This is a genomic window from Verrucomicrobiia bacterium (assembly GCA_035629175.1).
Lineage (GTDB): Bacteria > Verrucomicrobiota > Verrucomicrobiia > Limisphaerales > DASXHY01 > DASXHY01.
This window is the reverse complement of sequence record DASPIL010000007.1, coordinates 1-46,948: the sequence shown is the minus strand read 5'-3', so window position 1 is coordinate 46,948 and position 46,948 is coordinate 1. Positions and strand designations below refer to the sequence as shown.

The following is a 46,948-nucleotide window of genomic DNA, read 5'->3' as shown; positions in this document are numbered from 1 at the left end:
GCGGCACGCTGCGGGCGTACTCCAAACACAGGGTGAGCGAAAATGTTCTCAACCAGCCGGGCGAACAGGACATTACTGCCCACGTAAACTTTTCAGCGATTCAGCGCGCGGGCGAAGAGCAGGGGCTCATTACGGAGGCATTTGTATCGCAGGAACGCTTTCTTGTGGGAATTGCGGAACAAACGTGGAAGGGGCAAGGCGGCTTTGTGGAATGGGATGCGGCGCGGAAAAGGCAGTTTCAAACTCTGGTGCATCCTCAACACCTGGGTCGCGCGTTCCGGGTTTTGGTGCAACGCCGCGTCCCGTCTCAGGCGCCCGGTTCTGTCCCGGGCGCGCCCAGTTCGTAGTTCAAAATTGAAAGGCAGTAGACTGCCGCGGTTTCCACGCGGAGCACAAGCTGGCCCAGTGTAATCGGCCGCGCGCCCGCTTCCTCGATGATCCGAACTTCCTCGGGCGTGAGATCCCCTTCGGGACCAATCCAGACACACACGGATTTTGGCCTGTGGTGGTGCCGGGCCATGAAGCCGTCGAAATACTCGCGCGGATGACGGCTGCCTGGCTGGAGCGACGCGATCAGCGGCAAATCAAACTTCTCCGCGCGCCGAATGAATTCGATCGGTGTCACGGGTGGTTCAACCTTCGGCAACCAGGGCGCGCCGCACTGCTTTATGGCTTCCACCGCCACGTGCTGCCATTTGCCGGCCTTGGTTTCTGACGCATCATCGTCGAGGCGCGTCGCCACGCGTTCTGTGATCAAAGGCACGATTCGTTGGACGCCAAGTTCCGTGGCCTTTTGGATAATGCTTTCGATGATCTTGCCCTTGGGCAGCGCCTGAAGAAGGGTGATGGAAAAGGGCGGCGGATCGTTTCGAACCCGTTCGATAACCGCGACATCCACGTGTTTCTTCCGCACGGTCTCGACACGGCAGCGCAGCGCGGTTCCTGTGCCATCCAACACCGTGACGAGTTCGCCTGAGCGAACCCGCAGCACGGAGCTGGCGTGATGTGCCTCCCGCTCCGGGAGGGAAAACATCTCGCCTTGGGATTGATCGGGTGGAACGTAAAAGCGATGCATGGTTCGGCGGAAGATGCAGGCTGCTTTAGAACCGGCGGCGGCTTGCGTCCGTCCGGTTCCGCAGGTCACCCAACGTTCACTGGAAAAGGCTTTTTGCTTTTTCGAAAAAGCTCTGGCTGATCGGGCTTTCCTTCCCGTTGCACAGCTCTGCAAATTCCTGAAGTTTCGCCTTCTGTTCCGCATTCAGGTGCGTCGGAACCTCAACATTGATCCGCACGTGGAGATCGCCGTGGCCGTATCCCTGAACGTTTTTAACGCCCTTGCCTTTCAAACGGAACATCGTCCCCGGCTGCGTGCCGGCAGGAACTCGAATCTCGGTTTTGCCTGTCAGTGTCGGAACCTGAACTTCCGCGCCCAAGGCGGCCTGGACGAAGCTGACGGGCACTTCACAGAGCAGGTCGTCGCCATCGCGCTGGAACATCTCGTGCGGTTTGACGTGCAGCACCACGTAAAGGTCGCCCGAAGGCCCGCCGCGCAGGCCTCCTTCTCCGTTGCCAGCGGAACGCAAACGCGATCCGGTGTCCACGCCCGCCGGAATGCGCAGTTTGATCTTGGAAGTCGTGTCGCGGCGTCCCTTGCCATGGCAGGTCTTGCAGGGGCGTTCAATGATCCGGCCCGCGCCTTGGCAATGCGGGCAGGTTTGCGCAATGCTGAAGATGCCACGCGAACTGATTACCTGGCCGCGGCCGCCGCATGTGGCGCAGGCTTTCGTTCCCGAGCCGGCTTCGGCGCCCGAACCCTTGCACGGCTCACAGCGATCCTGTTTCGTGACCGTGATTTCCTTTTCGCAACCGTGCGCCGCTTCCTCGAACGTGATTTCCAGGTCGTATCGCAGGTCATCGCCTCGCTGCGGCTGAAACGGATCCGAACGTCCGCCTCCGAAAAATTCATCGAAGATGCTGCCGCCTCCGAACACTTCGCGGAAAATATCCGCAGGATCGTGAAAGCCACCGCCGCGGGCGAAGCCGCCGCCTGATCGACGATCAAACGCTGCATGGCCGTGTTGATCATAGACGGCGCGCTTTTGCGGATCGTTCAGCACCTCGTAAGCCTCGCCAAGTTCCTTGAACTTTTCCTCGGCCGCCTTGTCGCCAGGGTTCTTGTCTGGATGAAACTTGATTGCGAGCTTGCGGTAGGCCTTCTTGATTTCCTCCGCATCCGCGGATCGTGCAACTCCCAGGATGTCGTAATAATCGCGCTTGGCCATAGGTCAGGGAGCCGTCGGTGCCTTGGCAACGATGACGGTGGCCGGACGAATCAGGCGTTCCCGCAGCCGATAACCCGTGCGCAATTGCTGGAGCACGGTGCCCTCGGCCGCTTCGGAAGATTCCTGCTGGGAAACCGCTTCGTGAATATTGGGATCGAACGGCTGGCCCGTGGCATTGATCTCCTCGAGGCCTGTTTCCACGAGCACGTTCTTGAGCTGCTGCAGGATCATGTTCACGCCTGTCGCCATGGATTGCGATGCCTCCGTGCCGGCGGTTTGGGCGGCGGCCAGGGCGATTTCAAAGTTATCGAGCACTGGCACCAGTTTTTCCATAAGCCCTTCGTTCGCAAACCGGATGGCTTCCTGCTTTTCGCGAACGGCGCGCTTCTTGTAGTTGTCGAAGTCAGCCATGGTGCGCACGAGGCGATCCCAATGCTCCGCGGCTTTCGCGGCGTTTGCCTTCAATTCGTTCACCTGTTCGGGAGAGAGCATATCGGGTTGCTCGGAGGCAACAGTCTCAGATGGCGCGGCGGTTTCCGGCGCGACCGTGTTTTCAGATTCAGACTCGGCTTTTTTCATGAACAAACTCTTAAATCGTGAGTGCAAGAACGTCGGACATTAATCGATCCCACCGAGCCGGGCAACCTTCATGTGGGTGCAGAGAAGGCAGGAACGCCGGGGTTCACCCTATTGGGGTTTTGCGAAGCGCGGCGAATGTTAGACCAAACGGAGGACATATGGAAATACTTTGGACTATTCTAATCGGGTTCGTAGTGGGTGCGCTTGCCAAGTTCGTCATGCCAGGACGGGATCCAGGCGGGTTTATCATCACGACCTTGCTGGGAATCGCGGGAGCTTTTGTCGCGCGGTACGTTGGCTTGGGAATGGGATGGTATCGTGAAACCGACGCGGCCGGGTTCCTGGCCTCAGTAGTGGGTGCCATTATCTTGCTGGCGCTTTACAGACTCTTGTTCCGAAGAACGCATCGTCATGCATGATGCAGGCGTTTGCCCCGAATGACATGGGTTTGGCGAGGGCAGCGACATAGCGCTAAAACACACGTGGTGAGCGCATTGTGGCTCCTCTGGAAAAGCCTATATCGTTCTTCTGAACAAAAGAGCCCGCTCCTTGAAAAAGGGGCGGGCTCGTTGCTTGTAAGTGTCGGTTTAAAGGTAATTTACCCAGACCTGGCCGGCTGTAATCGACGGCCGTTCCGTTGGGACTGCGCCGCCGCCGGGCGTTTGGCCGGGACAGGTTGTTCCTGAATCAACGCCTCGCGCTGTAAAGCTGAACGTAGCTTTGAAGCGCTTGTTGACCGTGTCCCACTCCACAATGTTCATCGTTCCTGTGGACGGTGAGACGCTGTTGAACGTTTTCGTCGTGGAGCAGAACGTGGACGTGTTGATGGCGGTGTTGGCGAACCCAAAGAAGCTGCCGCCAGAATTCATCGGAACGGTTCCCGTGGTTCCCGGCGGGACCGAAAGCGTGATCGTGATGGTGCGTGTCTTCAGGCCCGTGTCGAATCCGGTGATGGTGAGGATGTTTGCCACGAGCGCGCCATGCACATGCGCGGCCGTGAAGGCGCCGCCCAGGGAGGCGTTGGCTTTCATGCCGGGGGCTGTCAGAGTTACCGCGCCGCCGCCGCCCCCACCCCCGCCGCCACCGCCTGCAGGCGCGACATTGCTGATGCTCAATGTGGCTGTGCTGGGGGTGCCAAGCGTCGCGCTTCCCGTCGGATTGCTTAAAGAGAGGTTCACGGTTTCGGTGCCTTCGGTCGTGCTGTCCGAGTTCAGGGTGATTTGAACCGTCTTGCTTGCTTCGTTGGCAGCGAAGGTCAATGTCTGGCTGGCGTTGACGTAATCGCCCGTTGCGGCCGAGCCGTTCGATGTGGTGAACTGCACCGTGACGCCGCTGCTGGTTCCACCGACACGCTGCACGATGACGTTCGCCTTCGCGCCTTCCTTGCCGGTATAGGACGAAGCGGAGAACTTGAAGGATCCCGCCGTATCGTTGTCGTTGATCGTCACCACTGTTGTGCTCGTGCTGCCGATCTGCACGCCGCCGCCGGGGGTGGACAACCGAACTTCGAAGTTTTCAGCGCCTTCAACAATGGTGTCGTTGAGGATCGGGACCGTGATCGTCCGTGTGGCTGTTTTTGCGGGGAACTGCAGCGTTCCGCTGGTCGCCGTGAAGTCCGATCCTGCCGTCGCGGTTCCGTTGAAGGTCGCATAATTGACAGAGACCGCAGAACCCAGCGCGCCGGAGCGCGTGACGGTCACAACGAGCGCGGGGCCGCCTTCCGTGACCGTGTACGTTGCGTTTCCGATGCTTACGCTGTTCTCGTCGTCGGCAATGGTGCAGGTGGTGTTCGTGATGCCACCGAGCTTGGCGCCGCCGGAAGGATTGAAGATGCGCAGGCTAAACGTCTCGTTAGCCTCGGCTTGAAAATCGCCGAGTAGGGTGACAGGAATCGTTTTCGCTGTCTCTCCCTGGTTGAACGCGAGGATTCCGCTCGTCGCCGCGTAATCGGAACCCGCAGTTGCGGTGCCGTTTGCCGTGGCGAATTGCACCGTGACGTTGGATGCCGTGCCCCCAATGCGCTTCACCGTGAAGAGGAGAAGGTTCGTGTTTTCGTTAACCGTGACAGCAGGGCCGGCAAGTTGGATTGTGCCACCGAGGTCATCGTCCTTGATGGTCACACCCGCGACCGCTGGCGTGCCCAGCGCTGCGCCCGTGGAGGGTTGATCGAGAACCACTGACAGGGTTTCGTCGGCTTCATCGATGAAGTCGTCGCGCATCGACAGCAGAATATTCTGCGCCACGACTTTGGGGCCGAAGGTGAGGGTGCCGTTGGTTGCGTTGTAATCCAGGCCGCCCGTTGCGGTTCCGTTCAACGTGTAAAAGTTGACCGTTGCGGTGCCCGTGGTGCCGCCGATGCGGCGGACGCTGACGGCGAGGGGTTTTCCTTTTTCGAGGCCCGTGAAGCTGGGGCGGCTGAACTGGAAAGTGCCGTTCGCGCGGTTTTCATTGTCGAGAATCGTCACAACGGCGTTGCTGCGATTTCCAAGTAATGCGCCACCTGAAAGGGATGAAAGCGCCACAGTAAACGTTTCACTGCCTTCGAGTAGAAAATCATCCAGCACGGGGATGAGCACGTTTGTCTGGGTGACGCCCGGCTGCAGCGTGAGCGCCACGCTTGCTGCGGTGTAGTCAGCTCCGTTCAACGCTGTTCCATTTGCCGAGGCGACGTTCAGCGAGATGGCGCCTTCTGATCCGTTGCGCGTGATCGACAATAGCGCGCTTCCGGCATTTTCGGCGACGTTCACGTTGCTTGCAGTGAATTGAACGCGTCCTGCTGCGACATTGGGCTGTGCCAGGGTTGCGAGCGGAAACACTGTTTCGCTATAGAATCCTGCGATGTTGGGCACGGCGGGATTGTTCGTGTTGGAATCGACACCGCGCACGAAGATCAAACGTCCTTCGTAGGTGTGGTTCGGCGCCAGGGACGGCACGACACACGACGCATTGGTACCTGCAAGCACTGAAGGATCGAGAACGTCGGGTGTGCTGAAGACGACATCGCCCGTGGCAGGGTCTGAGATTTCCAGCATGATCGCATCCTGCGGCGTCGCATTGGTGATGGGATCCCAGGTCACTGTGACCGGGAATCCGGGTTCGATGGACTGAAGGTCAGTCCAGTTTGGGACGCGCGGTGTGGGTGGATAGGCATCGCGGAGGAGACGGACAGCCGACGTGTTGGTGCCGCTGCTCGCGGTAACGATGGCCAGCGTATATGTCCCCGGCCGGAAGGCGGCGTCGAGTTGCTGCTTGGAGGAAAAGGATTGCTGAAGTTCGAACGAGTCGTCCGCATTCGTCAGGCTGCGCACCTGCTGGTTGGGCAGGGTGATGCGCGCCGCGGTTATAGCGCCCGTGTCGGCAGGGGAAACGGTTGCGAAGAAATGATAGGGAAGGTCCGCGGGCAGCGATGAGGGCGCGCCGGCAGATTGCTGTTTGAATTGTTGTCCTTTGACGACGAGATAACCCTCAACGTCAGCGGCGAGTGTAGTCAACGAGCCCGCAGTGAGCAGCAAGGCTGCCTGCAGGTGGTGTTTGAGCTTCATGAGTGGTGTGTAGTTCGGCTGATTCGGCGCATGGTTTAGCCGAATGAATTCGGATATCCAAGAAGGGACGCTACGGAACGCGCAGGGTGGGAAGTACGGACGGCCGTTTGGACTGCGCTGCGCCTGGTTTTCCGGGTGTGGGTGCGATTATGCAGGCGCACTTGAACCTGGCGGGGGCGCTTGTTTGCGTCTTTCGGCAAGTTCTGCGGCCATGTCCAGGGTGGCGCGCTTGTTCAGCTTGTAAGCCATCAGAAGGAAGGTGCAGATGGCGAACAAAATTCCGACAACGATCCCGCTCGTAAATCGAAAGCCGGCGATTGCATTGGGCGCCGTTGGAAGATTCGTTTCGTAATTAAACAGCCGCGCCATGATCCACAGGAACGAAGCCGATCCCAGCGCGAGCCCTGCCTTCAAGGCGAAACCAATCGTCGCAAATACGGTCCCTGTGAATCGGCGGCCCGTCTGCAACTCGGAATAGTCCGCAACGTCGGCGAAGATTGCCCAGACGAGAGGAATTGTGGGCGCGTAAAAAATCGCGATCAAAATAGTGAGCAACACCATTCCTGTGACATTTGTCGGCGACAGCAGGTAGAAGGCAAACGTCCCGAGCGATGCGAGCGCGAATCCAGCGACTGCTATCGCTTTTTTTCCGAACCTGCGGGAGAGCGGAGGCGACAGCAGGATCACGGTGATTGTCGTCGCCGTGCCGATCATGTTGACGATGCTGTTGAACACATCGGCAACATTGCTGTTGCCGAGGTTTGCGCGGTCGCCATGCACGATGTAACCCAGCCAGCCCAGGATGCCGCTGGACTTTGCACCTTCGACGAGCGCTGGTGCGGTGAGGCCAAGTTTCTCGATGAAATCAAACATCGCGGCCTTGTCCGCATAATGGTGGTAATAATTATAGAGCGCGCCGCCGCGGAACGACAGGATGGCGAAATGGAAGAGCGTCATCACAAACATGATCCGCCAGGGGACATTGCGCAGCAGGTCCGTGAAATCCTGCTTGGGTGACGCCTTGGTTTCAACGACCGGCTGCACGCGTTCGCGCGTGGTGAGAAAGGTGATCAGGAAAAGGACCAGGCACACTGCCGCCCAGATCGTCATCGTCATTCGCCACCCGTATTGGCGGTCGTGTCCAACAGCAAACTTTGCAACGAGGGGCAGGGTGAAGCCGCCTACAATGAACTGCGCGATATTGACGGAAATGAAGCGGAACGAATTGAGCCTGGTTCGCTCGTTTAGATCCGCCGTCATGACTCCGCCCAATGCCGAGTAAGGCATGTTGTTCATCGAATAGAGCGTCATCAGCAGCGTGTTTGTGATTGCCGCGTACGCAAGCATGGCAGCCATGCTCCAGCCTTTCGGCGTGGTGTATGCGAGCACCATGACGACCGCCCACGGAATCGCCGTCCAAAGCACCCAGGGTCTGAACCGGCCCCACCGCGTGCGTGTCCGATCGGCCAAAAGTCCCATGATCGGGTCAAACGCAGCGTCCCAGAGTCGCGGCCACAACAGGATGGCCGCGGCGTGGCTGGCTTTTAGACCAAAGACGTCCGTGTAGAAGTTCAGCTGGAACAGAACCATCGTCATGAAGACGAAGTTCGCCGCGGCATCTCCGCCGCTGTATCCGGCTTTCTCGAGAAACGAAAGTTTCTGGTTGGGATTATTCATGAGGGCAATCAGGGCAGGACCGTCAGGACCACCGGCTGCAGGTCGGCGTCGCGCGATGAGTTTCCGACCATGATCTCGAACTCGCCCGGTTCCACCACGTATTTCATGCCGACATTGTAAAACGCCAGCGAATCGGGCGCGATGTCGAGCGCGACCGTTTGGGTCTCCCCAGGCTGCAGCTCGACTTTCTTGAATCCTTTGAGTTCCTTGACCGGCCGTGTGACAGAACTGACGCGGTCGCGAATGTAGAGTTGCACCACTTCAGCTCCCGCTCGTTTGCCGGTGTTCGTGACCTCCGCGACGACACGTGTTGATTGGTCCGGCCGGATGCGTTTCTTTTCCAGGCGCACGTTACTGATTTCGAAACGGGTGTAACTCAATCCAAACCCGAACGGATACAATGCGGAGACGTCATCGGCAAGGTAGCCGCGGCGCGCCGAAGGTTTGTGATTATAAAAAACGGGCAGATGACCTGCAGAACGCGGAAAACTAATGGGCAATTTTCCAGCAGGGTTGGCGTCGCCGAACAACACGTCTGCGACTGCATGGCCGCATTCCTGTCCCAGGTACCAGCATTCAAACAGCGTGGGCACTTTTGCGCTGAGCTCGGCAATTGCCAGCGGACGGCCATTGAACAGCAGCGCAATCACAGGCTTTCCCGTGGCAACCAGCGCGTCCACAAGATCCATCTGGCGTCCGATTAATTCCAGGGCAGCCCGATCGCCCATGTGCTTGAGGCTCCACGCTTCGCGGGATGTCTGCTCGTTCTCGCCAATCGCGAGAACTACGACGTCGGCGCGCTTCGCGACTCGGACGGCTTCAGCGATCTGCCTGCGGTCCTCATCGGGATCACTGAACGTGACATCATCCTGCTGCCACGAACCGCCCACGGTTATTTTGCAGCCCTCGCAATACAGCACCTTCGCGCGGCTGCCGACTTTGGCAGTGATCCCATCGAGCACGGTGACATTGTGTTTAGGAACTCCGCTGTAGCCGCCGAGGAGCGAACGATTTGCGTTGGGCCCGATCACCGCGATCGTTTTGAATCGCGATGGATCCAGCGGAGCGAGATCGTTTTCGTTCTTCAACAGGGTGATCGTTTCCACCGCAGCCTGGCGGGCGAGTTTTCGATGCTCGTCGCAACCGACGACGCGATCCGCTTCATCAGGATCGACATAAGGATCATCGAACAAGCCCAGCCGGAACTTTGCTTCCAGCATGGGAGCGATCAGGTCGTCGAGTTCCTTTTCCTTCAACACGCCTTTGCGAACCAGGCCCACCAAATGCAGGTAACAGTCAGGTTCGGGGAGTTCGATGTTCACACCCGCCTTCACGGCCAGCGCGCAGGATTGTGCCTTGTCTGCAGCGACGAAGTGGCCATGCGTGTCGGGGCGGTATCCCAGTTCCCAAATCGCGTAATAATCAGAGACGACGAAGCCTTTGAATCCCCATTCCTTGCGCAAGACATCACGCAGGAGCCATTCGCTGGCGTGGGACGGAACGCCGTCGACTTCATTGTAGCTGGCCATCACGCTCATGGCGCCGGCCCGCTGGATGCATTGGCGGAACGGCTCGAGAAATGTCTCGCGCAGGACGCGGGATGAGACATTCGCCGGTGCGCAGTTCATTCCGGATTCGGGCTGGCCGTGTGCGACGAAATGTTTCAGCGTCGCGATCAATCGGCTCTTGTCCTTGAATGAGGCGTCGCCCTGAAAGCCGCGCACGGCAGCCATCCCCAGTTGGGTGACGAGATAGGGATCTTCGCCGTACGTTTCCTCGACGCGACCCCATCTGGCATCGCGCGCGACGTCCACGACGGGCGTCAAAGCCTGATGCGCGCCTCGAAGCCGGGTTTCGCGGGCGGTCATTGTGTAGAGTGCTTCAATCAGCGAAGGATTGAAGGTGGCGCCGAGCCCAATTGGCTGAGGAAAGCTCGTGCCATGCTTGGCGGCATGCCCGTGCAGGCATTCCTCATGAAAGATCACAGGGATGCCGAGGCGGCTCTGCTCGATGAAAAATTTTTGGATGGCGTTTGTCAGTTCCGCCATTCCGCGGGCAGTTTTGCCATCCGCGGGAGTGGCCGGGGCGCTGCCCGCGTCACTGGGTCTTCCAACCTGTCCAATTCCATGGCCCTTCTTAAATGAACTCTTCGCCTTCTGCGGATCGAAGTTTCCCTGCGCGTCCACCAGTTTGGCCGCCTTCTCCTGCCACACGCACATCATCTGGGCTGCTTTCTCCTCGAGCGACATCCGTGACAGAAGATCGCGAACCCGTTTGGGAGTGGGTTGATCCGAGCGCTTATACAGCGGAGCGGTATCGGGTCGGGTGCTGGATCGGGGAAGGGGACGGGCGGGGGACCGCAATTGGTTCATGCGTCGTATTCTTTCGTTGGTCGCCCGGCAAACAAGCGAAATTTCCCGGGCTGATCGCGGCGGTTTTCAACGAAACCAGCGCGGGCGGAAGTATTTCAGCGCACTTGCCAGCCCGGAATGGAAGATCGTACGAATCGCATGGACTATTCTCTAAAATTCCTTTTCCTGCTTGCAGCTGCTGCCACTCCGGCGGCAACAATCTGCGCGTCGGGTTTTTCGCTACTTTTGCAATGAAATTGGGACTTGGCCTCTATCGACACATGCTGACCCGCGAAAATTTCCAATTTGCGCGGCAGGCGGGAGCGACTCATATCGTCGCGCACCTCGTGGATTACTTCAAAGGCGGCGTGCAGAATCCCTGCGACAACCAGCCGACGGGCGGCGAACTTGGATGGGGCCTTGCCGGAGATCCGGCCACAATTTGGTCGGCGGCCGAACTAAAGGAGTTGCGGCAGTCGATTGAGGCCGAAGGGTTGAAGCTGGAAGCCATCGAGAACTTCGACCCGGCACACTGGCATGATGTTTTGCTGGACGGCCCGGCCAGGGAGCATCAATTGGAAAACGTCAAGGCGACCCTCCGAAACCTGGGCGAGGCGGGGATTCCCATCATGGGCTATAATTTCAGCATCGCAGGCGTTTGCGGCCGCACACACAGGCCTTATGCCCGCGGCGGCGCAATGTCGGTGGGGATGGAAGGCCCGGTCGATGTGCCCATGCCACAGGGAATGGTGTGGAACATGGTTTATGACTGCAATGCGCCCAAGGGCGAGGTTCCGGTGGCGTCGCACGATGAATTGTGGCGGCGGCTGAATGTGTTCCTGGAAGCGGCGTTACCTGTGGCCGAATCGGCGGGGGTGAAGCTGGCGCTGCATCCCGATGATCCTCCGATGCCGACAATGCGCGGCCAGCCGCGGCTGGTTTATCAACCTTCGATGTATCAGCGCGTGATTGACCTGCGGCCAAGCCCTGCGAATGCGCTGGAGTTTTGCCTCGGCTCACTTGCCGAAATGACTGAGGGCGACGTTTACAGTGCCGTGGATGATTACAGCCGGCAGGGAAAACTCGCGTACGTGCATTTTCGAAACGTCACTGGGAAGGTGCCGTACTATCGCGAAACCTTTATCGACGACGGGGACATCGATATGATCCGCGTCTTGCGCATACTGAAGAAGAACAACTATGAGGGAGTGTTGATCCCGGATCATACGCCGCAGATGACATGCGCCGCGCCATGGCATGCCGGGATGGCTTATGCGCTCGGGTATATGCGGGCCGCGTTGCAGGTTTTGGAGAAGGAATAGTTGAGGGACATGAACGATCCGTTTGCATTGAAGGGTGAAATCGCGCTGGTCACGGGAGGAGGCACGGGGCTTGGTTTGGGTATTTCATCGTGCATGGCAAAAGCGGGAGCGAAGGTCGTGCTGGTGGGGCGGCGCAAAGAGGTGCTTGAGGAGGCAGCGAAGCAGATCGGTGAGCAGGCGTTCTTTGAGGCGCACGACCTCACGAAAGCCGATGAAGCCATTGCGCTGGTGGATCGCGTTGCCAACAGGGTGGGGCAGGTGTCGATCCTTGTGAACAATGCTGGAGTTCATCTGAAGAAGAATGCCGTGGACACGTCACCCGCGGAGTTCAGCACCATTCTGCAGACGCACCTTGTAGCTGCGTTTGCTCTCACCCGCGCAGTGTTGCCTGGGATGATCGCCCGAAAACACGGGAACGTTCTGTTCACGGCATCGATGGCTTCGTTGTTTGGGATTCCAATGGTGTCCGCATATGCAGCAGCAAAGTCTGGCTACCTGGGATTGGTGCGAACGCTCGCAACAGAAGTCTCGCCGCACCGCGTGAGGGTGAACGCGATTGCCCCGGGATGGATCGAGTCCGACATGATGCGCAGTGCGCTGAACGGGGATCCGGAACGTTCTCGCAAAATCCTAGGCCGCACTCCGATGAACTGTTTTGGCACCCCTGAAGATATTGGATGGGCCGCCACCTACCTCTGTTCCCCAGCCGCTCGTTTTGTGACAGGCGTGATCCTTCCCGTGGACGGTGGCGCGAGCATCGGTTTCTAGTCAGCTCACTACTTTCAAGCATAAATTTCGTTGACAGTGATATTGCGTTTGCCATATTGTTCGCACGCCAAACAAAATCACCTCGAATCCTCCGCCCGGTGCGTAAAATCGACCTCGAGAACTTTCAGGTGGCCACCAGCGAAACCGCTCGTGACATTAACCGGCGGATTGTTCTCAACCTCATTCGCAAGCATCAGCCTGTTTCCCGCGCGGATCTCTCGCGTCATTCCGGCCTGCAGCGCAGCACAGTCTCTGCGATCACTGAGGAACTGATTGCGCAACGGTGGGTGACGGAAGGTGCGGTGGGTCATTTGCCGCGCGGACGCCGCCCCACGTTCCTGCATCTCAATTGCGACCGCGCCGGCATCATCGGCATCAATGTCCGTCCATCGCGAACCACGATTGCCATTGCAGGCCTTGACACGCGGTTCATCGCGCAGGAAGTCCTGATCACTGACAAGAACCAGGATCGCTTTCTGGCGGACTTGATTCAACGTATCCGGAACATGATGGCATCGCATCCCGAGATTTCGTACGAGGGCATTGGCGTTGCCTTGCCGGGCCGCGTGGATGTTGCAACGAGCAAGCTCGTGTTCGCGCCGAACCTTGGGTGGGAGGATCTCGATTTGAAGACTCCGCTGGAGAACGCCACGCGGTTGTCGGTGGAAGTGGAAAACGCCGCAAATGCCTGTGCTCTCGCTGAATTGTGGAGCGGCCGGCATGGCGAAAGCGTGCGCAATCTGGTCACCGTCACGATCTCGGAAGGCATTGGCGTTGGGATGATTTTAAGCGGACAACTCGTCCGCGGCGCCACTGGGATGGCGGGTGAATTCGGGCATGTCACCGTTCAGGAAGACGGACCCGAATGCAAATGCGGCAACCGCGGGTGCTGGGAAGCCTGCGCCTCCAATACCGCCGCGGTTCGTTATTACACGGAAAGCACCACGAACAGCCGCAACGGCCGCAACGGGAATTCGCCACTCACCTTCGAGGATATCCTGCGCCTTGCTGAACAGGGCGACGTGAAGGCAATAGAAGCCATGGAACGCATGGCGCATTTTCTAGGCGCTGGCATTGCGATGCTGATCACTGGCCTGGCTCCCGAGGTCATTGTCCTTGTTGGCGAAGTCACTCGCGCATGGTCGCGAGTGGGTCCTATTGTTGAAGGAGAGCTGAAGCGCCGTTCCCCTGCGCTTGCAGGGACGCGTATTGTTTCCACCGATCCTGACACCGAACCGCGTTTGCGAGGCACGATCACCCTCGTCCTCCAGAAGCATTTCGGCGCCCCGTTGGTAGCCTGATTCGTTCCCCGTTGTGTTGGCAGTTGGTGAGTTTGTTTTTGTCGAAAACAAAAGAAACGCGCATGAAGAATGTGTCTCAGACAATTGCGGGCCGATGTGAGCATGACGTTCCAGCTCCTGCTGTCATGTCCGGCCGGTTCTCGGATCACGAACGCAAGATCGAGCAGAGTCTTGATTACATGCTTCGGCATCTCGACCAGCCGCTTCAGGCTGCGACACTGGCGTCGATGGCCAGCCTTTCGTTGTCGCATTACTTCGCGCTGTTCAAGCGGATGATGGGTTGCGCGCCGATTGATTACTTCATTCGCCTGCGGATGCGCCACGCCTGTCACCTGCTGACAAGCACATCGTTGAACATCAAGGAAGTGGCCGCTGCGCTGGGCTACGACGATCCGTTTTATTTTTCGCGCGTGTTCAAGTCGATCAATGGAGTTCCGCCGAGTGATTACCGCGCCGGTCAATTTCAGAATGGGAGCCGCAACGCGGACGGGTCCTTGAGCGGCGCGTCCAATCAACCAGAAGGTCCTGGCGCGGAAACCTGGAAAGCTGCAGGGAACGACACGGAAACCTGGATCGCCGACACCGACCCCAAAACGCAGAACAATAGAATTCTCCATGGAAAACAGAATATCGTCCATTCCGCCGTGAGAGATTTCTGTCATGCTGCTGCCTAAGCCCAAGCCTATGAAGCCAGCCTCCCTTAAGCCTGTACGCACTGCTTTCACCCTGATCGAGCTGCTGGTGGTGATTGCTATTATTGCCATCCTTGCCGCCATGCTCCTGCCGGCGCTCTCGCGCGCAAAGTTCAAGGCCAAGGTGGTGAACTGCACTTCCAATTTCAAGCAATGGACCCTCGTTGCAAACATGTACGCTGGTGACAACACGAAAGGAAAATTGCCCAGCTTCGATCCAGCCGGGGGCGGGCGCTATGCCTGGGATGTCGGCATTGAGATGTGCGAAGCATTGATCCCCTACGGCTTGACTGTTCCCATGTGGTTCGATCCGGTCCGACCGACAGAGTTCGATGGTGCCAATAACTGGGCTGTGGCGAATCGCGGCGGACCGATGAACAAGATTGAAGACTTGCGGGATTATTTCCGACGGAGTTTTCCGAACGAGTTGATCCTCAACTACAACTACTGGGTGCCGCGGCGGCAGGACAACGACTTCCCGACTGACTTTTCGGCCCTGCCGCCTGCCGTGGTTCCTCCCTGGGCGAAAGGTTCCAACCCAGCAATCTATGGCTGGCCGAAAACCGTCAGTGACAAGTCGGCGTCACTGGTTCCATTCGTGAGTGACAAGGCGGGATCGGGAACGGGAAATGGCCTCAACTCTCCCAACGGGGCAACTTTCGAGATCTCCAGCATCAGTCCCAACACCGCTCACTTTTTCGGGGGCAAACTGAGCGGCGTCAACGCGGCATTTGCCGATGGGCACGTCGAGAGCCGGAATGCCACGCAGGTGCGCGCGGTATACACCACGGGCGGTACGACTTACTGGTTTTATTAAGTCTTCAGTTAAGCGGCCTTTGCTGAGGTCGGTGCGAGGGTGGATAAGGCCATGCGGTTTGAGCAATTCTGTCTGAAATCAAAAGGTCAACAGCTGCAACAAGATCCAACCATGAAAACAACAAACCCCCGTCGCATGCTGGCTGCCGCCCTGGCAGCATCATGCGCGCTCGTCGCATCGAGCCACGGCCAGGTCACCTTCCAACAGGCGACCAACGGTCTCGTGGCATTTTATCCGCTGGATTTCCTGAATCCAGATGGCGCCTCCACTCCCGACCTGCTCGGCCGCCGGGATTTGCTCCTGAGCCCCGCCACCTCCGCCGCGAACATCATCGCATCCACCCGCCCCGGCAACGCCGTGAGCAACTGTTTTAACCTGACCCAATCTCCTGGCGCGACCGTCCTTTATTACCCGTCCACCGGAATGGACGCGCTGACGGGCGAAGGCGATTTCCTCCCGCTTGCCAATCAGCGGACCTACACGATGAACATGTGGATCAAGCTGGATGGCGCAGCGTCGCCTGTCGACCGACGTTTCTTCGGTGAAGCCGACAACACGGGCGCGCAAAACGGTCCGCTGTGGCTGATCGGCGTGCGGAATGCCGATGGCGTTCCTGCAAGCCGTGCCTACTTCCTCCTTCGCGACAATACGGCGGGAGCGACGCAGGTCACCCTGGAAGACGGCACCTTTCAAACACCCACAATTGGCCAGCGGGTGCAGGGCAGCCATAACACGTCATTGCCGGTTTTGGATGGATCGTGGCGCATGTTGACGCTTACGCGCGACACCAATGGCAGTTACAACGTTTATGTGGACGGCGTGCTGGATACGGGTCCTGCCCAGGATGGGACCCAGCAAGTCGACTTCTACGGAAATCCCGCCGTGCTGCCTTACGTCTATACGACGAACGCTTACTACACGACCAACGTTTATCCTTCTGCAGGGGTGTCGAACCCTCCGCCGCGGGGTTATGTGAGCTGGGTGTTCCCTGGCATGTATAAGACTGGATCCACCGCCTTTGGCGGCTTCAAGCGCGGGGGAATTACGGCGGGAGCGCCCTGCCAGATCGATGACGTGGCCATGTGGAACAGGGCGTTGTCGCCGGAAGAGATTCAGTTTGTCATGACGAATGGCCTTCCCGGTTTGCCGTTCAACACCAACGTTATCAACATTGTTTCCTTCACAGCCAGCTTCGCCGAAGTTGCTTCCGGAGATCAGGTGACGCTGAGCTGGAATCTGCAGGGAGTCAGCACGGCGCCTGGAAGTATTGTCATCACTGGTGTGGGCGACGTCTCGGCGTTGGGATTGATCGGCTCCACGAACATTGTCCTGACCGGGAACCAGACTTACAACTTCACGCTGACGGCGCATAACGGATTTGTGACAGACAAATCCGCAAGCGTCAGCGTCCGCTCATTCCCCGGTGTCAAGGCGGATTGGCACCTTGTGCAGCGTTTCGATGGATTGTTTAGCGACACAGTCAACGGCATCAGCGGAAACGGCTGGGTTTCCGCACAATCGGACTTCGCTGGAAACAAGGACCGTTGGAACGTCGTGACTTTGAATACCGGCGGCGGAACGAATAAGGTCCTGACACCCCGCAGCGGCTACGACCTGAACGCCGCCGGGACGCTGGGCTTCAATACGCGAGGCGCGCTGTCCTATGCACGGCTCAATACACTCACAATGGAGCCAGGCGACAGCAGCACGCTCTTCTTCCGCTTCTCGTTGCGCGAACCGGGCCCGGTTCAGGGGTTGACGAGCGACCTCGATGCTGCGATCGGGTTGACTGACGCAAACCTGATTGGACCTCTCGTTGGAACGGGCGGCATTGCGGGGGCAGGAAACGTGGGTCCGTTCATCTCGATCGTCCGGGACGGCGGCCAGCAGTTCGCCGGTGGGCCCTTTGATCTGCGGGCGCAGGATTACGGCGGCGCGGGAGTGACCAACAATTACTCGTACATCGCGTCGGTAAACCCGAACGGCTTGGAGACGAACGTCAACTACTATGTCTGGATGGATATTCAGAATCGTAACACGCGCGCGTTCACAAACCAGGACACCACCACGATGACGATCGATGAACCGCTGTTCTCCGTCTGGTTGCAGAAGCAGGGCGAAACGACGCGCACGCTCCTGTTCACGAACTTCCAGGGAAATCGCGATTACATCGGATTCAATCAGGTCACTGACAATCCCACGCCATTCCTGGACAAGATGTTCGTGAGCATTGCTGACGAAGACTTCAACACGGGTGTCGCTGGGGCGTACTTCGCCACCAACATGATTGCCGTGGATGATTTCTACCTGAGCCGCAATGGTTTCAGCGGCTCGATCCCGAAGCTGTTTGATCTCACATCGATCGTGCGGAATCCCAGTGGCGTTACGATCCGCTGGAACTCGCTCGGATCCATGTTCGGACTGAACACGTACAGCGTTCAACGCAAGCTCTCCTTGACTGAGCCAGCCTGGACGACCGTGGCTACAGGAGTTGCGTCCGGCGGAGACGTGACGACCTACAACGATGGAACCATCGGCGCCAGCGACACGGGATATTACCGGCTCGTCTGGCCTTGATGTCACAGCCGCTGAGAAGTTCAGCGGCACTTAGTAAATCGCAAGACCTCCGCCGGCAGTCCGGCGGAGGTCTTTTGCTTGACGGAAGAGCGTTTGCCCGAGGCGCGGCAAAATTGACCGAAGACCTAGCCTGTGCGCGTCCAGGTGACCTGTTCTCCCATGCTGGTGATTCCCACAATCTGCTGCGGATTGCAAAATGTGACCTGCACCAAAACAGCGTACGGAATGGTTTGATAACCGTCTGTTTGGATGCCTTGAAGGCCGATCTGGTTCAGCAGCGGGTTGGTCTGCCAGTGCCCCTCCACTTGCGTCACGCCCATTGGAGACATCAATGTTCCGCGAAACACATTGTTCGGAAAGATCTGGAGTGACAATTGCCCCATCACCCCTGGAGCGTACGGAACTTGAATCTGCACCTGCCAATTGCCGGCGAGAAGCTGGTTCAAAGTCGCGGGCGCAGGCTGCGGTCCTGGAGCAGGCGCGGGCAGGGGTCCGGGAGGGTAAGGCTCTGGACTCGGGGACGGAACGGGAATCGGCGGTGGCTCAGGTTTGCGCCGGCCGGGTTTCTTTCCCGTGATGCCCCACATCAAGCGGGCCAGGCCGTCCTCCGTCACGCCGTTGCGCAGGTCCACCCAAGTACGATTGCCCAGGAACAGCGGAAGCTTCGGCGCATCGGGACATCCTGGAAGCAACACGGGAATTACGGGCCGCTTGTCGCGGACGGCGAGGATCAGCGCTCCCTGCATTTCCTCATCTTCCCACGGACCCAGACCGTCGGCGCCAACGATGACCACAACGCTGTGAGAAGCGCGAATTCCGGCCTCGAGAAGTTCCTGCCACGGAACGCCAGGACGCAACTCGTCCTCATCGAGCCAGACGTTCAATTGCGCCTGGCAAAGGCCATTCTTCAGGTCGCGAACGGCCGGTTTGTTCCGGCTGTTGTGACTCAGGAAAGCATGGAACTGCTCAGCAGGATCGGAGGTCATGATGTTCAATGCCGTGAGCCATGGGATGTCAACGGTCGTCGAGCTGCGTCAGGTGTTGCCGCGATGTTAGAGGAACAAGTGGCTGCGGCAAGCGGGAAGGGCGTCTCGGATTGTGGGGCAACACCCCAGTGGAGGCGCACAGCAGTGCGGAGTTAGTGTCCTCAACCGGACGCTCTCGCGAAAGCCGGCAAGGTCAAGCACCCGGTAAGATCAACCATCAACAACATTTAAGGTCATCACAATGAAACCAAGACATCAGGAAACCCAGGGCACAAATGGAACACGCGGTCGAATGGACCAAAACGAAGTGCAGGACGAAATCGTGGATTGGCTTAGGGATGCATATGCCATGGAACGCGGGCTCGAAGGCGCGTTGAAGAAGCAATCCGAAAACAATGACGCAAGCCCAACTGTGCGCGAGCGGGCGCGGATGCACCTGGAGGAAACGCGCCAACACGCGGAAGCGGTGCGAGCGGCGCTCCAGTCGCTCGGCACTGACACTTCCACGCTGAAGACTGGGATGGGAATGATGGCGCAAACGGCGAAGGGAGCGGCGACCATGTTTGCGCGGGATGAGGAGATCAAGGACCTTCTGGATTCCTATTCAATGGAACATTTCGAAATCGCCTGTTACACGGCATTGGCTGCCGCGGCGGAGCGTGCTGGATTGAATCAGATCGCCGAAACCTGCCGCACAATCATTCGTGACGAGGAGCGGATGGCACAAACAATCCTGAAAGCGCTCCCTCAAGAAATCGGCATGTATCTATCCGAACACGCCAAGGCATGAAATGAGGCGCGCCGTCCGTGAGGCTGCTTCAGACCGTCCGAACTGACGCGTCGCTTTGTCCACGCATTGACCTGGCATTAATGCCGCGCAAAAAAAAGGCGAACGGTTTCCCGTTCGCCTTTATTGTAAATCCGTCGTTCAGTAGCGGTAGTGCTCTGGCTTGTAGGGTCCTTCGGGCGGAACACCCAAATACTCAGCCTGCTTCTTCGACAGCTTGGTGAGCTTGACGCCGATGCGTTCAAGATGCAGACGCGCCACTTCCTCGTCCAAATGCTTGGGAAGCCGGTAGACGCCGACCTTGTTCGTGTTGCGATTCTTCCACAGATCCAATTGCGCGAGACATTGGTTCGTGAAGCTGTTCGACATGACGAAGCTTGGGTGCCCCGTGGCGCATCCCAGGTTCACCAGGCGGCCTTCCGCGAGGAGATAAATCGAGCGGCCGTTCGGCAGCACGTATTTGTCATACTGCGGCTTCACGTTGATCTTCTTCACGCCTTTGAGGTTGTTCAAACGATCCACCTGAATCTCATTGTCGAAGTGCCCGATATTACAAACGATCGCCTGGTCCTTCATCTTCTGGATGTGCTCCAGCGTGATCACGTCGCAGTTTCCAGTTGTGGTGACATAGATGTCACCTGTGCCCAGCGTATCTTCCAGAGTCGTGACTTCGAAGCCTTCCATTGCGGCCTGAAGGGCATTGATCGGATCAATCTCAGTCACGATCACGCGCGCGCCGAATCCGCGAAGCGAATGGGCGCTGCCTTTGCCGACGTCGCCGTAACCGCAAACGACCGCCACCTTGCCTGCGATCATGACGTCGGTTGCCCGCTTGATGCCATCAGCCAGGGATTCACGGCAGCCGTAGAGATTGTCGAACTTGGACTTCGTGACCGAGTCATTGACGTTGATGGCCGGCACGAGGAGTTTTCCCTGTTCGAGCATCTGGTAAAGGCGATGAACGCCCGTAGTGGTTTCTTCTGAAACTCCCTTCCAGTCTTTGACAACTTCATGCCAGAAACCGGGCCGTTCCTTGGCCACGCGCTTGAGCAGCGCCTTGATCACGGCAACTTCATGGTTGTCGCTCGGCGAGTTGACCCAGTCGCTGCCATTCTCGAGTTCGTAGCCCTTGTGAATGAGCAGGGTGGCGTCGCCGCCGTCGTCCACGATCAGCTGCGGTCCCTTGTTCCCGGGATGGGTGAGTGCCGCAAGGGTGAAGTCCCAATATTCCTCGAGCGTTTCGCCCTTGTGGGCGAAGACGGGAATGCCGACGGCAGCAACCGCAGCCGCAGCGTGATCCTGTGTGCTGAAAATGTTGCAGCTGGCCCAGCGCACCGACGCGCCGAGATCGACGAGAGTCTCAATGAGAATCGCAGTCTCGATCGTCATGTGCAGGGAACCCGTGACGCGCACGCCTTTGAGCGGCTTTTGCGGGCCGTACTTTTTGCGAATTGCCATGAGGCCCGGCATTTCGTGTTCGGAAACCTCGATGGTCTTGCGGCCCCATTCCGCGAGCGAGAGGTCGCGCACGGCAAAGTCCTGCCTGGACCCGTTGCCGTTCTTCGGCGCTGCAACCGAGGCCTTTGACGGCTTCGCGCGGCGGGATTCGGATAATTTGATTTTCGCCATAGAATAAATGTGTTGGGTTCTTAAAGCTCGTTATCGATTAAGCGCTCAGCTGGGCTCGGGAAGAACGGCCGTTGACGAGCGCGGACTTCTTGAGCGAAGTCGTGACGCCCACGGATTTTCCGCGGCCGATCGCCTTCAGCAGGGCGTCCACCTTGTCGGTTTTCTCCCACGTGATCGCGGCGTCGTTCTTGCCAAAGTGGCCGTAGTTGGTGGTCTTGGAATAAATCGGCCGGCGCAGGTCGAGCTGTTCGATGATGTCGGCCGGCTGGAAGCTGAACACGCGGTTGACAGCGCGAACGATTTGCTCCCGGTCAACAGTGTTGGTTCCAAATGTTTCCACGTGCACGCTGACGGGGTCAGGATGCCCAATCGCGTACGCGAACTGCAGTTCGCATCGGCTTGCCAATTCGGCCGCCACAATATTCTTGGCCACCCATCGTCCCATGTAAGCCGCACTGCGATCGACCTTTGTCGGATCCTTCCCGCTGAATGCGCCGCCCCCGTGACGGCCCATGCCGCCGTAGGTGTCCACAATGATCTTGCGCCCGGTCAAACCCGTGTCGCCCTGAGGTCCGCCCACAACAAAACGGCCCGTGGGGTTGATGAGAAACTCGGTTTTCTCGGTGAGCAGCTTCGCGGGCAGGACTTTCCTGATGACCTTCTCAATGCAGTATTTCTCAATCTCGGCATGGTCAACGTCCGCTGCATGCTGTGTTGAAATGACGACATTGGAGATCGCGACCGGCTTGTCGTTTTCATAAACGACGGACACCTGCGATTTCGCGTCGGGACGCAACCAGGCGACGTCGCCGCGCTTCCGCAGGTTGGTCAATTCGCGGCCGAGGCGATGTGCGAACATGATCGGCGCGGGCATCAACTCAGGTGTTTCATTGCACGCGTAACCGAACATGAGCCCCTGGTCGCCGGCGCCCTGCTTGCTGGTCTTCTTTCCCTTGGCTTTTCGGGCATCCACTCCCTGCGCAATGTCAGGCGACTGCTGAGTGATGATCACATTGACGAACACCTTGTCAGCGTGGAAAACGTCGTCGTCGTTGACGTAACCGATCTCGCGGATGGCATCGCGCGCGATCTTCACGAAGTCGAGCCGCGCCTTCGTGGTGATTTCGCCTCCAACGATGGCGATGTTCGACTTCACGTAGGTTTCGCAGGCGACGCGGCTGAACTTGTCCTGCGCGAGGCACGCGTCAAGAACCGCATCGGAAATGGTATCGGCGACCTTGTCGGGATGGCCTTCGCCGACGGATTCTGAAGAGAAGATGTAATTGTTACTCATGAGGAAGCGTTGCTTTTCAAACTGTCATATTGACGTATCAGGATTGGATGATATATCCGGAGCGAACATCGTCAAACGGTATTTTGGAAAAAGTTTGCCAACCTGATTTACAGAACTCATCGCCACGTATGTCCTCCACTCTAAAATCCCTGCGAGCCCTGTCGGACCCGACGCGGCTGCGCATCATGGCGTTGCTCGAGAAAGACGAGTTGTCGGTGAACGAATTGCAGGAGATCACGCGCATGGGACAGTCGCGGATTTCCACGCACCTCGGCCTGCTTCAGGACTCTGAGCTGGTCGAGTCGCGGCGCGACGGCAAGCGGACTTTCTACAAACTCAATGAGGATGCGGACGCCGGCGCGAAGGAATTCATCCAGCTGGCAATCCGGGGCGCGAAGGAATTGGGTGACTACGATGGCGATCAGATCAACCTGAAGCGGGTGACGCAGCGCCGCCGCGAGCAGGCGCAAATTTATTTCAATCAGATCGCGGGCCGCTTTGATCGTGTCTATGGCCCGGGCCGTTCCTGGCAGGCGTTCGGCCATTTGTTGCTGCGCATCCTGCCCCCCTTGACCGTGGCCGACCTGGGGGCCGGGGAGGGGCTGCTCAGCGAATTGCTGGCCCGCCGCTGCCGAAAAGTCATTGCTGTCGATAACTCCGAAAAGATCGTGGAGTTTGGCGCCGCCAAGGCAAAGAAGAACGGTTTGAAGAACCTCGACTTTCGCCTCGGCGACCTGCAGAACCCCCCCATCGAGAGGGGCAGCGTCGACCTGGTGGTCCTGAGCCAGGCACTGCATCATGCGGAAGATCCGGGTGAGGCATTGAAAGCTGCCCAGGCGCTGCTGAAGCCCCGCGGGCAAATCCTGATCCTGGACCTTCTGAAGCATAACTTTGAGAAGGCTCGTGAATTGTACGGTGATCGCTGGCTGGGATTTCCTGAAAGCGATTTGCATCAATGGCTGGAGCAAGCAGGCTTTCGAAAGATTGAGATCAGCATCGTTGCACGCGAGGAACAATCCCCCCATTTCGAAACCATTCTTGCCAGTGCGGAACGCTGAGGCTGAAGGGCGGGCGCATCTCAACACTGTTCTCAATTTTGTCTGTCAGCCCGTGGGGAGCAGATGACACGAGAAAAGTTGGTGCTGCTTTTTATTCCATGGAGGGGCAGCCGATGATTTGGCTGTTTGAAGCGTTGCGATTGACAGAAACGATCAAATCACCTGGTATTTGCAGCGTGCACAAGGATCCTGCGAGTTTGCGCTTTTTCAAACATGCAACTGCGCCAGGTGTTTTTGCAGGCCTACCGCTAGCCGCATTCATTGCCTTCCAGGCTGCCGCCCAGAATGTGGTCATCAATGAAATCATGTATCATCCCGGCGCGGCAAATCCGGGCGAGGAATACGTGGAGCTGTACAACCCTGGACTTGAATCTGTTGACCTCGGCGGATGGAGGCTCAGCAGCGCTGTCACGTTCACGTTTCCAAGCGGAACGGTCGTGGCGCCGGGGGGAATTATCGTCGTCGCGAAGGACGCCGCCGCAGCACGTTCCTTTTATGGAATGACGAACGTTGTCGGCGATTTCGATGGCCGCCTGGATAACGCTGGGGAAACGATTCAGTTATGGGATGACAGCACGCCCGCTGGGTTGATCGATGTCGTGGCGTATGATGACGTTGCACCGTGGCCTCCGGAAGCGGATGGGGGTGTCTCGCTCGAATTGTTTTTCCCCGGGGATGATAACGCCAATCCGGCCAGTTGGGGAATCGGACAGCCGTATTCTCCTGGACAACCGAACGTTCCGCGCGTTGCGGGCGACACTCCCGTCATCATCAGGGAGATCATGTATCGGCCGTTGCGCGAGGAGGCCCGGCAAAAATTTGATCGCATCAACTTTGGCCCGTATCGCGAGCGGGGCGACGACGAGCTCGGCGAATACCTTGAACTTTTCAACCGCGGCACGAATGCTGTGAGCCTTGCGGGCTGGGCGTTTACTGACGGAATCTCGTTCACCTTTCAGCCCGGATTTGTTCTGAACGCGGGAGCGCATCTCGTAATCGCTTCCAGCCCGGAAGCGATGCAGGCGCGATTCGGGATCACCAACGTGGCGGGACCATTTACTGGAGTTTTGAGCGATGGCGGCGAGCGATTGACGCTGCGCGATGCTTCGGGACGGGTGATGAACACGGTGCGTTACTCAGACAGCCATCCGTGGCCCGAGGCTCCTGACGAACTGGGCGTTTCGTTGGAATGTCTTTTTCCGAACGGCGACAACAGCACTCCAGCCAATTGGCGGGCAAGCCAGGCCAGTGAGGCATCGTTTCATCAGCAATGGTCAGAACTGGATGCCATCCGGATCACAAACCGCCTCACCGATGGGTGGAGCGATGTTCAAAACCCAAGCGGTCCATGGAGCTTCCGGAACGGCAACGGCACGCTGATCAACGGACATCTTAGTTCCTGGCTCCCGGGCGATCTTGGAAGTTCACAGCCGGCCTGGACTGACGCGGGCGCCGGTGGAATTCCTGGGTGGGCCAGGAGCACGGGTTCCTCGTCGATGCCGGGCGCGCCGCATCCTGAATACGATTTTCCAATCGGAACGATCATGAGTCACGGCCCCTCTGAAGTCTGGTGGACTGCTGCGACGCCGGGCCAGGTCAGCATTGAGGGTGGAGTCTGGCTCCTTCGCCATTGGGGACGCGATCAAGCCTGGCATGTGAAATGGAACAACACGTTGCTCACGAGCGGAATGCTGCTGTCGGCCGACATGAGCACGACCTCCGCAAATCCCCGGCGCTTTCACAATGGAACGAATGCGGCCGCCTTGGCGGTGAATGTGAATGCCGGGGATACAATACGATTTGGGACCGTGCCTCCCGGCGGCATCGACGATTTCGTGGGCTATGATATTTCCATTGTTCTCACAACCTCGGCCTCCGCGACAAATCTGATTCCGCCGCTCGGAGGTTTTATTGGAAAGGGCACGCCTGGCCGTACCAATTCAGTTTCAACCACGCACGTTCCACTGCTGCTCGATGATCTGAAACACACGCCGTCAAAGCCGCGTTCCACGAACAGCGTCACCATCACAGTTCGCGTGACCGGCAGTTCCCCGCCTGCGTCAGTGCACGTGGAGACAACACTCAATCTCGAAACGAACACGTCCTATTCGCAGATGTTTGATGATGGGTTGCACGGCGATGGAATCGCGGGCGACCAGGTCTATGGGGCGGTTCATCCGGGGCGTCCGTCGGGAACGTTGGTGCATTATAAAATCCGTACGGTGGATTCACATGGCTACACCAACTGGCTTCCCTTCGCGGACGATCCCTCACCGACACAGGCCTATTTTCATTATGACGGAGAGATCAACACGGGATTAACACTGTTCAACGTGTTCCTCAGCGCCCGGAACTCGGCGCAACTCGATGCGGATCCGAGATCCGATGAGTATGTGGATTGCTCGCTTGTCATCGATCATGTTGCGTATCCGCATGTGGGAGTCCGGTACAGGGGACGGGGCTCGCGAACTTTTCCTGCGCATGCATGGAAGTTTCGATTCCCAAAGTCACAGCCGTACAAGGGAAACCGGACCTACGACACCATGTTCTCTGTTCCGTTGGAGCAACAGCTTGCGTTTGAGATTTTCGAGCGGGCAGGGGTCACGTCACTCGAACACGAATTAATCCGGATGCATTTGAATGGCGCCTTTTGGGGTGTTTACATCGGGTTCGAGAGCCCCACAGGTTCCTGGCTGGAGAAGCACGGACATGACGCGGCTGGCGAAGTTTACAAGGCGCGGTCGGTTGAAACGACGGGACAGCAAAAGAATTCGGACCTCTTCCCCAACGGCCTTCAGTCGGACTTTGACTTTTGGGGAGCCTACAACAAAAAGGTGAGGCCGCTGGAAACGCCTGACTCCTTGAGGGAATTCGTAAATGCGGTGAACGATTTGCCAGACGACCAGCTCTTGCCATGGCTCGATTCCCACGTCGACTTGGATCAATGGTTCAAGCGCTGGGCGCTGCTCATCTGCATGAACATTGACGATTTCGGTGGCCACAATCATTACCACTTCCTTCCCGGCGAACCCGGCGGAAAGTGGCAATGGCTGGGCTACGATTTCGACTCGGGCTTCACGTTCTCACGAGTCGGCCCATTGCGGCCATTGTATGGCGACGGCTTGCAGGGTGATAACCCCGACTGGCAGCGGAACAGTCTGTGCAGGCGGGTGTCGCTGAATCCAACCTTGCGGCGCATCTACCTGCTGACGCTGCGCCAAATGCTGGCCGAGGTAATTCGCGAGGAGATCCTTTTTCCAAGGATCGATGAATTGTTCGCCTTGATGACGCCAGATCGCCAGGCCGATGCCGCGGGCTGGGGAACCGTTCGGAGTTCGACGGCTGAAACCAAGAACGTCCTGACAACCCAAAAGCAACTGCTGTTGAGCCATCTTGCATCGGCTGGACTGCCGGATCCTGGAACGAAGCCAATCCTTTCCTTGAACGGCTCCGCCTTGCAGGGCGGAACCATCAGCATGACGGCGTCCGCGGGATGGTTGATTTACTTCACAATCGATGGAACTGACCCGCGTCTCTCAACGACCCGATCGATATACGTTTCGCCCATCTCCGCTGAATGGATCAAGCGGCTGAAGGCCGTTGCTATTCCGCAGGGTGTTCCGCTCTCCTCAGGCAACTGGAGCGATCTTGCCACTGTGCCTTGGGATGCGAATCCGCGGCTTGAGATCGCAGCGCTGGGGCTTCAATCCGGAATCAAGCTCATGTGGCCGGCAGAGTTCACGAATCACGTTTTGGAAACTGCGACGTCATTCGACGGCGGCTGGCAGCCTGTGAACGAAACGGTTGTGCTCTCGGGACCGAGATTCGAATTGCAGGTGCCTGCTGCAAGCTCCAACCGATTCTTTCGCCTGCGCGAGCTTTAATCGCCGAAATGGCGGAAGCTGAAGTGAATGCCGTTGCTTCACGGAAGCGGCTTTGTTACACACGCGGCATGATTCCTCCGAAGCCCGACATGCACAGCGAAAGCTTTCTGCATTCGTTGATGCGCAAACAACTTCGCCTTTCAATTGCCTGCGCCGCCGCCTTTCTCGTGGTGCTGCTTGGACTTCCCCTTGCGAATTATATTGCACCTGAGTTCATGGCACGCCGCGTCTTTGGTTTCACGCTGTCGTGGTTTCTTCTCGGGATCGGTTTCTTTCCAGCGGTGTGGGTGATTTCATTCTGTTTCATCCGTCGTTCCATCGCGTTGGAACGGGAGGAAGTTGAGGAGGTTCAGCGTTAATGAACATCGATCCCTACATTCTCGCGTTCAGCGCGGTGACGGTGTTCGCCACGATTTTCATGGGATTCTGGTCGGCCAAACGATCCCGGACGGCGAGCGATTTCTTTGTGGCTGGCAGGAGTGTGAGCGTCGGCTGGAACGCCAGCGCGATTTCCGGCGAGTATCTCAGCGCTGCCAGTTTCATGGGGATCGCGGGAATGGTGATGAGCAGCGGCTACGACGCGCTTTGGTATCCCGTGTGTTATGCATGCGGCTACCTGTTCCTCCTTCTGTTTATTGCGGGGCCGCTTCGACGTTTTGGGGCGTACACGATTCCTGATTTCGCCGAAGGCCGTTATGATTCGCCCCTGTTTCGCAAAATCGCCGTCTGCTTTGTGCTCTTCATAGGATTCTTCTACACCATGCCGCAAATGAAGGGCGCGGGCGTGACGCTCGCCTATATTTTTCCTGACCTCCCATACTGGGCGGGCGTGGTGCTGGTCGGCGGCGTGATCACGCTGAACGTGGCGCTCGGCGGCATGAAGGGCATCACGCTGGTTCAGGCGTTTCAATACTGGGCGAAGATGTTTGCGATATCCGTTCCCATTTTTGTGTTGATGGCTGTTTATGGAAATTACGGCGCGCAGGTCGGAGCCAATGCAACGGGTCCCAGCGCCTCGATCCATGCTCCTGCCGATTCAACCGCGGTTTCGCGCGCCGCACTTCCGGAAAAGGCTCCTGCCGACGCAAACTGGTTGAATCCTTTCGGGCCGCTCAGTGCAAAGGCCGCCAAAGCCGCGAACCTGACGCCCGAGCAAACGAAACCGTATTCGTTGTTGTACACGTATTCGTTGATCATTGCGCTCGTCTGCGGAACTGCCGGGCTGCCGCATATTCTCGTGCGGTTTTATACGAACCCCGACGGCGTGGCGGCGAAGCGAACGACGATGTGGGTGATGATCCTGATCGGCGTCTTCTATGTGTTCCCGCCAGTCTTCGGAGTGATGGGACGCAATCTGCTCCCGGAGCTGTATTCGGGAATCGGGTCCAAGGGAACGGACAAGATCGTGCTCGAACTGCCGCGTCTCTTGAATGAGAAGCATTATCCGTTGGGATCGGTCCTGTCGGGAATCACGTGCGCGGGAGCGTTCGCCGCGTTCATGAGCACGTTCAGCGGGTTGCTGGTTTCCATGACTGGCGCGCTCGCCCACGATGTGTATGGGCGCATGCTGCGGCCGAAATCCACTCCCGAGGAGCGGATGCGGATGTTCAAGATCGCTGCCGTTATGATCGGGGGCGTGGCCGTCCTTCTCGGGAGTTTTGTTGAACCGCTCGAGATCAACTTCATGGTCGGACAGGCATTTGCAATCGCGGCCGCAAGTTATTTCCCACTGTTGTTCATGTCGGTTTGGTGGAGGGGAATGACGATGCGCGGCGCGGCTGTCGGCATGCTGACTGGGGGATTGTGCGCGCTGGGTGCGGCGACGCTGACGAACCTTGGCACCCTCGCATCAGACAAGGGGCCGATGGGAAAGATCTTTGCCGGTTTTGCGCCGCTCAATGAATTCTGGGCTCATCATCCACTGTTGAGAATTCTTTGCGAGCAGCCCGCGATTTGGGCGGTGCCGCTTGCAATCATCCTAATGATTGTGGTTTCGAAGCTGACCTCCCGCGAAGTGCCCGCGGATGTGCGGATGAAAATGCTCGTGCTGCATGCCCCTGAACAACTGGGGCTGAAGCAGGAATATATTCAGGAGCACCCTGGAGGACACTGACCGCCCGGACGCTAGGCAGGCAATTCGAGCGTGAACGTGGCGCCGTGGCCGGGGCCATCGCTGCGCACGCGGAGTTCGCCGCCAAGTTCCCGCGCGGCGGCCGCGCTGTTGTGCAGGCCAAATCCGTGTCCGTCCTTCTTGGTGGTAAACCCATGCGCAAAAATGCGGTTGAGATTCGCGGGATCGATTCCCACCCCATTGTCGGTGATCTCGAAACGAACCCTGGGTCCGCCATTGGAGGCAACAATGCGGCAAATCTTCGGCTCGTTGGGACCCGCCTCGCAGGCCTGGTGCGCGTTGCGGATGAGGTTGACGAGGATTTGCAGCGCCTTGTGTTTCTCCACGGTGAGACTGATGTCTCCAACAACTTCCTTGATCACTTTCACGCCGCTTGCGGGAAGCGCGTTCATGCGCAGCGCATCGGTCAGGAGATCATCCGCGCGAACCGTTTCGCGCGCGCCAGAAGTCTTCGCGTAGCTTTGCTGGGCCTTCACGATTTCCATGATGTGCTCCACGCCTTTCTGCAATTGCGCGAGTTCCTTCAGGGCGGCTTCCTGTTCGGAGACGAGATGCTTCGACAGGCCCGCAAGGTAATCGGGAATTTGCATTCCTTTCGGATCCTGGGTGAGGAATGCGCCGAGGTTTTCGCGATGCTCGCTCAGGAGGGTAACCACTTTCGCCAGTTGTCCAGCCTTCGAATGCTTGAGCCCCTGTGCCATCAATGACGACGCGATGTTCACGCTCGTGAGGACGTTGCGAACATTGTGCAACACGCTCGTGGCAACCTCGGCTTTACCCGCCAGCCGTGAGGATTCCACGAGCTCCGCGTGCGCATGCTCAAGTTGTTCGCGCGAGCGCGAGAGGTTTTCGGTCATTTGATTGTACACGCGCGCGAGTTCACCGCACTCGTCCTCGGACTTCACCTCGACACGCCGTGAAAGGTCGCCACGGCCGACCGCTTCAACGCTGTCGCGCAGTTCGCGCAACGGCTGGGTTGCCTTGTTGATGAGCCACCAGGCCGTTGTCGCTCCCACGATGATCATGCAAAGACTCGCCACGAGCAGTGAATGCTGCGTCTCGGCCAGGGCGCGCAGCGACGACTCATACGAGCTTAACAGAACGTAACCCAGCGTCGCGTCGGCGCCGAGGGAATCAAACCTGCCCGTCATTCCGAAATGATGCTGACCGTCCAGGACCAGGTCAGTCAGACGCCCCCGGGTCGTGCTGGAGTCGGTGCTTCGCGTTGTATTTGTAAAAAGGTTCACGAAGGCCGAGTCGGCTTCGGGGCCTGCAAGACTTGCAGCAATCACGCGCCCGCCCGCAAGCAACGCGATGTGGCTGCGGGTGAGCTGGCTGAATTTCTGGACCTCGGCCGCACCGATTTCCAGGCCGAGCGTCATGACGCCGATAAGTTCGTGATTCACGTAAACCGGAATCGCCACCACATCGTAAAGCCTGGCGCCGGCCCGCACGGTATCGACAGTTTCCTGGCCTTCCAGGGCGCGATCGGTGGCATCGCGGGCGGCAGTTTCAAAGGCTGCGGTATGGATAAGCGGATCCCGCTTCTCCACGGCCAGCACCTTCTTCACGTTGCTGGTATAAAAAACGATATCGGCGCCGTGTTCGCCCAGCAGGTCGGCAAGCGGTTGATGAAGCGTGGGGCCATCGGCGAGCTGAAATGCAGCGCGGTAGCGCGGTTCATTGGGCAGCGTGCGAAAGCGAAGCAGAAGATCCTCGGACCTCGTTTTGAGCAGATACTGCAGCTTGGCATCTGCGATCGTCAGGCGTTCGCGGCCCTCCTTCTCGAACTGCCGGGTAACGCTGCGGTTCACGAGGAAACCAGTAACCGCCATCATTGCGGCCATGCAGACCATCATGGGCACGAGCACCTTCGTGCGAAGGCTGGCGTTGATGAAACTGCGGAGGCGGATCATGGTTAATGTTTCGGAAGATTTTTTACGCCGAGCACGAAGTCGGCCCGCACCTCCCCGTCCGCCGGGACGGTTATCTCCCGCGCCTCGGTCGGCAGGCGATCATGCCACGCCTTCAGGATGTAGGTGCCCGCGGGAACGTTGGTGATCCGGTAATTTCCCTTCTCGTCTGCAGAGGCAAAGTGCGGGTTGTCCAGCACGAGCACAATGCAGTGCATGCGTTCGTGAATGGAGCAGAAAACATCAACGCGCCCGGAGCGGTCGAACGTCACCTGCTTTCCCGGCGGGTTCCCCTTGTAGAGATCGAGATCAAAGCTCTTGGCGTCGGAAACTGAAAACACGTTGTGAAAAATTTCATCGTAGTTCGGCCATTCCACCATCGCTCCGCGCTGCACGGGCAAAACGTGCGGCGTGAACATCGCGCCCTGCTGCGCGACGCGTTCGGTCGTGACCTGCAGCGTGGAGTTCGTTGGCGCAACGCTGTTCGTGATGCCGCCATCGATGTAGACGACGAAATCACGCATCGTTGTGTAATCCACCTTTTCCACAAACTTGAATTTGCGGCTGCTATAAGCGCCGTCCGATGTTCCCGCACCTGGAGCCGTCCTGCCTTCGGCGCGCACGTTGCCAGTAATGGTTCCCCCTTGCGCGGGCAATGCGACGACCAGCGCGGATAGTACGATGGAAAGAAAAATTCTCATGGACGGTCTCAAAACTTGAACACGGCTTCGGTGGCGAACAGATCCTCGTTGTTGCGGACCGCCCCTCCAAGTTCTTCGCCACGATCGATGGTGTATTCAATCTTGGTGACGAGCCGATCGCTGAAGCGATAACCCAGTCCCAGGCTCAGCCGCCAGAGGCGTGTCGAAAGACGATCGAAAAAATAAGTGCCGAAATCGCCATGTCCCGCGAGTGCGTAGCCGTCGTCTGCAATGATGTCGCTGAACCGGGCGGCGGCGTAGAGCTTTCCGTAAACCTGTTGAACGGCTTCGACCGAGTAAAAGAAGATGTCGCGGGAGTTGTCCGCCGCGGGATCGTTGTCATCGTAAGCCACATATCCCCCGAACGCGCTCAAGTGGCCCTTGCGCCAGCGCACGGTTGCATCGCCTTCCACGACGTTTGCATGGAACCGTGTCGTGTCGGGACCGCCGATTGAGCGGAAGAATCCGTTGCCGAACCAGATGGCGGAAAGCCTGTCGTTTTCCACATCGACGTTTCCAGTGCGCATGCCGCTGATGCTGAAGTGGAGCCATGACACCGGATCCCAACCCACCCGTGCAACAATCGATTTATCGCCGTCGAAGTCCTGGACTCCATTTTCCGCGCTTCCATTTTGCACGGCGAGCACGTAACTGAATTTTCCAAGGGCGCCATAAAGTTCAACGCCGGGATCGATTCCCCAAAAATCGGCGAGTGAATGTGAGATGAGCGGATTATCAATGGCGTCGCGATGCAGGTATTCCTCTCCGAAAGGAATTTCCAGGCGGCCGATGCGCAAATTCAGCTGGGTGTCGCGGCCCCAGAGTTGAGAAATGTTTTCGAAATCAAGGTAGAACTCGCCCAGCTTAGCGCTGAGGTCTGAGTCCTCGCGAGTTGCAAGGTTCAACTCGCCAAAAAAGTAAACTTCGTTCCAGATGGGCGCCTCAAGGTAGATCCGCGCTTCGTCCACACGGAACTCGGAATGCGGTGCGAAACCCGCGGAACCCGTGTTGAAGAAGGCGATCCCCGCTTCACCACTGAGATGCAGATTCCCGAGGCGAATCCCCGTCGAGGAAGCGTCCGCCGCGGGGGAGTCGCCGGATTGATCCTGAGAGCGGCGGATGTTGCCGACCTCGCGTGTCAACGACTCGATCATCTCCTGTTGCTTCTGCAGTTGTGACTCCAGCAATTGGTTTCGGCGCTCAAGCAGGCGAAGCCGTTCCTCGCTGCCTGTTTCGGCTGCATGCGCCGTGGCACCGGCAAGTGCCAAGGAAAGAGCTGTGCAATAACGGAGCGCACGCCTGCCTGAATTGCCAAGGGTCATGCCGCTGGCGGAGCAAAACGTATGCCCCTGTCGAAACTGCCCGGATTTAACGTAAAATTCGCGGACAACGGACAAATTGTCCTACTGCAGGACAGTAAATTTTGCCGGGCCGCCAAGTAGCCTAGGTCTCCGAACCTGTCCTGCCCTCCGCATTTGGCTGCTACGGAGGACGGGCTGTATCGCCGCGCTTCCAAGCCGGCTGCAAGTCGCCGCTCCTGTGCGCTACGAACTGGCATCGATTCGGATTTCTGCGTAACGTCGCGATCGCAAGGCATGATCACTCTCAAAAACTTGACGAAACGCTTTGGTTCCCAGGTCGCAGTCCAGTCGCTCACATTCGACATTCCCGCCGGCCAGATTGTCGGCTTCCTCGGTCCGAACGGCGCAGGCAAATCGACGACGCTCAAGATGCTCACCGGCATGCTCGAACCATCCGAAGGCTCCGCCACCATCTGCGGCTTTGATCTGGGTGCCAGTCCGATCGAGGTAAAACGCCGCGTCGGGTTTGTCCCGGAATCAGGCGCGGTGTTTGAATCGCTCACAGGGCTCGAGTACCTCGAGATGGTTGCAGCGTTGTATGGCATTCCTCACGCAGCTGCGCGCGAGCGGATCCAGCAGTTCATCGCCTTCTTCGACCTCAGTTTTGAAACCCTCACGGACAAACTTTTAGGCGCTTATTCAAAAGGGATGCGGCGAAAGGTCGTAATCACATCAGCGCTCTTGCACAACCCGCCGGTTGTTTTCTTTGACGAACCTCTGGATGGATTGGATGCGAATGCCGCTGTTGGTTTCAAGGCACTGATCCAGACGCTCGCGCGCGAAGGTAAAACAATCGTTTATAGCTCGCACATCCTGGATGTCGTCGAGCGCGTGTGTCACCGGGTTATCATCATAGACAAGGGGCGCCTGCTTCTCGACGGCGCGCCTGACGCGTTGGTGGCAAGCCACAATTCCGGCACATTGGAGAGGCTGTTCACGCGGCTCACTGGCGGAACGGAACTGGAGCAACGGGCCCAGGATTTTGCGCACACCTTTCGGTCATGAGGAACTCTCCCGCTGAGGCTGTTCCGCGAACGGTTCCGCCCCGCCGCCTGTTGCGACGGCTTTTTCTGACGTTGTTTCTTCGCGGACGCAGTTCCCGCGGACTCGACAAGGACCGGGCGCCGACCTCTGTCGGGCGCAAGTTGTGGCTGACGATCGGTTTGTATGCACTGCTGGGATGCCTTGCCTTCGGCTTCTTGGGCCAGAAAACCTTCGCGGTAGCCGTGTACCTGCATGGCATGACGTTCGTTTTCCTTGGCATGTTCGTGGCCGCGTCGGCGGGCGAGGTGCTGTTCAATCGCGAAGAACCTGACATCCTCCTGCATCGTCCCATCGCCTCCCGGGATCTGCTTTGGGCAAAGATGGGTGTGCTTGTTGAAGTGTCGCTCTGGCTTGCGGCAGCGTTCAACCTCGTCGGCTTCTTTGTCGGAGCGGGATCCATCGATGGCGGTCCACTGTTTATCCTGGTTCATCTCTTTTCTTCCGTGCTGCAGGCACTGCTTTGCACCGGGACCGTGGTGCTGGTCTATCAGCTCTGCCTCAGATGGTTCGGACGGGAGCGGCTGGACGGCCTGATGACACTAGCGCAAATGCTTGTTGCCATTGCAGCGGTCGGAGGCGGGCAGATGGTTCCGCGCATTCTTTCGAGACACAACCTCGTCTTCGATTTTGGCCCGGACAACTGGTGGCTTGGCGTGTTGCCTCCTGCGTGGTTCGCCGGAATGGACGACGCCATTGCAGGGAGCGGCGCCGGCGGTTCATGGCTTTTGGCGGGAATCGGCATCGTGGTGACAGGGACTGTGCTGGCGTTGGCAGTTGGAAAGTTGGCGCGAACGTATGAAGTCGGGCTCCAAACGCTAAGCGAATCAGCTGTGAAACGTCCAGGAACCCGCAAGCACCGGCGGTTCACAGACCGGCTTGTCAATTCAGTCCCGTTGTCGTGGTGGCTGAGGGAGCCGGCAGCGCGTGCATCATTCCTCCTGACGACCGCGTATCTGCTTCGGGATAGGGAAACGAAGCTCCGTGTGTATCCGGGGCTCGCGCCCATGCTGGTGTTGCCAGTCATCTTCCTGATGAACGATTCCCGCCAGGGAGATGGACGTGAATGGGCGCTGGCGTTCACGAGCGGATATATTGGGATCGTTCCGCTGCTGGGATTGAATCTGGTGCAATACTCGCAGCAGTGGCAGGCGGCCGACTTGTTCCGGTGCAGCCCGCTGGCCGGTCCGGCGCCGCTCTGCAAGGGCGCACGTGCCGCGGTGTTGGTGTTGCTCACCCTCCCAATGCTGGCACTTTTTGCCGTAATCATAGGCGCGCTCCGCGGCTTCGATTCGGGGCTGGCGCTCACGTTGCCGGGTCTGATCTTGGTGCCGCTGTATTCGCTGGTTCCCTGCCTTGGAGGACAGGCTGTTCCGTTTTCGCGTCCAAGTGAAGAAGGCAAGTCAGCGGGCCGCGGCCTGCGGATGATCTCCGCTTCTTTCGTGGCGATCGCAATGTCAGCCTTGACGATAATGGCCTGGAAGCTGGACTGGTTCGGCTGGTTGCTCGCAGGCGAAGTGTTGGTCGGCGGCGGGATATATTGGATCATGCACCGTGCGATCGGCCGCACGCGATGGCGTTCGCTTGAATAGGAGTGTGCCCGTGTCGGCCGCAGCAACGTGTCGCGGATGGCCGCGTCGAATTTTGTGGCAGCGCGGAGGGAGGGGCCCTGTTGATAACCGGTTCATGAGGTGCAACGATACAGGCAATCACGCTGATGAAGATCGCGACATTCAACGTCAATGGCATTCGATCACGCCTGCCGAATGTCCTGGAATGGCTGAAGCGCGATTCACCCGACATTGCCTGTCTTCAGGAACTCAAGGCAGCCGACGATGTTTTCCCGGCGGAAGCGATTCGCGGCGCGGGTTATCACGCTCTTTGGCACGGTCAGAAATCCTGGAACGGGGTCGCGATCCTGGCGCGAGGGGCTGAGCCCGTCGAACGCCAGCGCGGATTGGCTGGCAACCCTGATGATTCGCACAGCCGATACCTGGAAGCGGACGTGAATGGCATCATTGTGGGCTGTCTCTATCTGCCGAATGGAAATCCACAGCCCGGGCCGAAGTTCGATTACAAGCTCGCCTGGTTTGAGCGGCTCATCAGCCATGCAGCGGCGCTCTGCAAGAGCGGAAAACCAGTTGTTCTCGCAGGCGACTACAACGTCGTTCCGACCGACTTCGACATCTACAATCCCCGTTCGTGGCTGAAGGACGCCTTGTTGCAACCAGAAACACGCGAATGTTATCGCCGTTTGGTGGGGCAGGGGTGGACCGATGCGATGCGAGAATTGTTTCCCAACAAGCGGATTTACACATTTTGGGATTATTTTCGCCAGCATTGGCAACGCAACGCGGGCCTAAGGATTGATCACCTGCTGCTCAATTCCGTGTTGAAGAAGCGTCTCGTCGATGCGGGCGTGGACACATGGGTGCGCGGTCAATCCAACGCCAGCGACCATGCCCCGGCATGGGTGCAATTGGCCGACGTCGTGAAACGCAAATGAACCGATAAACGCGATCAACCTCACGGTTCCCTGCCGTTGCCGACCGCGGCGCCGTTCAAGGGCAGATGTTATGCGCGTTGCGACCCATGCCATCGGGGGCGACCGGCTCATCCGAAACGCTGATCTTGTCCAGCCTGGCTCCGTCTTCACGATAACAAAGGGTCAAACTGTGCTGGCCTTCCGTCAGGCTGTAGTTGTTCAGCAGGATCCATTGCCAGCCACTCGTGACCAAGCCGTTGCGGGCTGTGAACGAACTTTCGTCCACCTTTATCCAGAAGGAATCGTCGTCGGCCGTCGGGCAGTTCAAGCGGGCAAAGACTGCGTAGTTTCCGTTCGCAGGAACTGAAAACGAAATCGTCACCAGGTTTGAAACCCCGGCAGGCGCAGCCGGCACCCCTCGAAGTCCCGGTATCGCCTGGATGAACTTTCCGTTGGACGCCTGCGAATCCGTTTTTATTTCCCATGCGGACCCAACCGTTCCGCACTCTGCCTCATGGGTGGCGGCATAGGCGTTCGCGTTTGTTGGAAAGGTTGGATTTCCTGTTCCCCACCATTGAATCCAGCGGGCGTGGTTCACGTTTGTGTGGCCCGGCGCGATGGTGACCGTGGTGTTCGCGTTTGTGTTTCCGAGCAGAAACTTTTCGACGAAAGCAATCACTTCGGGCCTCTGTCCAGGAGGCAGCGCGCAGTGTCCGTGTCCGCCCACAATCGAGAACCCGAACCGATCCGCGATGCCAAACGCCTTCCAAACCTCGTGCGCAGCCCTGCAGGAAACGTATCCGGATTCTTCGGCAAGCCACACGTAATCGGGATTTCCGAGAACCAGCAAGGCCCGCGGCGCGACCATTGCCATCAATTCATGATGGTCCATCGGCAGCTTCGAAACGTTCACACGCGAGAACTGGAACATCGACTCCATGAACCAGCGGTGATCCGTGGAACCGAGTTTCTCGACTTCGCCCAATGTCTCGGACACGCGCCACGCTGCGGCGCCACCACCGCCCGGTTCCTGTGCGATTGTCAGCGCAATGCGTTCGTCGAACGCGCCTGCAAACAGCGCCATCTTTCCCGCGTACGAGCAACCCGTCACAGCGAGCCGCTTGGTGTCAATCGGGAGGACGTTCTGAACGAGCTCCAGGCCATCAATGATCCGGCTTACTCCCCAAGCCCACGAGCTGTATTGGCCGGCATGAAAAAGGTCCGGGTAAAGGCGATAGAAGGGATCGGACGCATTCTTGGATCCGTATGTCACCACTTGATTATGCCTGAACGCAATGCGCGCGATGCTGCGATTGGTGAAGATGTCGGCAGGGAGGCTTCCGTTCAGGCTGTTCATTCCGATTACAGCCGCAAACGGTCCGTCACCGCTGGGCACCGATACTGTCGAGGTCAGCGTGAGCGTGTTGGTTCCAACCGAAACGAGCACGGTGAGAACGCCATTGGTGTACGTCGCGGTGAGATTCTCAGGACGTGGCGGTTTGGGTCCGATTTCATAATGCTCAATCTCGCGCTTAATCTGGGCGCGACGGCTTTGCCAGTCCGAGAAATTCGTGGAGCGGCCGCTTCCATCGGACCACTCAAATGGATCGGTCAGGGGCAGAATGGCCGGAAGATTTTCGAGCGATGGCAATGGCGGCGCCGCGCTATTGGATCCTGTATCTTCGACCGCATAGACCAAAGGAACCGTTGCGACCGCCGCCGAAGCGGAAACCACCGCGCACGCGATCAGCGCCATTACCGCCGCAAAGCAGCGGCGCTCCGCACGACGGTATGTTGTTTGGCAGCCTTGGTGCGGGACGAGTTTGTCTTTGGTATTGGGCAGAGTTGTTCGTGTGGTGTGCATGCGCGTGGCAGGTGAACTGGGGTCAGTCTGGTCGGATGCCAATCGTTGTCAATTGACGATGGCTGACGTAGCGCAGGTTACCAAACCTGTCCTGCCCTCCACGGTAGGCTGCTATAGGGGCGACACAGCAGATTCGGAGGTCTGCGCTACGCGTAGCGCAGATCGTCGTGCACAAAGGCTTGTCATCATTTGGCGTAAGGATAAGGTTCGAGTCATGCATCCATGCTCCTCTCCTCGCAGCAAATCCGTCCCTCAATGGCTCGCGCCGGCACTTCTTGCCATCGCGTTCACAACCAGCCCCGGCGTTAATGCGCAGGTTGTTGCGACACGTAATGTGGTCACTAACGCGCCAACTGTGTCAGCAGCCGCCAGATCCGACGCCGAGGCCGAGAAGAAGGCGCGCGAGTGGATTGGGTCGCTTCAACTTGCTGATCCCGCCGCCGAAGCGCGCCTCACGGAGGTTGTATCCACCCATTTGAAAACGATTCGCGACTGGCACAACGAACACCCGTTCACGACCGTTCCTGCCGGGATCAATCCCGCGACGGGCGCAAAGTTGACGGATCTCGATCGGCAGGTGATCGCGAACTCTGCAATGCCACGCTCGGTTCACGAAGCCTTGATGACCGGCCTGCGCAAAGACTTGAGCGAGGCACAGGTCGAGGCGATTTTGGACAAGTACACCATCGGAAAGGTTGAGTTCACGATGCGCGGATATCATGCAATCGTGCCGGATTTGAAGCCCGAGGAGGAAGCCACGATCCGCGGCTTTCTCAAGCAGGCGCGCGAACAGGCCGTGGATTACAAGAACATGAACCAGATTTCTGCAATCTTTGAAATCTACAAGACGAAGTCGGAGCAGTATCTCAACAGCAACGGCCGGAACTGGAAGGAATTGTATCGCTCGTACGTCGCTGCCGCGAATGCCCGGAAAGCCGCTGCATTAGGGACTAACCAACCCGCTGCGAAAACAGTCCAGTAGGGAAACAATGATCAACACAGTTTCGAAATTCTCCGTCACTTTGGCCCTCGCCGCTCTGCTGGCGCTCAATTGCTGGGGCCAGGCCCCGGCACAGGATCAGACCGCGCCGATCGTGGAAGCCGGCCAAATTCCGCCGCTGCCGCCGACACTCACAAGCGCCATTCCCGCGTTTCCTGGAGCGTGGGGCGGAGGCATGTTCACCACAGGCGGCAGGGGTGGCCGGGTGATCGCGGTGACTAATCTCGCCAATAGCGGGCCAGGCACACTGCGCGAAGCGATCAACGCCAGCGGCGCTCGCATCGTGATCTTCCGCATCGCCGGAATCATTCGCCTCGAGGGCAATCTCGACATCAACCATCCCGACATCACGATTGCAGGCCAGTCCGCGCCCGGCGATGGCATTTGCATCGCCAATGGATCGCTGAACATCAACACGCGGAACGTCATCATTCGCCACCTGCGGGTTCGGCGCGGAAATCCGGAGGGCGGACAAGGCTCTGACAACATTGGCGGCAACCCCGAAGGCCAGATCGTTGTGGACCATTGTTCGGCAAGCTGGGGCATGGACGAGAACCTCTCCCTCTATCGCTATATGCGAAGCGTTCCCGCGGGCGAACGTGAAAAGATGCCGGCGATGAATGTCACTGTGCAGTGGTGCATTTCGAGTGAGGCATTGGACGGCAAGGGTCACGCCTTCGGCGGCACATGGGGCGGGCAGGATTCGACGTTCCATCACAATCTCTTCGCGTGCAACACGGGGCGAAATCCCTCGATCGGCATGTCGGGCGAGTTTGATTTTCGCAATAACGTGATCTTCAACTGGCGGCACCGAACCATGGACGGCGGCGACGAGACCTCGATGATCAACGTGATCAACAATTACTACAAGGCAGGGCCTGCGGCGAACGCCAACATGATCAGCACGATCGCCCGCATCGAACAGCGCAAGCAATATTCCCCCGGCAGGGAATTCGAACCCGGCAATTGGTATCCGCCCACCGCGCCCCGGCCCGGCAAATGGTATGTCGCGGGCAACATCTTTGAGAACGCTCCCGACGTAACGAAGGACAACTGGAAGGGCATGCGCGGGCCGATGGACCTTGCGCGCGTCAACACGCCCTTCGAAGCCTGGCCGCTCCTGCAGCAGCCCGCCGCCGAGGCGTATGCGGCGGTTCTCGCCAAGGCGGGCGCGACGTTGCCGAAACGGGATTCCGTGGATCAGCGCGTCACCGAGATGGTCCGCACGGGGAAGACGGCCACACGCGATGGAATCATCAGCGATCCCAAGGAGGTGGGCGGTTATCCTGAGTTCACCTTTTCACCCGCATCCGTGCCGGCCGACGCTGATGGCGATGGCATGCCCGACGCCTGGGAAACCAGCCACGGTTTGAATCCGAACAATCCCGCCGATAATGCGGCCGACAGTGACAAGGACGGTTACACGAACGTGGAAGAATTCCTGAACGGCACGCATCCACAGGAATTCATCGATTACAAGAATCTGGGAAACAACCGCGACACGATCAGTGGATGACGAACGGACTTAGCGACGCCGTTTTTGGTCGAGGTTCTGGGTGAGATCCTCTTCCGTGATCGTTGACTCGACGCCGTTGGCAGGCACTTCGACTTTGGCGACCCAGAGTATTGCGTTCAGCATCAGCTTGCGCATGTTCTCGTTGCCCCAGTTCTTGTGGAAATGTCCGCCTGTGAAACCAAACCCGCGCTTCCCGCCTTCTTCGTAAGCCCAGGCTACGTGCTGGGGTTCGCCCTTCTCAACGGCCTGGCGCACGTGTGGATTGCCGCTGTGCGGACCATCGGGCCGGGTCAACGTTTCTGCGGAAGGCACTGCTGACAAGATGGGAGTGACGCCCTTCATGTCCTCAGCGAAGCGCATATGGTAATACCATTCATCGCGCATTTGGAACGGCTTGACGCCGCGCGTGATGGGATGAACGGGGAAATTCTTGAACTCGGGCTCCCAATGCGGATTCACCGACCAGTGCGTTTCAAAACACCCGCCGATCCAGCTGATAAACTCCTTCTGGCCTTTTTCCTTCGTGGGTTCGACTCCGTAATGCACGCACAGGAATCCCGTTCCCTTGGCGCGCAACGCATCGAGTTGCTGCAGTCGCTCGCCTTGCAATGCGGGATGCCCGGCTCCGCCGTCGCAATAAAACAGCACCGCTGCGGCGCCTTCCAACGCGTTTTCATTCGTTGGCCAGCCGTTGGAATGTGTTTCCACCTGGATTCCAGGAACATTGGCCAGGCACTTCTTAAAGAGCTGAACGCCCGCATTATGTTCGTGCTCGCCCGGCCCGTGACTTGGACGGCCCGCGATCAGGACAATCTTCTGCTCGGCTGCAATCGACGAGCACAGGGTTCCGGCTGTCGCGATCGTGATAAAAATTTTCGAGAGGCTGGAGATCATACGCATGTTCGGTCGTTTGGCTGTTTGACGTTGATGTCGGCGAATCGGTTTCCGCAGAGTGCCTGAACCCGCCTGCCTCGACAACTGGCGATTCACGTGCAGGTTTCCAAACGAATAACCGCACGCGTTTTGGTTGCCGGTCTGCCGCGCTGTGTCGATTTGTGGTTTGTTCCCTGTTTCAACGGAATCGTTCCGACTTGGCTGTTCGGGCGCGAATGCGCGGCGAGTCGCAAGCCGACTCCAGGTCTGCGCTCCGGCGCTCTCAGGTCCGCGCTAAGCGTCGGACGGCAGCAGCCCCAGCGCCTGCAAAGCCCGCCGCGATTTCTCGGGCGACTCGTGCAGCACGGCGTTCCATCCGCGTTGCGCTCCGCCCAGGACGTTCTCCGCACGATCGTCGAGATACGCAATTTCCCGTCCGCGATGGCCCGACTTCTCCTCCACAGCGCGGTAGATCCGCGGATTGGGCTTCATTACGCCATGCTCGTAAGAGAGAATGTAGCCGTCAAAATTTGCGAAGAACGGAAACCGCCGCCTCACATGCATGATCGCCAGGTCGTTCGTGTTGGAAAAAATATAGGTGGGAATTCCCGCCGCACGAAGATCGGCGTGCAGCTGTATCATTGCAGGTATCGGCGCGAAGATGTCGCTGAAGAATTCCGCAAACTCATTCGACGTTCCCGTAAATCCAGAAAGCTGGCAGATTTCGCCGAAGAACTGCTCCGTCGTGATCGTCCCGCATTCGTATCGGTGCAGCAGGGGAGATTGGTCGATGAAGAAGCGCGATTCCTCCACGCCCGCGGTGGACTTCTCCGCGATGCGATGGGCCGCAACGGCGTAATCGAAATCCAGCAGAACTTTGCCAAGGTCGAAAACGACAACTTTGGGAATCATGGGAGAGTGGGTGCCTGTCGACGAGGCGCAAGGTTTCTCGGTTTTGCCAGAACGCTCGCACTCGGATTGTGCCGGGATCGGTTCACATTTCCCGCCGGCCTTCGAGCGCGCGGCTGAGGGTCAATTCATCCGCAAATTCCAATCCGCTCCCCGCCGGCAAGCCATGTGCAATGCGGGTGATCTTCAGGCCTTGCCGTCCCAGACGCTTCGCAAGGTAATATCCCGTTGCATCGCCTTCGACATCGGTTCCCAAGGCGATGACAATCTCGCGGATGGGTTCATCACCGAGGCGCTTCTCCAATTGCGCGATGCGGAGATCTTCGGGCTCAACGCCATCGAGCGGCGAGATTTTCCCGCCAAGCACATGATACTTCCCGCGATATGTCGCGGATTTCTCCAGACTCAGAATATCCGTGGGTTGTTCCACCACGCAGACGATCGAAGCGTCCCGGCGCGAATCACTGCAAATATCGCAGGGAGATTTCTCGGTAAGGGCGGCGCAGATCGGACACAGATGAATCCGTTCCCGCGCCTGGACCAACAGCTCCGCAAGCTGGCGGACTGCGGTTGGATCCGCTTGCACCAGGTGGAGAGCAATGCGCTCGGCCGAACGCGGTCCAATCCCGGGCAGCTTGTTCAGCTCGGCTGTCAGTCGCGTTATGGGCTCGGGAAGGGGCACAGCGGAAAACTCGCGGGCAACGGCAGCGATTGCGAATCAACAACCCTGGCGGGGGCGGATCAGCCCATGCCGGGCAGATTGAATCCGGAGGTCACCTTGCCCATTTCTGCATTTGAAATTTCGCGGGCCTGCGCCAGCGCCTGGTTCGCCGCAGTCAGGACCAGGTCTTCAAGCAACTGCGCGTCTTTGGGATCGATTGCGGCAGGATCGATTTTGATGGATCCCAGCGAGCCATCGCATTTCGCGACGACCTTCACCGCGCCGCCCCCGCTCGTCGCCTCTACTGTGCGTTGAGCGAGCTGGCCCTGGACCTGTTCCATTTGCTGCTGCATGCGCGCAGCCTGCTTCATGAGTTTTCCGATGCTGGACATGATATGATTTGTAAAAGTGTTTCTCTTAGCTGGATGCGGGACGGATGTCGACAATCTGTCCCTTGAAAATTTCGAGCGCCTTCTGGATCAGCGGATCGTTCTTGAAATCCTCCTTGCTGAATACAGGCGGCGCGGGGGCGTCTTTCGCCGGAGTTGAAGGCGATGCGGCGCGCGGGGGCGGTTTGGCCGCGTTGGCCGGACTTGGGGAAGGTGAAGCGGACGCAGGGGCGGGGGACGGCATCGCGACGATGACCGGTTGACGTTCGGGCGACGGCTCTGCCTTCACGAAGCGGACGTGGCAGTTCGGATGCCCAAGTTCCGCGAGCTTGCCCTTCAACAGCGCCTGCGTCTTTGTGTTGTCCACAAGCGCGATGTGATCCTCGCACGCAGAGGGAAAACCAATTGTGAATAGGCCTTTCACGAAAGAAACCGGATGCGCCTCCAATAGGTACGTCCGTGTGAACGGACTTGCGCGGCCTGCAAGCTCGAGCAGTTTTGCCCACAACAATTCGAGGTCGTCTTCAGCGGAAGGCGCTGTATTTGCAGAAGGAGCCTCCAACGCGGCGGAGCTTGGTCGTTCTGCCGCCGCAGCCGCCGGAATGGAAACAACTTCCGTTCGCACGGGCTTCGCTGCAGGCGCAGCGGTTTGCGCGCGCGCGGGCACAGGGGGAGCCGAAGCGCTGGGTGCCAATGGCGGCGGCGGTGAACCGGCTGGCGGCCCGCCGCGCAACTCCTGCAACCGCTCGAGGACGGAATCGATGCTCAACGCATTCCGCGCCTGGATCGCTTTCAGCAACGCGACTTCCAGCAGGATTTTTTTCGACGAAGCATCGCGCAGCCTGCCTTCGGTGTCGGTAAGCACTTCCATGATGCGCGTGAGCGCCTCGGCGGAAGCGAGCGCCGACTGTTCCTGCAGCGCCCCGGCTTCACTCTCGGAGACTTCAAGCAGATTGAGGTCGCCTTTTGAAACCTGGAAAATCAGCAGGTTGCGGAAATGGTTCAACAGATCAGATAGAAGGCGTCCGAGGTCCTTGCCGCCCTTTGCGAGGTTGTTCAGCAGGCGCAATGAATTTTCCACCTCGCCATTCAGCATTGCGCAGGAAAGTTCGATCAACTGGCCCTGGGCCGTCAGGCCGAACATGGACAGCACATCCGCTTCCTCAATGCTGTCGCCGCAGAAACTGATCAACTGGTCGAGGGTGGATTCGGCGTCCCGCATGCCGCCGTCGGCCCCGCGGGCAATCGCGTGCAGCGCTGCAGGCGTGATCTGCACCTTCTCTTCCTTCGCGATCTTGGAGAGTTGCTGAACGATCAACGATGCCGGGATGCGCCGCAGATCGAAGCGCTGGCAGCGAGAAAGAATGGTTGGCAACACCTTTTCGGGATCGGTGGTGGCAAACATGAACTTCACGTGAGCAGGCGGCTCTTCAAGCGTTTTCAGCAGGGCGTTGAACGCCGCCGTGGAAAGCATGTGAACTTCGTCGATGATGTAGATCTTGAACTTGGAAGAGGCCGGCGCGTATTTGCAGGTATCGCGCAGTTCGCGCACCTGTTCCACGCCGTTGTTGCTCGCGCCGTCGATCTCAAGCACGTCCATGGAACGGCCCTCGGCAATCTCCACGCATTTGGGGTCGTTGACGTCGAAGTCGGCGCGCGGCCCGCCTGTGCAGTTCAGGGCCTTGGCGAAGATGCGTGCGAGCGTGGTTTTGCCGGTGCCGCGCGGCCCGCAGAACAGGTAGGCGTGCGCAATGCGGTTTTGTTCGATGGCGTGGGCGAGCGTCTGGGAGACGTGTTCCTGCCCCACGACATCTGCAAACCGCTGTGGGCGATACTTCCGGGCGATGACCTGATACGAGGACATGTATGATTTACATCAACGGATTTATGATTTGCGCAACGATCCGGTCATGCAGCGTAAGTCACAAATCGAAAATTTAAAGTGCCAGGGTGACCACGGCAGATGCAGAGCAGACTACCGTTGCTGCCTTCCGGCCCTGGCGGGGTTTGTAAGTCCGCATTCCATGGGCCCTGGCAGGTGGGAATTTGCGGCAGCCGGGAGTGCGCTTCAAGGACAATTCCTGCTCCCGCCCGCCCCGGTGTGATTAGAAGTGGGTGAGATCACCGCGATCTGTAAACCGCTTGAACCTCTCGCCCGTGAGGCACGAGCGGGGAGAAAGTTGGAGAGAGGGGAGCGAAATCGTCTCCGAATCTGGACCTTTGCTCCCTCTGCGAGGTCCTGTTAAGGATTGGACGCAGCTCGGCCTCCGCAAAGGCGTTTAACAGGAGGAATCAGAGATAGCAGAGATGAAGAAGGATGCCTGCTGTTTACGAGGCGAGTGCCTCCTCCCCCCGCCCCCTCCTCCGGCTTCGCTCGGAAGAGGGGGAGTTTAAAATCAACCGAGTTTGATCACCCACGTTTAATCACCCTCCGCCGCGGTGTGATTAAAAGTGGGTGAGATCACTGCGATCTGTAAACCGCTTGAACCTCTCGCCCGTGAGGCACGAGCGGGGAGAAAGTTGGAGAGAGGGGAGCGAAATCGTCTCCGAATCTGGAC

At 58.4% G+C, this 46,948-nt stretch carries 36 protein-coding genes and 1 other RNA gene; 18 read left to right on the top strand and 19 right to left on the bottom strand.

Features of this window, described 5'->3' with window-relative positions; translation table 11 throughout:
* Window positions 1–347: SAM-dependent methyltransferase (locus tag VEH04_01100; GenBank protein HYG21347.1), on the top strand; the 347-nt coding region annotated here is incomplete at its 5' end.
* Here the strand turns inward: VEH04_01100 and VEH04_01095 are convergent.
* The 3 genes from VEH04_01095 to grpE form a co-directional block, all read right to left on the bottom strand.
* Window positions 308–1,075: an RsmE family RNA methyltransferase gene (locus tag VEH04_01095; protein ID HYG21346.1), complete on the bottom strand. Its 768-nt coding sequence runs from the start codon at window positions 1,073–1,075 to the stop codon at window positions 308–310. The genes VEH04_01100 and VEH04_01095 overlap by 40 nt on opposite strands.
* A gap of 76 nt (window positions 1,076–1,151) precedes the next feature.
* On the bottom strand, window positions 1,152–2,282 hold the full coding sequence (gene dnaJ, locus VEH04_01090; GenBank protein ID HYG21345.1) for a molecular chaperone DnaJ: 1,131 nt from the start codon (window positions 2,280–2,282) through the stop codon (window positions 1,152–1,154).
* A gap of 3 nt (window positions 2,283–2,285) precedes the next feature.
* Complete coding sequence (gene grpE / locus VEH04_01085; GenBank protein HYG21344.1) at window positions 2,286–2,861, bottom strand: nucleotide exchange factor GrpE; 576 nt, start codon at window positions 2,859–2,861, stop codon at window positions 2,286–2,288.
* A gap of 158 nt (window positions 2,862–3,019) precedes the next feature.
* Between grpE and VEH04_01080 the strand changes: the two genes are divergently transcribed.
* Window positions 3,020–3,280, top strand: a complete 261-nt coding sequence (locus VEH04_01080) for a GlsB/YeaQ/YmgE family stress response membrane protein (protein HYG21343.1) — start codon at window positions 3,020–3,022, stop codon at window positions 3,278–3,280.
* A gap of 168 nt (window positions 3,281–3,448) precedes the next feature.
* On the opposite strand, the gene VEH04_01075 is transcribed toward VEH04_01080, so the two are convergent.
* From VEH04_01075 to VEH04_01065, 3 genes are all read right to left on the bottom strand, one after another.
* On the bottom strand, window positions 3,449–6,403 hold the full coding sequence (locus VEH04_01075; protein HYG21342.1) for a Calx-beta domain-containing protein: 2,955 nt from the start codon (window positions 6,401–6,403) through the stop codon (window positions 3,449–3,451).
* Window positions 6,404–6,550: 147 nt separating this feature from the next.
* Window positions 6,551–8,080 (bottom strand): MFS transporter, encoded by a 1,530-nt coding sequence (locus VEH04_01070; protein HYG21341.1) that lies wholly within the window; start codon window positions 8,078–8,080, stop codon window positions 6,551–6,553.
* Window positions 8,081–8,088: 8 nt separating this feature from the next.
* Entirely contained in the window at window positions 8,089–10,452 is a 2,364-nt protein-coding gene (locus VEH04_01065; GenBank protein ID HYG21340.1) for a glycoside hydrolase family 3 N-terminal domain-containing protein, read from the bottom strand.
* A 230-nt stretch (window positions 10,453–10,682) separates the two neighbouring features.
* Here VEH04_01065 and VEH04_01060 point away from each other — a divergent pair, with 230 nt between their 5' ends.
* From VEH04_01060 to VEH04_01035, 6 genes are all read left to right on the top strand, one after another.
* Window positions 10,683–11,753, top strand: coding sequence for a mannonate dehydratase (locus tag VEH04_01060; protein HYG21339.1), 1,071 nt, complete (start codon window positions 10,683–10,685; stop codon window positions 11,751–11,753).
* Between the two features lie 9 nt (window positions 11,754–11,762).
* A complete protein-coding gene (locus VEH04_01055; GenBank protein HYG21338.1) occupies window positions 11,763–12,521 on the top strand; it encodes an SDR family oxidoreductase in 759 nt (252 codons plus the stop codon).
* Between the two features lie 98 nt (window positions 12,522–12,619).
* The gene (locus tag VEH04_01050) at window positions 12,620–13,822 is read left to right on the top strand and encodes an ROK family transcriptional regulator (protein ID HYG21337.1); all 1,203 of its coding nucleotides are present in this window, start codon (window positions 12,620–12,622) and stop codon (window positions 13,820–13,822) included.
* 62 nt (window positions 13,823–13,884) lie between these two features.
* Window positions 13,885–14,496, top strand: coding sequence for an AraC family transcriptional regulator (locus tag VEH04_01045; GenBank protein HYG21336.1), 612 nt, complete (start codon window positions 13,885–13,887; stop codon window positions 14,494–14,496).
* A 10-nt stretch (window positions 14,497–14,506) separates the two neighbouring features.
* Window positions 14,507–15,331 (top strand): prepilin-type N-terminal cleavage/methylation domain-containing protein, encoded by an 825-nt coding sequence (locus VEH04_01040; protein ID HYG21335.1) that lies wholly within the window; start codon window positions 14,507–14,509, stop codon window positions 15,329–15,331.
* A 111-nt stretch (window positions 15,332–15,442) separates the two neighbouring features.
* Complete coding sequence (locus tag VEH04_01035) at window positions 15,443–17,908, top strand: hypothetical protein (GenBank protein HYG21334.1); 2,466 nt, start codon at window positions 15,443–15,445, stop codon at window positions 17,906–17,908.
* A 125-nt stretch (window positions 17,909–18,033) separates the two neighbouring features.
* On the opposite strand, the gene VEH04_01030 is transcribed toward VEH04_01035, so the two are convergent.
* A complete protein-coding gene (locus VEH04_01030; protein HYG21333.1) occupies window positions 18,034–18,894 on the bottom strand; it encodes a toll/interleukin-1 receptor domain-containing protein in 861 nt (286 codons plus the stop codon).
* A gap of 241 nt (window positions 18,895–19,135) precedes the next feature.
* On the opposite strand from VEH04_01030, the gene VEH04_01025 reads away from it, so the two are divergent.
* Window positions 19,136–19,684, top strand: coding sequence for a DUF892 family protein (locus VEH04_01025; GenBank protein ID HYG21332.1), 549 nt, complete (start codon window positions 19,136–19,138; stop codon window positions 19,682–19,684).
* Window positions 19,685–19,822: 138 nt separating this feature from the next.
* On the opposite strand, the gene ahcY is transcribed toward VEH04_01025, so the two are convergent.
* A complete protein-coding gene (ahcY, locus tag VEH04_01020) occupies window positions 19,823–21,310 on the bottom strand; it encodes an adenosylhomocysteinase (GenBank protein ID HYG21331.1) in 1,488 nt (495 codons plus the stop codon).
* A gap of 37 nt (window positions 21,311–21,347) precedes the next feature.
* Window positions 21,348–22,604, bottom strand: coding sequence for a methionine adenosyltransferase (metK, locus tag VEH04_01015; protein ID HYG21330.1), 1,257 nt, complete (start codon window positions 22,602–22,604; stop codon window positions 21,348–21,350).
* A 128-nt stretch (window positions 22,605–22,732) separates the two neighbouring features.
* Here metK and VEH04_01010 point away from each other — a divergent pair, with 128 nt between their 5' ends.
* From VEH04_01010 to VEH04_00995, 4 genes are all read left to right on the top strand, one after another.
* Entirely contained in the window at window positions 22,733–23,662 is a 930-nt protein-coding gene (locus tag VEH04_01010) for a metalloregulator ArsR/SmtB family transcription factor (GenBank protein ID HYG21329.1), read from the top strand.
* A 113-nt stretch (window positions 23,663–23,775) separates the two neighbouring features.
* A complete protein-coding gene (locus tag VEH04_01005; GenBank protein HYG21328.1) occupies window positions 23,776–27,546 on the top strand; it encodes a lamin tail domain-containing protein in 3,771 nt (1,256 codons plus the stop codon).
* A gap of 68 nt (window positions 27,547–27,614) precedes the next feature.
* Entirely contained in the window at window positions 27,615–27,905 is a 291-nt protein-coding gene (locus tag VEH04_01000) for a DUF485 domain-containing protein (protein HYG21327.1), read from the top strand.
* Window positions 27,905–29,659: a cation acetate symporter gene (locus VEH04_00995; GenBank protein ID HYG21326.1), complete on the top strand. Its 1,755-nt coding sequence runs from the start codon at window positions 27,905–27,907 to the stop codon at window positions 29,657–29,659. Before VEH04_01000 ends, VEH04_00995 begins: the two co-directional genes overlap by 1 nt.
* A gap of 11 nt (window positions 29,660–29,670) precedes the next feature.
* Here VEH04_00995 and VEH04_00990 read toward each other — a convergent pair whose 3' ends face one another.
* From VEH04_00990 to VEH04_00980, 3 genes are read right to left on the bottom strand one after another with little or no spacing between them, the layout of a single operon-like run.
* Window positions 29,671–31,593 carry an ATP-binding protein gene (locus tag VEH04_00990; GenBank protein ID HYG21325.1) on the bottom strand — a complete coding sequence of 641 codons (1,923 nt, stop codon included), beginning with the start codon at window positions 31,591–31,593 and terminating at the stop codon, window positions 29,671–29,673.
* A 2-nt stretch (window positions 31,594–31,595) separates the two neighbouring features.
* Window positions 31,596–32,291 carry a carboxypeptidase regulatory-like domain-containing protein gene (locus VEH04_00985; GenBank protein HYG21324.1) on the bottom strand — a complete coding sequence of 232 codons (696 nt, stop codon included), beginning with the start codon at window positions 32,289–32,291 and terminating at the stop codon, window positions 31,596–31,598.
* Between the two features lie 8 nt (window positions 32,292–32,299).
* Window positions 32,300–33,559, bottom strand: a complete 1,260-nt coding sequence (locus tag VEH04_00980) for a hypothetical protein (protein HYG21323.1) — start codon at window positions 33,557–33,559, stop codon at window positions 32,300–32,302.
* A 327-nt stretch (window positions 33,560–33,886) separates the two neighbouring features.
* On the opposite strand from VEH04_00980, the gene VEH04_00975 reads away from it, so the two are divergent.
* From VEH04_00975 to xth, 3 genes are all read left to right on the top strand, one after another.
* A complete protein-coding gene (locus VEH04_00975; GenBank protein HYG21322.1) occupies window positions 33,887–34,657 on the top strand; it encodes an ABC transporter ATP-binding protein in 771 nt (256 codons plus the stop codon).
* Complete coding sequence (locus VEH04_00970) at window positions 34,654–36,285, top strand: hypothetical protein (protein HYG21321.1); 1,632 nt, start codon at window positions 34,654–34,656, stop codon at window positions 36,283–36,285. Before VEH04_00975 ends, VEH04_00970 begins: the two co-directional genes overlap by 4 nt.
* Window positions 36,286–36,401: 116 nt before the next feature.
* Window positions 36,402–37,199 (top strand): exodeoxyribonuclease III, encoded by a 798-nt coding sequence (gene xth, locus VEH04_00965; protein HYG21320.1) that lies wholly within the window; start codon window positions 36,402–36,404, stop codon window positions 37,197–37,199.
* 55 nt (window positions 37,200–37,254) lie between these two features.
* Here the strand turns inward: xth and VEH04_00960 are convergent, their stop codons facing one another.
* Window positions 37,255–39,042 (bottom strand): hypothetical protein, encoded by a 1,788-nt coding sequence (locus VEH04_00960; protein ID HYG21319.1) that lies wholly within the window; start codon window positions 39,040–39,042, stop codon window positions 37,255–37,257.
* 214 nt (window positions 39,043–39,256) lie between these two features.
* On the opposite strand from VEH04_00960, the gene VEH04_00955 reads away from it, so the two are divergent.
* Both VEH04_00955 and VEH04_00950 read left to right on the top strand, forming a co-directional pair.
* Window positions 39,257–40,024, top strand: a complete 768-nt coding sequence (locus tag VEH04_00955) for a DUF3826 domain-containing protein (GenBank protein HYG21318.1) — start codon at window positions 39,257–39,259, stop codon at window positions 40,022–40,024.
* A 7-nt stretch (window positions 40,025–40,031) separates the two neighbouring features.
* A complete protein-coding gene (locus VEH04_00950) occupies window positions 40,032–41,558 on the top strand; it encodes a polysaccharide lyase (GenBank protein ID HYG21317.1) in 1,527 nt (508 codons plus the stop codon).
* Window positions 41,559–41,567: 9 nt separating this feature from the next.
* Here the strand turns inward: VEH04_00950 and VEH04_00945 are convergent, their stop codons facing one another.
* The 6 genes from VEH04_00945 to ffs all read right to left on the bottom strand — a co-directional run bounded on the left by VEH04_00945 (window position 41,568) and on the right by ffs (window position 46,427).
* A complete protein-coding gene (locus VEH04_00945) occupies window positions 41,568–42,458 on the bottom strand; it encodes a ThuA domain-containing protein (protein HYG21316.1) in 891 nt (296 codons plus the stop codon).
* A gap of 267 nt (window positions 42,459–42,725) precedes the next feature.
* Window positions 42,726–43,343, bottom strand: a complete 618-nt coding sequence (locus VEH04_00940; protein HYG21315.1) for an HAD family phosphatase — start codon at window positions 43,341–43,343, stop codon at window positions 42,726–42,728.
* An 82-nt stretch (window positions 43,344–43,425) separates the two neighbouring features.
* The gene (gene recR / locus VEH04_00935; protein ID HYG21314.1) at window positions 43,426–44,022 is read right to left on the bottom strand and encodes a recombination mediator RecR; all 597 of its coding nucleotides are present in this window, start codon (window positions 44,020–44,022) and stop codon (window positions 43,426–43,428) included.
* Between the two features lie 59 nt (window positions 44,023–44,081).
* The gene (locus tag VEH04_00930) at window positions 44,082–44,393 is read right to left on the bottom strand and encodes a YbaB/EbfC family nucleoid-associated protein (protein HYG21313.1); all 312 of its coding nucleotides are present in this window, start codon (window positions 44,391–44,393) and stop codon (window positions 44,082–44,084) included.
* 25 nt (window positions 44,394–44,418) lie between these two features.
* Window positions 44,419–46,254, bottom strand: coding sequence for a DNA polymerase III subunit gamma/tau (gene dnaX / locus VEH04_00925; protein HYG21312.1), 1,836 nt, complete (start codon window positions 46,252–46,254; stop codon window positions 44,419–44,421).
* Between the two features lie 76 nt (window positions 46,255–46,330).
* An RNA gene (gene ffs, locus VEH04_00920) (signal recognition particle sRNA small type) lies at window positions 46,331–46,427 on the bottom strand.
* Between the last annotated feature and the right edge of the window lie 521 nt (window positions 46,428–46,948).

What these genes read in the sequence shown, in the direction of transcription:
- VEH04_01080 (HYG21343.1), top strand. Translation starts at nt 3,020, where the DNA reads ATGGAAATACTTTGGACTATTCTAATCGGGTTCGTAGTGGGTGCGCTT.
- VEH04_01025 (HYG21332.1), top strand. Translation starts at nt 19,136, where the DNA reads ATGAAACCAAGACATCAGGAAACCCAGGGCACAAATGGAACACGCGGT.
- VEH04_00975 (HYG21322.1), top strand. Translation starts at nt 33,887, where the DNA reads ATGATCACTCTCAAAAACTTGACGAAACGCTTTGGTTCCCAGGTCGCA.
- dnaJ (HYG21345.1), bottom strand. Translation starts at nt 2,282, where the DNA reads ATGGCCAAGCGCGATTATTACGACATCCTGGGAGTTGCACGATCCGCG.
- VEH04_00960 (HYG21319.1), bottom strand. Translation starts at nt 39,042, where the DNA reads ATGCACACCACACGAACAACTCTGCCCAATACCAAAGACAAACTCGTC.
- VEH04_01040 (HYG21335.1), top strand. Translation starts at nt 14,507, where the DNA reads ATGAAGCCAGCCTCCCTTAAGCCTGTACGCACTGCTTTCACCCTGATC.
- VEH04_01055 (HYG21338.1), top strand. Translation starts at nt 11,763, where the DNA reads ATGAACGATCCGTTTGCATTGAAGGGTGAAATCGCGCTGGTCACGGGA.
- VEH04_01035 (HYG21334.1), top strand. Translation starts at nt 15,443, where the DNA reads ATGAAAACAACAAACCCCCGTCGCATGCTGGCTGCCGCCCTGGCAGCA.
- VEH04_00940 (HYG21315.1), bottom strand. Translation starts at nt 43,343, where the DNA reads ATGATTCCCAAAGTTGTCGTTTTCGACCTTGGCAAAGTTCTGCTGGAT.
- VEH04_01005 (HYG21328.1), top strand. Translation starts at nt 23,776, where the DNA reads ATGATTTGGCTGTTTGAAGCGTTGCGATTGACAGAAACGATCAAATCA.
- VEH04_00970 (HYG21321.1), top strand. Translation starts at nt 34,654, where the DNA reads ATGAGGAACTCTCCCGCTGAGGCTGTTCCGCGAACGGTTCCGCCCCGC.
- VEH04_00990 (HYG21325.1), bottom strand. Translation starts at nt 31,593, where the DNA reads ATGATCCGCCTCCGCAGTTTCATCAACGCCAGCCTTCGCACGAAGGTG.
- grpE (HYG21344.1), bottom strand. Translation starts at nt 2,861, where the DNA reads ATGAAAAAAGCCGAGTCTGAATCTGAAAACACGGTCGCGCCGGAAACC.
- VEH04_00930 (HYG21313.1), bottom strand. Translation starts at nt 44,393, where the DNA reads ATGTCCAGCATCGGAAAACTCATGAAGCAGGCTGCGCGCATGCAGCAG.
- VEH04_00950 (HYG21317.1), top strand. Translation starts at nt 40,032, where the DNA reads ATGATCAACACAGTTTCGAAATTCTCCGTCACTTTGGCCCTCGCCGCT.
- dnaX (HYG21312.1), bottom strand. Translation starts at nt 46,254, where the DNA reads ATGTCCTCGTATCAGGTCATCGCCCGGAAGTATCGCCCACAGCGGTTT.
- VEH04_01000 (HYG21327.1), top strand. Translation starts at nt 27,615, where the DNA reads ATGATTCCTCCGAAGCCCGACATGCACAGCGAAAGCTTTCTGCATTCG.
- VEH04_00985 (HYG21324.1), bottom strand. Translation starts at nt 32,291, where the DNA reads ATGAGAATTTTTCTTTCCATCGTACTATCCGCGCTGGTCGTCGCATTG.
- VEH04_00995 (HYG21326.1), top strand. Translation starts at nt 27,905, where the DNA reads ATGAACATCGATCCCTACATTCTCGCGTTCAGCGCGGTGACGGTGTTC.
- VEH04_01070 (HYG21341.1), bottom strand. Translation starts at nt 8,080, where the DNA reads ATGAATAATCCCAACCAGAAACTTTCGTTTCTCGAGAAAGCCGGATAC.
- VEH04_01030 (HYG21333.1), bottom strand. Translation starts at nt 18,894, where the DNA reads ATGACCTCCGATCCTGCTGAGCAGTTCCATGCTTTCCTGAGTCACAAC.
- metK (HYG21330.1), bottom strand. Translation starts at nt 22,604, where the DNA reads ATGAGTAACAATTACATCTTCTCTTCAGAATCCGTCGGCGAAGGCCAT.
- ahcY (HYG21331.1), bottom strand. Translation starts at nt 21,310, where the DNA reads ATGGCGAAAATCAAATTATCCGAATCCCGCCGCGCGAAGCCGTCAAAG.
- VEH04_01045 (HYG21336.1), top strand. Translation starts at nt 13,885, where the DNA reads ATGAAGAATGTGTCTCAGACAATTGCGGGCCGATGTGAGCATGACGTT.
- VEH04_00945 (HYG21316.1), bottom strand. Translation starts at nt 42,458, where the DNA reads ATGCGTATGATCTCCAGCCTCTCGAAAATTTTTATCACGATCGCGACA.
- VEH04_01075 (HYG21342.1), bottom strand. Translation starts at nt 6,403, where the DNA reads ATGAAGCTCAAACACCACCTGCAGGCAGCCTTGCTGCTCACTGCGGGC.
- VEH04_01060 (HYG21339.1), top strand. Translation starts at nt 10,683, where the DNA reads ATGAAATTGGGACTTGGCCTCTATCGACACATGCTGACCCGCGAAAAT.
- VEH04_01010 (HYG21329.1), top strand. Translation starts at nt 22,733, where the DNA reads ATGTCCTCCACTCTAAAATCCCTGCGAGCCCTGTCGGACCCGACGCGG.
- VEH04_01065 (HYG21340.1), bottom strand. Translation starts at nt 10,452, where the DNA reads ATGAACCAATTGCGGTCCCCCGCCCGTCCCCTTCCCCGATCCAGCACC.
- VEH04_01095 (HYG21346.1), bottom strand. Translation starts at nt 1,075, where the DNA reads ATGCATCGCTTTTACGTTCCACCCGATCAATCCCAAGGCGAGATGTTT.
- VEH04_00955 (HYG21318.1), top strand. Translation starts at nt 39,257, where the DNA reads ATGCATCCATGCTCCTCTCCTCGCAGCAAATCCGTCCCTCAATGGCTC.